38 protein-coding genes and 2 pseudogenes (1 of these 40 running past the window's edge) are annotated in these 57,671 nt (G+C 35.0%); 20 read left to right on the forward strand and 20 right to left on the reverse strand.

What is annotated here, in order from left to right:
* The 3 genes from KORDIASMS9_RS23585 (at position 1) to KORDIASMS9_RS00015 (ending at position 4,984) form a co-directional block, all read left to right on the forward strand.
* Positions 1-3,033 (forward strand): two-component regulator propeller domain-containing protein, encoded by a 3,033-nt coding sequence (locus KORDIASMS9_RS23585; protein ID WP_114900883.1) that lies wholly within the window; start codon positions 1-3, stop codon positions 3,031-3,033.
* 293 nt (positions 3,034-3,326) lie between these two features.
* A complete protein-coding gene (locus KORDIASMS9_RS00010; RefSeq protein ID WP_114900884.1) occupies positions 3,327-4,079 on the forward strand; it encodes a LytTR family DNA-binding domain-containing protein in 753 nt (250 codons plus the stop codon).
* A 332-nt stretch (positions 4,080-4,411) separates the two neighbouring features.
* Positions 4,412-4,984: a hypothetical protein gene (locus tag KORDIASMS9_RS00015; protein ID WP_114900885.1), complete on the forward strand. Its 573-nt coding sequence runs from the start codon at positions 4,412-4,414 to the stop codon at positions 4,982-4,984.
* A 254-nt stretch (positions 4,985-5,238) separates the two neighbouring features.
* Here the strand turns inward: KORDIASMS9_RS00015 and KORDIASMS9_RS00020 are convergent, their stop codons facing one another.
* Positions 5,239-6,030, reverse strand: coding sequence for a hypothetical protein (locus tag KORDIASMS9_RS00020; RefSeq protein WP_114900886.1), 792 nt, complete (start codon positions 6,028-6,030; stop codon positions 5,239-5,241).
* A 509-nt stretch (positions 6,031-6,539) separates the two neighbouring features.
* Between KORDIASMS9_RS00020 and KORDIASMS9_RS00025 the strand changes: the two genes are divergently transcribed.
* The 4 genes from KORDIASMS9_RS00025 (at position 6,540) to KORDIASMS9_RS00040 (ending at position 12,508) form a co-directional block, all read left to right on the forward strand.
* Entirely contained in the window at positions 6,540-6,926 is a 387-nt protein-coding gene (locus tag KORDIASMS9_RS00025) for an HU family DNA-binding protein (protein WP_114900887.1), read from the forward strand.
* A gap of 140 nt (positions 6,927-7,066) precedes the next feature.
* Positions 7,067-8,578 (forward strand): NADP-dependent isocitrate dehydrogenase, encoded by a 1,512-nt coding sequence (locus tag KORDIASMS9_RS00030; protein ID WP_114900888.1) that lies wholly within the window; start codon positions 7,067-7,069, stop codon positions 8,576-8,578.
* A gap of 339 nt (positions 8,579-8,917) precedes the next feature.
* Positions 8,918-9,736 carry a GLPGLI family protein gene (locus KORDIASMS9_RS00035; RefSeq protein WP_114900889.1) on the forward strand — a complete coding sequence of 273 codons (819 nt, stop codon included), beginning with the start codon at positions 8,918-8,920 and terminating at the stop codon, positions 9,734-9,736.
* A gap of 63 nt (positions 9,737-9,799) precedes the next feature.
* Positions 9,800-12,508: a carboxypeptidase regulatory-like domain-containing protein gene (locus KORDIASMS9_RS00040; protein ID WP_114900890.1), complete on the forward strand. Its 2,709-nt coding sequence runs from the start codon at positions 9,800-9,802 to the stop codon at positions 12,506-12,508.
* 145 nt (positions 12,509-12,653) lie between these two features.
* On the opposite strand, the gene KORDIASMS9_RS00045 is transcribed toward KORDIASMS9_RS00040, so the two are convergent.
* The 9 genes from KORDIASMS9_RS00045 to ffh form a co-directional block, all read right to left on the reverse strand.
* On the reverse strand, positions 12,654-13,178 hold the full coding sequence (locus KORDIASMS9_RS00045) for a hypothetical protein (RefSeq protein WP_114900891.1): 525 nt from the start codon (positions 13,176-13,178) through the stop codon (positions 12,654-12,656).
* Between the two features lie 148 nt (positions 13,179-13,326).
* Positions 13,327-14,040 (reverse strand): hypothetical protein, encoded by a 714-nt coding sequence (locus KORDIASMS9_RS00050; protein ID WP_162819684.1) that lies wholly within the window; start codon positions 14,038-14,040, stop codon positions 13,327-13,329.
* A 48-nt stretch (positions 14,041-14,088) separates the two neighbouring features.
* Positions 14,089-14,883 carry a hypothetical protein gene (locus tag KORDIASMS9_RS00055; protein ID WP_114900893.1) on the reverse strand — a complete coding sequence of 265 codons (795 nt, stop codon included), beginning with the start codon at positions 14,881-14,883 and terminating at the stop codon, positions 14,089-14,091.
* A gap of 494 nt (positions 14,884-15,377) precedes the next feature.
* Complete coding sequence (locus tag KORDIASMS9_RS00060; protein WP_114900894.1) at positions 15,378-15,812, reverse strand: hypothetical protein; 435 nt, start codon at positions 15,810-15,812, stop codon at positions 15,378-15,380.
* 382 nt (positions 15,813-16,194) lie between these two features.
* Positions 16,195-16,650, reverse strand: coding sequence for an SRPBCC domain-containing protein (locus KORDIASMS9_RS00065; RefSeq protein WP_240321107.1), 456 nt, complete (start codon positions 16,648-16,650; stop codon positions 16,195-16,197).
* A gap of 345 nt (positions 16,651-16,995) precedes the next feature.
* The gene (locus tag KORDIASMS9_RS00070) at positions 16,996-17,235 is read right to left on the reverse strand and encodes a hypothetical protein (protein WP_114900895.1); all 240 of its coding nucleotides are present in this window, start codon (positions 17,233-17,235) and stop codon (positions 16,996-16,998) included.
* A gap of 8 nt (positions 17,236-17,243) precedes the next feature.
* Entirely contained in the window at positions 17,244-17,558 is a 315-nt protein-coding gene (locus KORDIASMS9_RS00075; protein ID WP_114900896.1) for a hypothetical protein, read from the reverse strand.
* A 198-nt stretch (positions 17,559-17,756) separates the two neighbouring features.
* On the reverse strand, positions 17,757-18,644 hold the full coding sequence (locus KORDIASMS9_RS00080) for a bifunctional 5,10-methylenetetrahydrofolate dehydrogenase/5,10-methenyltetrahydrofolate cyclohydrolase (RefSeq protein ID WP_114900897.1): 888 nt from the start codon (positions 18,642-18,644) through the stop codon (positions 17,757-17,759).
* Positions 18,645-18,790: 146 nt separating this feature from the next.
* Positions 18,791-20,122 carry a signal recognition particle protein gene (gene ffh, locus KORDIASMS9_RS00085; protein ID WP_114900898.1) on the reverse strand — a complete coding sequence of 444 codons (1,332 nt, stop codon included), beginning with the start codon at positions 20,120-20,122 and terminating at the stop codon, positions 18,791-18,793.
* Between the two features lie 350 nt (positions 20,123-20,472).
* Here ffh and KORDIASMS9_RS00090 point away from each other — a divergent pair, with 350 nt between their 5' ends.
* The gene (locus tag KORDIASMS9_RS00090; RefSeq protein ID WP_114900899.1) at positions 20,473-21,138 is read left to right on the forward strand and encodes a hypothetical protein; all 666 of its coding nucleotides are present in this window, start codon (positions 20,473-20,475) and stop codon (positions 21,136-21,138) included.
* 97 nt (positions 21,139-21,235) lie between these two features.
* Here the strand turns inward: KORDIASMS9_RS00090 and KORDIASMS9_RS00095 are convergent, their stop codons facing one another.
* Entirely contained in the window at positions 21,236-23,227 is a 1,992-nt protein-coding gene (locus KORDIASMS9_RS00095) for a LamG domain-containing protein (RefSeq protein ID WP_162819685.1), read from the reverse strand.
* Between the two features lie 134 nt (positions 23,228-23,361).
* Between KORDIASMS9_RS00095 and KORDIASMS9_RS00100 the strand changes: the two genes are divergently transcribed.
* The 6 genes from KORDIASMS9_RS00100 to KORDIASMS9_RS00125 all read left to right on the forward strand — a co-directional run bounded on the left by KORDIASMS9_RS00100 (position 23,362) and on the right by KORDIASMS9_RS00125 (position 29,523).
* A complete protein-coding gene (locus KORDIASMS9_RS00100) occupies positions 23,362-23,877 on the forward strand; it encodes an RNA polymerase sigma factor (protein ID WP_114900901.1) in 516 nt (171 codons plus the stop codon).
* A 353-nt stretch (positions 23,878-24,230) separates the two neighbouring features.
* Positions 24,231-25,127 carry a FecR family protein gene (locus KORDIASMS9_RS00105; RefSeq protein ID WP_114900902.1) on the forward strand — a complete coding sequence of 299 codons (897 nt, stop codon included), beginning with the start codon at positions 24,231-24,233 and terminating at the stop codon, positions 25,125-25,127.
* Positions 25,120-27,426 carry a TonB-dependent siderophore receptor gene (locus KORDIASMS9_RS00110; RefSeq protein ID WP_114900903.1) on the forward strand — a complete coding sequence of 769 codons (2,307 nt, stop codon included), beginning with the start codon at positions 25,120-25,122 and terminating at the stop codon, positions 27,424-27,426. Before KORDIASMS9_RS00105 ends, KORDIASMS9_RS00110 begins: the two co-directional genes overlap by 8 nt.
* A gap of 122 nt (positions 27,427-27,548) precedes the next feature.
* Complete coding sequence (locus tag KORDIASMS9_RS00115) at positions 27,549-28,022, forward strand: hypothetical protein (RefSeq protein ID WP_114900904.1); 474 nt, start codon at positions 27,549-27,551, stop codon at positions 28,020-28,022.
* Positions 28,023-28,169: 147 nt separating this feature from the next.
* Entirely contained in the window at positions 28,170-28,412 is a 243-nt protein-coding gene (locus tag KORDIASMS9_RS00120) for a helix-turn-helix domain-containing protein (RefSeq protein ID WP_114900905.1), read from the forward strand.
* Positions 28,405-29,523, forward strand: coding sequence for a nuclease (locus KORDIASMS9_RS00125; RefSeq protein ID WP_114900906.1), 1,119 nt, complete (start codon positions 28,405-28,407; stop codon positions 29,521-29,523). Before KORDIASMS9_RS00120 ends, KORDIASMS9_RS00125 begins: the two co-directional genes overlap by 8 nt.
* Here KORDIASMS9_RS00125 and KORDIASMS9_RS00130 read toward each other — a convergent pair.
* The 6 genes and pseudogenes from KORDIASMS9_RS00130 to KORDIASMS9_RS00150 all read right to left on the reverse strand — a co-directional run bounded on the left by KORDIASMS9_RS00130 (position 29,510) and on the right by KORDIASMS9_RS00150 (position 36,144).
* On the reverse strand, positions 29,510-31,216 hold the full coding sequence (locus KORDIASMS9_RS00130) for an Eco57I restriction-modification methylase domain-containing protein (RefSeq protein ID WP_114900907.1): 1,707 nt from the start codon (positions 31,214-31,216) through the stop codon (positions 29,510-29,512). The two genes, KORDIASMS9_RS00125 and KORDIASMS9_RS00130, sit on opposite strands and share 14 nt — an antisense overlap.
* 113 nt (positions 31,217-31,329) lie before the next feature.
* A pseudogene (argS, locus tag KORDIASMS9_RS23980) lies at positions 31,330-32,565 on the reverse strand (arginine--tRNA ligase); the annotation flags it as partial.
* A gap of 360 nt (positions 32,566-32,925) precedes the next feature.
* Positions 32,926-33,429, reverse strand: a pseudogene (gene argS / locus KORDIASMS9_RS23985) (arginine--tRNA ligase); the annotation flags it as partial.
* 77 nt (positions 33,430-33,506) lie between these two features.
* Positions 33,507-33,920 (reverse strand): Rrf2 family transcriptional regulator, encoded by a 414-nt coding sequence (locus KORDIASMS9_RS00140; RefSeq protein WP_114900909.1) that lies wholly within the window; start codon positions 33,918-33,920, stop codon positions 33,507-33,509.
* Positions 33,921-34,159: 239 nt separating this feature from the next.
* Positions 34,160-35,095, reverse strand: coding sequence for a citrulline utilization hydrolase CtlX (ctlX, locus tag KORDIASMS9_RS00145; RefSeq protein WP_114900910.1), 936 nt, complete (start codon positions 35,093-35,095; stop codon positions 34,160-34,162).
* Between the two features lie 236 nt (positions 35,096-35,331).
* Positions 35,332-36,144 carry a hypothetical protein gene (locus KORDIASMS9_RS00150; protein WP_114900911.1) on the reverse strand — a complete coding sequence of 271 codons (813 nt, stop codon included), beginning with the start codon at positions 36,142-36,144 and terminating at the stop codon, positions 35,332-35,334.
* A 512-nt stretch (positions 36,145-36,656) separates the two neighbouring features.
* Here KORDIASMS9_RS00150 and KORDIASMS9_RS00155 point away from each other — a divergent pair.
* The 6 genes from KORDIASMS9_RS00155 (at position 36,657) to KORDIASMS9_RS00180 (ending at position 47,859) form a co-directional block, all read left to right on the forward strand.
* On the forward strand, positions 36,657-37,058 hold the full coding sequence (locus tag KORDIASMS9_RS00155) for a LytTR family DNA-binding domain-containing protein (protein ID WP_114900912.1): 402 nt from the start codon (positions 36,657-36,659) through the stop codon (positions 37,056-37,058).
* A 46-nt stretch (positions 37,059-37,104) separates the two neighbouring features.
* Entirely contained in the window at positions 37,105-40,485 is a 3,381-nt protein-coding gene (locus tag KORDIASMS9_RS00160) for a hypothetical protein (protein WP_162819686.1), read from the forward strand.
* Between the two features lie 13 nt (positions 40,486-40,498).
* A complete protein-coding gene (locus KORDIASMS9_RS00165) occupies positions 40,499-45,520 on the forward strand; it encodes a DUF6443 domain-containing protein (RefSeq protein WP_162819687.1) in 5,022 nt (1,673 codons plus the stop codon).
* Positions 45,517-45,915, forward strand: a complete 399-nt coding sequence (locus KORDIASMS9_RS00170) for a hypothetical protein (RefSeq protein ID WP_114900915.1) — start codon at positions 45,517-45,519, stop codon at positions 45,913-45,915. Before KORDIASMS9_RS00165 ends, KORDIASMS9_RS00170 begins: the two co-directional genes overlap by 4 nt.
* Before the next feature lie 671 nt (positions 45,916-46,586).
* Entirely contained in the window at positions 46,587-47,471 is an 885-nt protein-coding gene (locus tag KORDIASMS9_RS00175; protein WP_256387014.1) for an RHS repeat domain-containing protein, read from the forward strand.
* Entirely contained in the window at positions 47,434-47,859 is a 426-nt protein-coding gene (locus KORDIASMS9_RS00180; RefSeq protein WP_162819689.1) for a hypothetical protein, read from the forward strand. The genes KORDIASMS9_RS00175 and KORDIASMS9_RS00180 overlap by 38 nt, the downstream gene beginning before the upstream one ends.
* 460 nt (positions 47,860-48,319) lie before the next feature.
* Here KORDIASMS9_RS00180 and KORDIASMS9_RS00185 read toward each other — a convergent pair whose 3' ends face one another.
* The 3 genes from KORDIASMS9_RS00185 to KORDIASMS9_RS00195 form a co-directional block, all read right to left on the reverse strand.
* Positions 48,320-49,237: a dimethylarginine dimethylaminohydrolase family protein gene (locus tag KORDIASMS9_RS00185; protein ID WP_114900918.1), complete on the reverse strand. Its 918-nt coding sequence runs from the start codon at positions 49,235-49,237 to the stop codon at positions 48,320-48,322.
* 82 nt (positions 49,238-49,319) lie between these two features.
* The gene (locus tag KORDIASMS9_RS00190; RefSeq protein ID WP_114900919.1) at positions 49,320-50,609 is read right to left on the reverse strand and encodes a citrate synthase; all 1,290 of its coding nucleotides are present in this window, start codon (positions 50,607-50,609) and stop codon (positions 49,320-49,322) included.
* A gap of 224 nt (positions 50,610-50,833) precedes the next feature.
* Positions 50,834-57,671, reverse strand: the 3' portion of a protein-coding gene (locus KORDIASMS9_RS00195; protein WP_114900920.1) for a leucine-rich repeat domain-containing protein. Its footprint extends 482 nt past the window's final position; the window shows 6,838 of its 7,320 coding nt (coding positions 483-7,320); its start codon lies beyond the right edge, outside the window; the stop codon is at positions 50,834-50,836.

The following is a 57,671-nucleotide window of genomic DNA, read 5'->3' on the forward strand; positions in this document are numbered from 1 at the left end:
ATGAAAATCGCTTCTAGCGTTCTATTCTTTTTATTTTTTCTTGTGATAGGAACATGGTTTTCCACAGCACAAAACAATCAATTGCGTTCGTATACGTTGAAAGATGGTTTGCCGCAATCGCAAGTAAATGCTATTGTACAAGATGATTTAGGCTATTTATGGATAGGCACGCAAGGTGGCGGAATTGCACGCTTTGACGGCATTTCGTTTACCGTTTGGAATGAAAAAAAAGGATTGAGCTCTAACTATATTCAAGCTTTAAAATTTCAAGAAAATACCTTGTTAGTCGGAACGCGCCAAGGACTTTCCATTCGCTCCAAAAACACCTTTAAAAATTACAAAACGCCGCGTGTATACGACATTGAAATTGTCAATGATGAAATACTGTTGGCAACACGAAAAGGAATCTACAAACTGAATAGAACAACAGATACCATTGAAAAAGTAGCTTGTAATTCTGTGCTCAATTCCACACAAATCAACGATATTTTGTTTGATGGAAAAACCTATTGGATTGCTTCCCAACGTGGTTTGTGGAGAACGAATCGTTTGTCGACCGAAGTAACGTTTCAAAAAGTATTCAATAGTGACTTTAAATCCTTGGTTCGTTATAAAAATCAAGTAATAGCAGCGAGTTTTACAGATGGTGTTTTTTCGTTTCAAAACAACAAACCAGGTTTCCGAGAAGTGTCCGAAGTGCGACAAATCAACAGTATTGATTTGATCAACGGTGACGAATTGTGGATCAATACGACAAATGCAGGCATCAAACGCATCAATCTCACAGAAAATTTAGCTGAAAAATCCATTGCCAAACGCAACGGATTGTCTGTCTACAACATTCGAAAAGCGTTCAAAGATCGCCAAGATAATGTGTGGATTGGTTCTTCGGGTGGCGGATTGTTTAAGTATGAAAAAAACAATTTCAAACATTACACCAAAGACAATGGTTTGGTTGCCAACCGAATTTACGCACTGCATCACATTGATGAAACCTTGTGGATTTCTACGGCAGAATCTGGCTTGACCAAAATTGACTCTACAGGCATTCAGCAAGTAACAGAAACGAGCAACTATCTCAACAAAAAAGTAAAAACCATCACCAACGACAACGAAGGTAGAATTTGGGCAGGAACGGAAGGAAAAGGCATTTATATTTATCAAAAAAAGATGCGCGACAGCATTGTGTACAACAGTTTATTGCCTGATGAAGAAACTTTTGAAAAACGAAAAGTTGAAGATCTATACGAAGCCATCATCACTACTGATATTGGATTGCCATCCGATTGGATTAGCAATATTAAAATTTATGGTTCGCAAGTGTGGATTGCTACGTATGCCGATGGAATTGCGCGTTTTCAGTACGATCACGAGAAGAAAAGAATTTACAATTTAAAAACCTTTGGAACAGAAGATGGTATTAAAGATTTGGGAATTCGCGATTTAGCTCGCGATGAAACAGGCAGAATTTGGTATTCCACCAGCAAAGGGCATTTGGGATACATCAAAAATGATGAAGTCACACATTTAACACACAAACAAGTCACGGGAAGCGAAGTTACGATTGGTACCATTCGTTTTCACAATTACGATATGTATTTGGGCACTTTTGGCAAAGGAATTTGGTTTTCTACTTTGTCTAAAGACTTAAAATTTGAGCAGTTGCAAGGAAAAAAAGAGCTGTATTCTGATAATATTTATCAGTTGATTTTTGACGATAACGGTGATTTATGGGCAGGAAGTGAACGCGGAGTAGATCAGGTTACGCTCGATAAGAAAAACGAAATCCAAAACGTCATTCATTACGGTCGCAATGATGGTTTTTTAGGAATTGAAACTTGCCACAACGCCACCACAAAAGATACGAAAGGCAATCTTTGGTTTGGTACTATAGACGGATTAACGAAATACACAGCTTCAACTTCAGAACAACAAAGCTCAAAACCGCAATTGCATTTTGAAGATATTGAAGTTGCCTACCAAAGTCTGGACACGATTGATTTACGCGATTGGACCAATTCTGACAAGGAATTACAGCTTTCGCAAGATCAAAACAATATGGCGTTTCAGTTTCGTTCTGTCGATTTGGACAATCCGGAAGCGATTGTGTATCGCTACAAATTTGACAAAGAAAAGTGGAGTCCGTGGACCAAAGAAAGTAAAATTACCTTTGGTGGTTTGGATTATGGCGATCATACCTTTTTGGCGCAATCACGCAATAAAGATTGGCTCGAAAGTGATCCGATTGGCTTCAAATTTCATGTCATTCAACCTTTATACAAAAAAACCTGGTTTCGCAATTTGCTATGGACGATTCTCGGTTTGATTGTCGCCTATATTATTTACAATTACATCAAACGTGTAAAAGCGAAAAACCGCGCCATTCGGGAGCGTTTGCAATTGGAAAATCATTTGCTTTCGCTCGAACAAAAAGCTTTGCGCTTACAAATGAATCCGCATTTTATTTTCAATGTGTTGAATGGCATCAAAGGTATGAGTAGAAACGATATTACAAAGATGGACAAAACGATCAACACCTTTGCGGTATTGCTTCGGGAAACTTTGACCAATTCCAGAAAAGATAGCATTTCACTTGATCAAGAAATGAAAACGCTCAAAAATTATATTGAAGTCGAACGTTTAATGGCAAGCAACGATTTTACCTATAAAATTCACCTCAACTCTGACTTAGATCCTGAAGAAGTGTTGATTCCGCCCATGTTGATTCAGCCGTTTGTAGAAAACGCCATTCGTCACGGAATCATGCCATTGCAACGATTGGGCGAATTGAACATCACGTTTAAAACAGACAATCACTTTTTATACGCGACCATTACAGACAACGGAATCGGCATTCAGCAATCAACACAAAACAAACCGAAAACCGATCATCAGTCGATGGCTTTGCAAGTGACCAAAGAACGCATCGAATCGTTGGTAGGAAAAAATACCTTACGTATTGAAGACTTATCAAAAGAAGAGTCTACTGGAACAAGAATTTCTTTTAAAATACCTTTGGAAACGGAATTTTAAAGATGTTGAATGGAATAAGTTTGAAACGTCTTTGCGAGAAGCGACGCGACGTGGCAATCTGTGTGTTTCAGACTAAAATTGTGCTTCGATACTAACAGACTGCTACGGCTATGCAGTGACGTTTCAGAAAAAATAAAACGAACAATTAGCTTTTTACATTTTGATTGTTATATTTACTTTGAGTTGCTTTTAAGAAGTGGAATCCAATTTGAAACTAAATAGATTCCTGACTTCGCAAGAATGACAAAAGCACAACTAAACACCCAATACCAAACACCTAATACCAAAAAAACATGCTCACTACTGTTATTGTTGATGATATTCCGGCGGCATTGCAAATGCTAAAAGGCGATATTGAACGTTTGCATCCGGAATTAAAAATTATTGGAACCGCTCCTAGTGTTGTAGAAACTGCGAAACTCTTGCAAAAGCAGCAACCCGATATTTTATTTTTAGATATTATGTTGGGCGATGGTTCTGGATTTGATGTGTTGGAGATCTTTCCAAATTTGACTTCAAAAATCATTTTTGTAACGGCGAGTGACGAATTTGCCATTAGAGCGTTCAAATTTGCGGCAATTGACTATGTATTGAAACCCTACGCCGAAGAAGAATTAACTGCTGCAATTGAAAAAGCCAAAGGACAAATTCACCCAAATAAAGAACGTTTGGATATTTTAAAAGATACGCTGGCAGCACCGAATGAGAAGCCAACCAAAATATCACTTCACACCTTAGATAAGATCATTATTGTCAGTTTGGATGAAATTATTCGTTGTGAATCGGATAGTAACAATACCATCTTTTATTTGCAAGACGGACAGAAGATTTTTGTGACCAAAACGCTCAAATACTTCTCGGATATGTTGAGCAATTACCAGTTTTTACGTGTGCATCAAAGTCACTTGGTCAATTTGCAATTCATCAAAGCATTTATAAAAACCGATGGTGGTTATTTATTGTTGAAAGATAAAAGTACCGTGCCTGTTTCGGTACGTAAAAAAGTAGAAGTCATGGATATTTTGAGTAGTATTCATCGGAAGTAGATTTTTATCGCTTCACTTCGACTTTGCTAGGTGTAAACGCTTTTTTTAGACCGCTGACGCTGTTGGATGTTAGATTACTTTGCTCCTACTTTGCTCAGTGTAAACGCTTTTAGACTTATTCGAATTCAAATCGTCACTTCGAGTGATTTTTCGTAATAAAATGGAGAAAAATTGTATCGAGAAGTACTTAGAAGTTTTAAATGCTGAATGTAAAATATCGTTTCAACCGAAATAGATTCCTGCCTCCGCAGGAATGACAAAATGAACCATTGACCTAAAACCTAAAAATCTACCAAGAATTTACTATCTTCAAAAAATTAAAACCCAAATTGATGAAAATAGTAGCCGCTTTTCTTTGTATCTGTTTTACTACGTTTGCCATCGCGCAAAGCGAATATGAACCCACAACGCTTGATCCGTACGGGATGAAAAACCCGAAAGCACCAAAACAATTGGACGATTTTAAACCGTTGATTGGCATGTGCGATTGCGATTCGGAACGTAGAAATCCAGACGGCACTTGGGCAAAAGCGGTGAAGATGACGTGGAAATTCAAATATATTATGAATGGCATGGCGATACAGGATGAAACCTTGAAAGCAGACGGAAAACATTCGGGAAGCATTCGTCAGTTCAACAAAGACAGTCTGCAATGGTATGTACATTACTATGCGTCTGCGACTCCTTCTGCAACCTTGGGTTCATGGAAAGGCAAGAAAACTGAAGATGGTGCTATTGTCCTTTACAAACCACAAAAAGCGCCAAATGGCATGGATGGTTTTTCACGCTTAACGTTTTACGATATTAGCGACAAAGGCTATAAATGGATTGGCGAATGGGTAGATCCGAAAGAGACGATGAGCTTTCCATTTTGGAAAATTTCCTGCACTAAACGCGAAGAATAATCTTCTAAAACCTAGATATTCACTAGGCGCATCACGATGCATAAATTTTGTTTATGTATATCATACAAAACATAAATAAAAACATATAAACTTTATTGCCGATATTTGTCTCATAAAGTTAGAAACCCAGCATACAACATAAAGTATGCAGTTAGTAAGTGTTATAAAAAGTTAGCTTAAACCCAAGCAATATTTGTGAGAATGTATTGTTTGGGTTCTTTTTTACTATAATACCAATTTACACATAAAAAGTACTATTCATACGTATACAAATTCGTTTTTACAGTACTAGTGCCATTAGACGTAAACGTTCGGATGCGTTTGGTTGGAAAGTCATTACTATCATATTCATATTGATAGCTAAAGTCTCTGAGGAGCGTTCCGTTTTCATCAAACTCTTTCCTACTTGTAATATTATTGTTAGCACCTCCAAGCAAGTCTGCATACGGAAATATCCACTTATTGAGATTATCAAGTCCTTTTAAGATGTTATTTTTAGTATCATACTCATAGGTAGTAGATCCTGTAAGCACATCGTTTTCATCTAAATATCTTTTTTCCGTAATATTATTGTCTGTGTAATTGTATTCTACTTTAAAACTGAATTGAAACGCTTCGCTCGGATCGTTTCGAAACGAATTAATCTGAGACAATACTTGGTTGTTTAGAATAAAATATTCGTCACGCTCAAATTCATATTCAACAACTAACACACCATTTGCATAGGTGATTGGCATAGAATTTACCGCAGTTAGTTCATTATCAGTATAACTATAATTCCAAACATTTTCTCCAATGTTGATATAGTTTTCTGTAATTTTTGTCAAATTATCATTTGTATAAGTTAATTGTGTCATAAACTCTATTTCGTTAGAATCTGTGAGGGAACTACTAAATGACAGTAGTTTTTGTACAACTACATTTTGTGGATCGCCATTACTGTTTTGGGGATCTCCTTCTGTTATAGTTTGTGTATCATCATCCGATGCGCATGAAATCACTAATAATCCAATAAATAGTACACAAAGTAAATTCAGTTTTTTCATTCGGTAAAGCTTTAATTATTTTTAACTAGGTCTTTTTTAAGGATGCAAATGTACATTTTAAAAACATTCTAGCTGTACTTTTTGGGGATGCGATTTTCTTATTTTTCTGCTATTTGAATTAAATTTCACTAAGTATACTAATTTATTTTATTTCGAAATCTCATTAAAAACATTATTTAAGTTTTCATAAAGTAGAGTACTAAACTTCTTATTTGGCAGCCATAAATATTCACTCTTATCATAAAGAATAGAAAAATCTTTAGCACTTCTTCGCTACTTCGTCAAGTACTTTCAATCAATTTGTCCGCATCTTTTCACTAAAAGGTAAAGAGGTTTTAAAACTTTAATACCTATTAAAAATGATTTTGATACGTATTAAAAATAAGTTTAATACCTATTAAAATTTATTTTTATATTTAGCAACGTATCAAAATATGAAGAAGTATTGAATAAAACTACTTGATAAAACATGCAAAAGTTCCGTTTAAAAAATTTATACATACAAGAGAATGGCAATTAAATATAAAGTGACCGAACGTAGTACGCCAGGTGTTTCTGGTGGTGGTTCTAAGAAATACTACGCTTCCGCTACTGCACGTGATAAAATTGATTTGAAACAATTGAGCGAACGACTTGCTTCTATTTCTACCGTAAGTGAAATAGATACAATTGCCGTATTGCAAGGATTGGTGCATTTGTTACCCGAATATTTGTGCCAAGGCAGTAGCATTTCGTTGGGTGATTTTGGCACGTTTAGCGTTCATATTCGCAGTGAAGGAAAAGAGACACCCGAAGCCGTGAATGCACAAAGCATTAAAGATATTAAAGTAAGCTTTCGACCAAGTGTAGAGTTTAAAAAACGGATGAAAGGCGTTGCGTTTAAAAAACATGCATAACCAAAAGAATTCCATCTTTCAATTAGTACATCATTCAATCATGAATTCATAAAAAACGCTTATGTATATCATATAAAACATAAATAAAAATATATGAATAGTTTTTTTGACCTTTGCATTGTAAACATAAAAACACTGCAATGGAGAAAATTAAAACACAGGTTTCGCAACAGCGACACACAAACACAAAAACAAAAGTTGCTGTAGCGTATGGTGATGGAATCGGTCCAGAAATCATGAAAGCTACTTTAAATATTTTAGAAGCTGCTGGCGCTGACATCGAACCTGAAATTATTGAAGTTGGTGAAAAAGTATACTTATCAGGAAACTCCTCAGGAATTGAAAAGAAGTCTTGGGAAGTGATCAATAAGAATAAAATTATCTTAAAAGCACCCATTACAACTCCACAAGGAAAAGGATATAAAAGTTTGAATGTAACCTTGCGTAAATCGCTCGGGCTTTTTGCCAATGTACGTCCTGTAAGTGCGTTGCATCCGTATGTACACACACATTTTCCAAACATGGATGTGGTAATCATCCGCGAAAATGAAGAAGATTTATACGCAGGTATCGAACATCAGCAAACACAAGATGTGGTACAATGTTTAAAATTGATTACACGTCCAGGCTGTGAAAAGATTGTTCGGTATGCGTTTGAATATGCAACGTTGTACGGACGTAAGAAAGTAACGTGCATGGTGAAAGATAACATCATGAAGTTGACAGACGGATTGTTTCACAATGTATTTAAAGAAATTGCCGCAGAATATCCAGAAATTAAAAGCGAATCACAAATTATAGACATCGGTTCAGCGCGTTTGGCTGCCAATCCAGAAAATTATGATGTTGTCGTAACGTCAAATTTATATGGAGATATTGTTTCGGACATCGTTGCAGAAATTGCAGGTTCGGTAGGCATGGCAGGTTCGGCAAATGTTGGAAAAAATGTTGCTATGTTTGAAGCCATTCACGGTTCGGCACCAGATATTTCTGGAAAAGGAATTGCAAATCCTTCTGGATTGATCAACGCCGCAGTGATGATGTTGATTCACATTGGAAAAGTAGGCATCGCCAATAAAATTAAAAATGCGTGGCTGACCACCATCGAGCAAGGATATCACACCGCAGATATTTACCAAGAAGGACAAAGCATTCAAAAAGTAGCTACCAGTGAATTTGCGGATAAAATCATAGAAAACTTAGGTCAACAACCTGAAAAGTTAGCCGCAATTCAATTAGATGAAAACGCAGGAAGCATTACCATTCCAGAATACAACAGACCAAAAGAAACGCAAGTTTTGGTAGGAACGGATGTATTTATCAACTGGCAAGGAAGCAATCCAAACGAAATTGGAGAAGCTTTAGCAGGATTGAAATCATACAATTTAAAATTGAAGATGATTACCAATCGCGGTGTCAAAGTATTTCCAAACGGAATGCCAGAAACGTATTGCACAGACCACTGGCGTTGCAGATTTGTTTCTAACGAAGCTATTACGACTGGAAGCGACAAAACATATCCTTCGGTAGCTTTTGAGCAAATCTTAGCCTTACTATCAAACATTAATGAAGCAGGTTTTGAAGTGATCAAAACAGAAAACTTGTACGAGTTTGATGGCAAGCGTGGATTCTCATTAGGACAAGGAGAATAAACAGTCAAAAATATACATCTCGAATATCGAGAACACATATAAAAATTTCATAAGTAGTTAGTAAGTGTTATTATTCAGTTAGCTAACCGGGCAGCATAGGTAAGAAGGTGTTGCTCGGTTGCTTTTTTTTACAACTTTTGAAATATTTTTTAAATTCATATTAAACCTTTTGTACTTTCTTGAGTCTAACTATTTTGTCGATGCATTCGTTTAAAATTTAAAACATGGTCTGAAGAAGATCTAAAGGACTTAAATTAATGTTAATATTTTTAAGAATTAACAGAATACGTTTAATCTTTTAGTATATTCGTTAAACAAAAAACCATTTAATCGCAAATCATGAAAACTTTTTTACTTAAATTCCTATCGCTTTCCTTCATAGCACTGCTTTCTTTTAATGTAGACGACACACAAGAATTCAAAGGAAAAGCTTACTATTTTTCAAAATCTAAAATGGAACTAGGAAATTGGGGAAAACGACTCAGTGAAGCACAAAAGAAAGATGTGGCTGCACGATTGAAGAATCGTTTGGAAAAAACCTACGTATTAAGTTTCGACAAAGAAGCCTCTGTGTTTAAGGAAGAAGATAAATTAGACGCGATTTCTGGAGCAACCGATTCTTGGGGCGCTAATTTTTCCAGAGGAGAACAATACAAAAATGTAAAAGAAACTTCTTTAGTGCAAGCGCAAGAATTTTACGGAAAGAAATTTTTGGTAAAAGATCAATTGCATGTTATTGATTGGAAAATGGGGAAAGAGACAAAACAAATTGGACAATATACCTGCTTTAAAGCCATGGCAACAATTTCACAAGATGACTTGGAATGGTATAACTTTTCTTGGAGTGATTTAAGAAGAAAAGACGAAGATGGCGATGGAACTCCAGATGTACCAATGGTATTGGTAGAAGCTTGGTATACACCACAAGTACCTGTAAGTCATGGACCTGCTGAATATTGGGGATTGCCAGGATTAATTTTAGAAGTTAGTGCTGGAAATACCACGATGTTATGTTCTAAAATTGTGATCAATCCAGGAGAGGAAATCAAAATTGAAGCTCCAGATAGCGGAAAAGAAATCACAAAAACCAAATACCAAGAAACGATTCGAGGTAAAATGCAAGAGATGATGAGTAACCGAGGCAGAAGAAGAGGCTAAAATTTAATTTTTTAACAAACCACGCATAAAAAATTAACGAACAACATTCTCACAAACACCAACATGAAAAAATTATGCCTTTTGCTACTCTTGTTAGTAGCGACTACTTCTTACGCACAACTAAAAATGGAAGGCGTTGTAAAAGACAGCTTAAACAAGCCGCTAGAACTTGCCAACGTAATTGCCTTAAATAAAGATTCTGGCACACTTGAATCCTACGGAATTACAGACAAGTTTGGAAAATACAGACTTAAATTAGCAAAAAACAGTAGCTATAAAATACAAGTAAGTTATATAGGCCTACAGAATTTGGAACAAGATCTTGTGACCAAAGAAAGTGATATTACCAAAGATTTTGTGATGAACAAAGGCAATTCGTTAGAAGCTGTAGAGCTTACGTATGAAATGCCCGTTACCATTAAAGGTGACACATTGATATACAATGCCGATTCTTTTAAAAATGGTACCGAACGGAAACTGGAAGATGTTTTAGAAAAACTGCCCGGCGTAGAAATTAACGAAGACGGACAGATAGAAGTTGAAGGAAAAGTCGTTAATAAGTTAATGGTAAACGGCAAAGATTTTTTTGATGGTGACACCAAATTGGCTACAAAAAACATTCCTTCTAAAGCAGTAGATAAAATTCAAGTATTGCGTAATTATTCAGAAGTTGGACAATTGCGAAGTGTGACAAACAATCAAGATAACGTTGCCATTAACATTAAACTGAAAGAAGGAAAAGAAACGTTCTGGTTTGGTAATGTGACTGCAGGAAGTGGCGCATCTCCCGACAATGAACTTTATTTATTTCAGCCCAAATTATTCTTTTACAGTCCAAAATATAGTTTAAACTTTATTGGAGATATGAATAATATTGGAGAACAAGCACTTACACGACGTGATATTCGAGGTTTTACAGGCGGATTTCGTGCGCCAAGCAGAAGCAGTGGAACAAATATTAATCTTGGAGATAATGGCTTAAACTTTTTGACGAATCAAAATAATGCTTTAGAAATTGAAAACAAATTAGCTACTGGAAACTTTAGCTATTCACCTAACAAAGGATTGGACTTTAGCGGGTTTTTAATTTACAATAGTAGCCGAATTTTATCACGAGAAACAAGTTTGGTACAATATACTGATCCAGAATTGGGGATTCCTGATGAGGCAACGGATCAACGCAGTAGAGAACGTTCTGATCAAGCAGTTGCAAAATTAAGTGTTTCGTATCAGCCAAACTTTAACAATCAATTGGATTATGATGCTTTGGGTAGAATTTCCAACGACACACAAAACCAAAACGTATTTTCGTCTGTTATTGGAAATACGAATGAAATGCAAGACGTGACTCCGTTTAGTTTTAATCAAAGTTTAAATTATTACTACACACTGGACGAGAATAATATTTTCGCTTTAGAAGCACAACATTTAATTAAAGATGAAGATCCTTTTTACAATGCTATTTTAGACAACGAAACTGACGGTGCTTTTGGTACTACCGCAAATGCTTTGGGCTTAGATACAGATGCTGAACAATTTAATTTGGGACAAAACAGACGTATCAAATCCAATCAAGTAGACGCCAAACTGGACTATTATAATATTTTAAATGCACGAAGTAATATCAACATTACGTTTGGAACCATTTTGAGTCAACAACAATTCAACTCGAATCTATTTCAGTTTTTAGGTCCTGGATTGACGTTAAACCCTACGCCAACGTTCAATGATGGACGCGCTATCAACGATACAGAATACAATTTCAGCGATATTTATTTAGGCTTTCATTACCGTTTAAAAAGTGGTAAATTCACCTTTACACCAGGGTTTTCTGTACATGCGTATGGAAATAAAAACACGCAGTTTGGCGAAGAATATAAAGATAATTTCTTTAGAGTGTTGCCCGATTTTGAAACACGTATTCAATTCAAAAAGAGTGAAGCTTTAACGTTACGTTACGACATGCGAAATCAATTTACAGACGTAACGCGTTTGGCAGAAGGTTTGGTAATGAACAACTTTAATAGTTATCAATTTGGAGAGCCAACCTTGCAAAATGCACTATCGCACAATGTGAGTTTGGTGTATACAAGTTTCAACTTGTTTAACTATACCAATGTGTTTGCGCGCGCTTCGTATTCGAGTAATATTGATCAGATTCGTGGTTTGACCGATTTTGAAAGTGTCATTCGTACGAGTACGTTCTTTAATTCTAGCTTTGCAGATGAAAATGCAAGTTTGGTGGGACGTGTACAACGAACTTTTGGAAAAATTAGAGCCAGCATTTCTGGACGATTTAATTATAGTAAAATCAACCAGTTTATTCAGCAACAGCAATCTGTGAATGAAGGCTTTACACAAACTTATATTCCTGAGATTCGCACCAACTTTAGAGTAGCACCAAATGTGCGCTTGCGCCACAGTTACACCGTTACAGATAATACACAAGGTGGACGAGACACGCAGTTTGTCACCAATGCTACTACGTTTGATTTTGACGCGTATATTTGGAAGAAAATCACGTTCAGAACTGATTTTACCTATACCAATCAAGATTTAGGAAATGGAGAATCACAATCGTTCCAAACATGGAATGCCAATCTTTCATACAGAAAGGATAGAGATTCCAAATGGGAATATGAAATTAGAGCTACCAACTTGTTAGACATTGATGCAAGAGTGCGAAACAGCGCGAATAACTTATCGGTTTTTAGTTCAGAAACCTTCATTCAACCACGATTCGTAACCTTCCGATTTATATATACTTTATAAAAAATATGCTGAGAAAAACGCAGCAAAAGAGAATAAGTTGTTATTATTGTTAGTTAGAAACCGAGCAATGTTTCCTTTTGGAGATTGCTCGGTTTTTTGATTGTATTTCTTTTTTAATGAACTTGTTTAAACTGTTTTATACCAATTAATCTGTAAATGCAGGTAGCGTTTCTGTTTTTGTGCATTTTTTGGCTTGATAATCGCAAGCGGTACAATATCCGTCACCATTTTCTTTTCTTCTTGGACTACAGCCTGAACGACAACCTTCACAAACCAAAACAGTTTCCTCAGAAGCCATATAAAATTTACTGTTTTCTTTCATAACTACATACGAAATTTTAACCGTTTCATTTTGGCTACTTCCTATCAATTGCAGGACAGTTACCCTATCGTCATCAACAGCGACACTCGTATCAATACGTACATCAGTAATGTTCACATTTGGTTTTTGAAGTGCTGTTAATTCATGCTCTAACTGACTCATTAGTTGTTCTTCATTCATAAAAACAATTTGACCTTCTTTTTCTTCTGCAATGACCGTTTGTTCAAGTTGTGTGTTGGAACGTTTAGAAAAATCATCTTCATTTCGTTCTGCTGTGGTGTTTTCGCAAGAAAATATAAAACATACTGCTACTACCGGAAGTATTCTCAGTATTTTTTGAATGTTCATTTTTTTAGTTTTTTATGATTAATCATACAAATATACGTATAATACTACAAAGCAAACTGCGGTTTTCCGTAATACATATGTAAAGTTTTGTAATTCTATTTAAAAAAAAGAAGTATTCTTGAAAGTGAGTTATACTATTTAGAAAGTTTTACAGCTTTTTTAGAAACGCATGCAACAGCTTTTTCAATGTTTTGTTTGGTGCTTTTGGAATATAGGTTTCTATTTCTGTTTTGATTTGTTCTTGGTCAGAAGCATCTAAAAACTGTAAAGGTTCAACACCTGAATTCAACAAATATGTAGCAGAAACGATGCGTTCTTCATTGGAAGAGGTTTTGGTATCTTTAATCATAATCAGTGTTCCTTGCAATTGTTGTTTCAGTCCAAATTTCATTTGTTTTAAACCATTCATACGAACTTGATAGTTCTTATCATTTGGATCAAGTGTTTTCATAAACTCTTTCAAAACTGGAATTATTTCAGCTGATATAGCTAACATAATTCCTGATATATGCGACAACTCCATTCCATAAGCATTTCCATTTTTATGGGCTGTAAGATATTGCATTAAAATTTCTTTCAGTGCTTGTTGATACTCGAATATATAAGGCATTTTTACATCTATATCAATAGCTTTGTCACGCATGGTGCGTTTGTAATTTACCGCTATAATTTTTTGAAACAGTGCATTTTCATGCTGTACTGTAGGATATGAATCCTCAGGAATTTTTTTAAGATATGTACTTAAAATTTTAATATCGTTAGCAGTCCATTCTTTTTCCAAAGAAGGCAATTCATGTGTTTGTGCAAATACAGATGTAAAACACAGAAAGAACAGGAGTAAATTAGATGCTATAGACTTCATTTCGCTTTTTAGTTCGTGAAGTTATATATTTATTTTTCTTTGGAAGAACTATTGGTATATATATACGGCATTAATTTCACATACCTCAGCACAACCACCATCTACATCTGTACATTTTAGAATGTCAGCACTAGCAGATTGTCTATCGTAATGTATTTCCTCCCATAATAGTTCTCCTTCACTATCATAACAATACACTACAAAAGTTTCAATTCTTTTTGCATTCGTATTTTTATTGTTATGTATAAAAGTAGTTTCTTTTAATGTATAGGAATCTTTATTCCGAGAAATAGTAAATGAGATACTTTTCTTTTCAGCTTGTCCCATAGTTTGTACTCTCTCTAAGATCGTCTCTATTTGTTGTACTGGTTTACTTTTCTTAGCTGCTGTACCAGGATTAAACGAAGGAGTATATGTTATAACTGCATTACAAATGGTTGCGCATCCTCCACTAGCTAAACACTTCCAAGTTGCGTCTCCTGCACAGCCAGGATCTTCTCCACATTCTGTAACCTCCGTTTCACCATTTCCATAAGTACATGTAACCTTATAATTATCTCCAGGAGATTTCCTAAAATCACTAGACCCAGTAGCAAAAGCTATTACCTTTTTAGAGTTTTCAATCAGTTCAAAATGTTGTTCATAATTTTTTTTATCGAAATTTTTCATTTCAAAAACAACAATTTTCTCCTCAGCATCTCCCACCTTCTTCATATCAAGAAGTATATTTTTAATGTCCTTTTGTTGAATTTCTTCTGTAATAATGTCCTCTTCATTTTCAGAACACCCAAATAGAAGTACGGAAAAGCAAAGCAAATAAGTGAATTTTAAGTAGTTTTTCATTTTAATTTGATTAGTTAATTATTATTTATTTTTTTCATATTGATAAAATGTTTCTTTTACTTAAAAATATCTTGTGGTTCAAATTGTAAAATCTAGACATTATCAATACCATTGAATGTTATGTTGAGAGTCATTTTAACAAGATAACTCTCAAAAACTTTTCAAATATAAAATAGAGAAAGTGTTTTTTTGTGTGGTTTTCCGTAAATAAGTAAAATATTTACTTACAAGACAGGTTTTGGTTTCAGTTCTTTAAACAAAAAAGTATACTTGGTACGATGCAAAACAACTATTGAAATACTTTTTTAGAATATTTTAGGCAGTTTGGTCTAAGAAAATAGCTGGATTACTGGAAAGTTTTCAGCAATGCAACAGCACCTAAACATTCGTTAAGCACTGCATCTTATAGCAAATAAAATGATGATGATTAGTGACGTATTGTAGCAAAAAATATTAAATACAATTCTGCTATATATAAGACAAGTTTGAAATTTCTATAATGAAGGTGTATACACCATTCTGACATTGTTGATATTTGAGGATTTGTAATTTTCTAAACAATCTAATGTAGTCTCACCAGAACATTCAGTGATTTTTGCTTCTCCATTTACCATAACGTATGTTACTTTAAAAGCATTTCCAGAAGATGCTTTCGAAGTATCAAAGCCAGCAGCAAAAGTGAGTACCTTTTTAGAGTTTTCTACCAGCTTATAGTCTTTTTCGTAGTCTTTGTTATTAAAATCATTCAGTTCTAAAATTACAATTTTTCCTTCCGCATCGCCAATTTTCTTCATTTCTGAGAGTATACTTTCAATGTTTTTTTGTTGAGTTTCTTCTGTAATGGTAGTTTCTTCTCTTGAAGAACATCCAAATAGAAGTACGGAAAAACATAGTAGATAGGCGAACTTACAGTTTAAATAATTTTTCATTTTAGATAGATTTGGTTAGTTATTATTTATCATTTTTCGCGCTAAGACAGTTTTTATTTTATTAAAAATACGAATTTTCTTTAATAAATAGAGGATTTGAAATAGAAATTATTATACTCAAAACTTTATTCAATGTAATTTATACCGATTTACATGTTTTTTAAGAGATGATTTTAATAAAACCACTTGCTAATTTTTCAAATATAAAAAAGTGAAAAGATAATCCCTTGCGGTTTTCCGTAATCAGAAGAAATAATTAATTTATAGACAGGTTTTTATTAAAAACGATTTCATAACACCTGTGAGCATGGTTTTAATCGTACAAGAATTTATTTTAAATACATGCTACTACGATGTACATTTTATGATCTAACAATGGTTTTTACGAGTTCGTTCTTTTTTTATAAATTCTCCAAAAACAAAACCAATCGCTGTTTGATAAAATACGTCCAACCACCAATACAACTTTCGCAGTAAACTCGGGAATGTCCTCTGAAAAGTCTTCCGTCACTTTTGTCGTAAGCATAAGTAGTGTTTCTTGATCTTTTTCCTGTAGTTCGAAGGTAACGAAAGAATCGCCTTGCAAACCTTCATATTTCCAGTTATACACGAGTTTTTTGTGTGGAATGACTTCTACTATCCTCCACAAGTGCATAAAATCGAGTGAAGGTGCTTTAACAGTAAACTTTGTTTGAAAACCTACCTCAGCCTTAAAATCGGGAATGTTGTCAAAAAACCAGTGTTTCATTTGTGAAACTTCTGTGATGGCTTTCCAAACTGTTTCGACTGATTGCGCAAAGTTTTGCGAGACGATTACTGGTGGTTCGGAGGTTTTCATTGTGGTTAGGTTTTAGATAAAAGTAATCAATTTTGCAAACCTTTTTCATATACTTTAGGCGCAACATTATGCAGCAGCATCTTCAAGTATCATCCTTTTATATGAATCACCTAGTATCTGATACCAATTCTACTATAGGATGCAACAAATAAGTTCGTTCATTCAGCATTCTATTTCCTTGCGACTATTTTCCGTAGCCAAGGCTATGCAAAACATTCGCAGCGTGCTATAATGCCAAAGCAACTTCGCTTCTTAAATCGCATCTTATAGTAAAATTGGCATAAATACAAAAGACCGAAAACCAAGTATAGATTTTCAGCCTTTTCAGAGTTTATTGTAGAGCTATTATTTTTTAACTGCTGCCGTTGCAGGCAAGGTTTCTGTTTTTTCACACTTTGGTTTAGGCACATCTGGATCAGGATCGCAAGGTGTGCAAAACCCTTTTTTACCTAGTCTACTTGGACTACATCCAGCAGCACATCCAGTACATGTTATAATTGTAGCCGTTTCCGAAACTTGAAAGCCCTTTGCCTTTCGTTCTAGTAAATACGCCGTTTTTTCCGTTTTATCTTTACTAGTTACCATTAGCTGTACTATTTCTGTTTTTTCATCATCAATGCTTTGCTAACATCAATTTCAAGGGTGTTCATGTCCATTCTTGAAAATTGATCAGTTTTCATGCGCTTTTCTAGCATTTGTACAACTTGTTTTTTATTTGTTAAAACAATGTTGTCTTTTTCCATCTTAGCGACAATCACTGCTTCTTGCTTCGTTGCACTTTTTTTTAAGTCCGTTGTTGATTCAGTTTTCGGTGTTTCGTTAGATTGTTTTTTGTCTTTGTTCTCACAAGAATATAAAAATAGAAGACATAAAGTAAATAACAACCTAACTGTTTTTGTTGTTTTCATATATGGTCATTTTGGTTAATTACTTACTTGAATGTAAGTAATTATACACATGCTGCCTATTTTTTTCTACCATCGCCTAAAAAACTCGATGTGTTAACCACTTGTAAATCAGACTTATTTAAAAAACTAAAAAGTATTTCACAAAAAAAGCGACCTTTTTTCAAAGATCGCTTTAAGTCTTTATAAAATAAAGGCTGTTTATTTTTTTGATTCTCGATGTCCTTCTCTGGCAAGCAAGGTGTTTTTTAATAACATAGCAATCGTCATCGGTCCAACGCCACCTGGTACAGGTGTAATGTGGCTTGTTTTTTTGCTAACATTTTCAAAATCTACATCACCTGTAATGCGATAACCACGTTTTCTGGTTTCGTCTGGCACACGCGTGATTCCTACATCAATGACAACAGCATCGTCTTTTACCATTTCGGCTTTTAAGAAATTTGGCTGTCCCAATGCGGTTATGATAATGTCTGCCTGACAGGTAATTTGTGTAATATTTTTTGTGTGACTGTGCGTTAAGGTAACGGTAGAATTTCCTGGAAAACCACGTCTTCCCATCAAAATGCTCATCGGTCTTCCTACAATGTGGCTTCTTCCAATAACTACAGTATGCTTTCCTTTGGTTTCTACATCATAACGCTCTAGAAGTTCTAAAATTCCAAAAGGCGTGGCTGGAATAAAGGTTGACATATCCAGTGCCATTTTACCAAAATTCTCTGGATGAAAACCATCTACATCTTTCTCTGGATTTACGGCCATCAATACTTTTTGTGTATTAATTTGCGGTGGCAAAGGCAACTGAATGATGAATCCGTCAATATCGTCATCTTCATTCAATTCTTTTATTTTTCGTAACAGTTCCAATTCAGAAGTCGTGTTCGACATGCGCACTAAGGTAGATTCAAAGCCTACGCGTTCGCAGGCACGCACTTTACTTCCAACGTATGTTAAACTCGCACCATCATCTCCCACCAAAACTGCGGCTAAATGTGGTACTTTTTCTCCGCGATCTTTCATTTTTTGGACTTCTACTGCTATTTCGTCCTTGATATCGTTTGATACCTTTTTTCCATCTAATAAAATCATGTATAGTTGTGTTGTGTTGTTTCTGGTTGCTGGTGCTGGTGCTGGTTGTTGAAAAATTAAAAGAAACTGAGCGAAGCTAAAATTTACATTTAAAATTCAGCATTTAACACTTAAAATTCCCTAAGCAAGCTGAGCGAAGTCGAAGCTTAGCCTCCCATTCCCTTCATCATTTGCATCAGCTTTCTTCCGCCACCACCTTGCATCATCTTCATCATTTTGCTCATTTGATTGAATTGCTTTAACAGCTGATTCATCTCTTGAACCGAACGTCCTGCTCCTTTGGCAATACGCTTTTTACGACTTGCATTGATCATCGCTGGTTTGGAACGTTCTGCTGGCGTCATGGAATGAATTAACGCTTCAATATGTTTAAAAGCATCGTCTTCAATTTCCATACCTTTCATTGCTTTGGAAGCACCTGGAATCATGCCGACTAGGTCTTTCATGTTCCCCATTTTCTTTACTTGTTGAATTTGCTTTAAGAAATCGTCAAAACCAAACTGATTCTTAGCAATTTTCTTCTGTAACTTTCTCGCTTCTTCTTCATCAAACTGCTCTTGCGCTCTTTCTACTAACGAAACAACGTCTCCCATTCCCAAAATACGATCCGCCATACGTGAAGGATAGAAAACATCAATCGCTTCCATCTTTTCACCTGTACCAATAAATTTGATAGGTTTGTTCACCACAGATTTAATAGAAATCGCTGCTCCACCGCGCGTATCACCATCTAACTTGGTTAAAATAACACCATCAAAATTTAAGATATCGTTGAAGGCTTTTGCAGTATTCACGGCATCTTGCCCTGTCATAGAATCCACTACAAACAAGGTTTCTTGTGGTTCAATCGCTTTGTGAATGTTTGCTATTTCGGTCATCATCGCTTCATCCACTGCCAAACGACCTGCGGTATCAATGATGACTACATTGTGTCCATGTTGCTTTGCATGTGCAATTCCTGCTGCTGCAATGGCAACTGGATCGTTATTTCCTTTGTCTGAATACACATCAACCTGAATCTGATCTCCTACAACATGCAACTGATCAATCGCCGCTGGACGGTATACATCACAGGCAACTAATAAAGGTTTCTTCGACTTTTTATTTTTTAAATAATTGGCAAGTTTTCCCGAAAACGTCGTTTTACCCGAACCTTGCAATCCAGACATCAAAATAATTGATGGTTTGCCAGACAAATTGATTCCTGCGGCATCACCGCCCATCAATTCTGTCAATTCATCTTTTACGATTTTCACCATCAACTGCCCTGGCTGTAAGGTTGTCAATACGTTTTGTCCTAAAGCTTTTTCTTTTACTCTTTTCGTAAAATCTTTGGCAATTTTAAAGTTTACATCGGCATCAAGCAAGGCTCTACGCACTTCTTTCAACGTTTCCGCAACATTTACTTCCGTTATACTTCCATGTCCTTTGAGGACATGCATCGCTTTATCTAGCTTTTCACTTAAATTATTAAACATACGACTTCATTCTTTTTTTGAGAAGTGGCAAAGATAGTGGAAACTTATAAATTTTGAAAGTTTAAACGGACTAGGTTTTCTAGGAATTAGGGATTGGGCATTAGGTATTAGAGGGCTTCAAAGAAACTTCTAAATTCAAAATGGGCGTTCCCGCAAGCGGTCAGGCTATCCGCGTTACACGGTAACTTGCTCCTATCCTTAACGCCAAGTTCATATAAAAATAGAAATCCCTAAGTAAAATTGTTACGCTGTACCAAGTTATAGCATCCTTAACGAAACTAAAAATGACAAAATCATTGTTTACTTTTACAGTATCTTTTTATATTTAAACTCTTAAAACTGTATACACCATGATTATTTTTAACCTCGCTGCTATTTTAGTAGTATTACTTGCTGCGGTATTATCTATTCCTTTTATAATCATTTATGCACTTGGTGGCATGAATGAAAAAATATTGGTCATCTGCATGAGTTGGATGATTTTAGTAGCTTCATTTATTGGAAAATCTGGAGATTTCAACGGACGTCTCTTTTTTATTCCTATGTGGATATTGAGTATTCCTGTGCCTTTTATTTTTACGTATGCCACGTATCAATGGGCAGGAATTGGAGTCACTTTTGGTATTTTTCTAGCGTTTATAGGATTGGTGATCGGATTTCTATATTTAGGAGAAAATAAACGCATGAACAAATTGCGTTTTGAAAAAATTGAGTTTCCAAATCAAGAAGAAGATCCACTAGCCTATTGGGAAGCTGTCAAAGATAAATTCTTCTCACCCACATTTTTAAAAATGACACCCGAAATTGGACGTTTCAATAGTAGAGTCGCGGAAGCCTTGCAAAGAGATCATCCTGAATTGGCACATTTGGAAGCGTATAAACAGGAAATGGGAAAAGCAGGTTCCAAACGAAAAAAGATCAATCCGGAAGCAGCGGAAAATTTAATGGCAGAAATTGATGAAAAAATTAATATGCTTAAAGAAGCAGCAGAACTCCTAGAAAAAGCTCCAAGTTAAATACATTTATTCCATAAAAAAAGCCGCCCTAATTCAACTAAAGGCGGCTTTGAAGTAGTCACTAAACTAACTTAAATAAACACTTAATTTTTATTTTTTATAAACACACGTTGCAATCAGCTTCCAAGTTGTATAAAACACTTACTTGGTTCGGATTCAACGCTGTTTTGTATACTCTAATATCATCTAAATGCCCTTCAAAACCATTTCCTAAAATATAGTTCATCAAAGGAGTATTTCCGATGTCAATACTTGCATTTTCGTCTACATTTTGTTGCGCGCCATCACGGTATAAACCCACGGTATTATTTCCATCAACTGTAATGACTAAGTGATGCCAATTGGTCGTGTCGGTTGGTAAATTGGCGTCCATATTCCACGGATCGTCCCATAAACCATAGCCAGAATCTGCATCACTGAAAACTGGCGTATTCAAATCGAACACACTGATTTGGAAACCTTCACTCACCGCACTTCCTTTTTGGAATAGAATTTCGTAATTGGAAGGATTTGTATTTTGCATTTTAAACCATAGACTTACCGAAAATGAATCTCCTTGTACAATTTGGTTGGTGTTTGTCACAGGAATTTCTACCATTTCATTACCATTGAACGCAATAGCACAGGCTGAATTTCCTGCTCTGTCTGCCACATAATTATAGGTATTGGAAGCTTCCCAATTGCTCACTAAATCTTTAGTTTCGTTGGCAAACGGCATGTACAACACTAAGTTTTCTGTTAAAACCGTATTGTTGGTGCAACATTCTTCTACAGAAATGTTTATGGTAAATATTTGAAATGTTCCTTGTAGATCTTCAATGCGTAAGTATAAAGTTTCTTGTGAGGATGTGTTGGTGTACGACGTTGGAAATATTGGAGATACATCCGTTTCTGCATCTACCTGCGAGTAATGGAATGAATAGGTAAACTCTTGCGTACAACTAATCGTATTAATGAATAATTGTTCTAAATTCATTGCTACAAAACCATCAAACGGATTTTCTTCATCGCAAATCGTCGTTTGTAGATTTTCAAAACATTCAAAAGGTGTCGCGTTTTCACAAACTTTCTGCAAGGTAATTTCTTGATTTCCGCTGTGAATTGTCAATTGATCTTCGCTACATTCGTCAATAATCCACGAACCATTTAAAACAGTCAATTCAGTATTTATATTGCTTACATTTAACACCAAACTTCCTTCTGAAATGGCAACCTCCCAATTTCCTGTGTAAACGGTGCTACTTGTCGGATCTGTTGAAAAGGTAAACGAACCATCATCAGTAAAGTAAAATTCATATTCGAGTTCTTGATTTCCTGCAAAATTGGTGATTCGCCAAAAACAGTCTACCAAACTCGCAGACACTTGTGCTTCGGTGCAATTGGCGTCGTTGTGATTGTTGTCATCGTCCTCGTCGCAAGTATTTTCTGCGGAAGCGATCGCCGTTTCCAATTCTTCATTAGTATTCACCGTGATGACAGTTCCATCGGCTTTCACCAAACTAATTGGATAGTTGATGCTGGCAATAACGCCACTGGAAAGTGTTTGTAAAAAGTAGAACAAGGTTTCGTCATCCAAAATGGTAACTGTTTCCGTCACTTCAAAATTTACATCAAACACGGCAATGCTAAACGGATATTGAAAGTCTACACATTCAATGTCAATATCGGGTTGATTCGGTCCTGCACAAGTTGCAACCTGCGCCAACAATGCTGCTTGGTTTTCTATAGTAATTGCTGTATAATCGCTTAAAATAATGGTGATAGGATACGTAATGGCAACCGAAGTATTATCAGACTGACTTAATAATTCAAGAATTGCAGGATAGTCATTGCTGCTATTTACTGTAATCGTCGTTCCATTGATGGCAACCGTCACAGGCAAATCGACCAAAAAACAATTGGCATTGTCAATCAAATTGTCCAAAGATCCATCTAACAATGAAACGCGTTCCATCAATCGTGGCAAGGTACTATTGGCAACCAAAGTGGCTTCCGTGTCAGGTTCGGAAGCTTGTACTGTTTCTTCTTGGCATGCATACAAACAAAGTACAATCGCGCAAAGCAAAAACACCGTTTGTATAACTTTCATTGGGGCAATTTTATTCATATAATAGTAGTCTACTCTTTTAGTATGCTATTAATGAAACAACTCAAACGGCAAAATTCCCACCTTTATTTATAAAAAATTTATGTTTACTTTTAACCATTGTTAAGCCAACCAACATGCCAAAATCGCTCCAAGATAATATTTGCAATGAAGTGATGTTTTCTAGTTTTTTTAAGAAGCATTACCAAAGCCTGTATTCGTATTTGTACTACAAGTTTGGCGATTATTTGAATCCGGAAGATAAAACACAGGAAGCATTTACCAAATTGTGGCAAAATTGTGGCAAAGTAAAACCCGAAAAAGCGAAAAGTTACGTGTTTACCATTGGGAATAATATGATGCTGAATGAAGTAAAACATCATAAAGTGGTGCTGCAGCATCAAAAAATTAAGCCAAAATCGCATACGAATGAAAGTCCTGAATTTTTAATGCAGGAGCAAGAATATTTACAAAAATTGCAGCGTGCTATTGGAAATTTGACAGAATCCGAACGTACGGCTTTTTTGATGAATCGTGTGGAAGGAAAACGGCATAAGGAAATTGCGACACTTTTGGATATTTCGGCAAAAGCGGTTGAAAAACGTATTTATAGAGCATTGCGAAAGTTGCGAGAAGAAATTGAAGAGCTTTAGGGAATTACGATTGTTGATTTACGATTTACGATTGTTGATTGTTCATCTCGACTGCGCTCGATGTGACAGTTATGATTGAAGATCAACGATTTTTGATTTTTGATTCTCAAAACGTCAGATTGAGTGAAATTTTGAAAAGATTTTGTATCGAAATCTGCTGAGAAGCAGTTGTATTCAAAGTACTTCTCGATACAAATTTGTTGCACAAATTCACTCGAAGTGACGATTTGTTGATTGAAGTTTAAGTGTTTATAAGTGTAGGTGTTTAGCTTTGAAAAAATCTCAATACTCAATACTAACAAAAGAACAGGGGAATTTTAGATAGTAAGTTGTTATATAGATAAGTAACGATTATGGAACGAGAAGAATTAATTCAAAAATGGCTTGATCATGCGTTGACTTCTGAAGAATTGGAAGCCTTTAAAAGGTTGGAAGATTATGAGGAATTGACCAAGATGCAAAACGCCTTACAGTATTTTAAAGCGCCAAAAGTGGACGCAGATGCTGCTTATACTAGAGTAACTACTACAAAAAAAGATACATTCAAACCTACGGCATGGTTCAAACCTTTACTTAAAATTGCCGCAATTTTAGTCATCGGTTTTGGCACATACTATTATATGACATTCCCCACGCTCACAACACATGACACCGTTGCGGCACATAAAACGTTGATCGAACTACCCGATGCTTCCGAAGTTTCCCTAAACGCAGTAACAAGTTTGTCGTATAATGCAGCTACTTGGGAAGAACATCGCAAAGTCAATTTAGACGGAGAAGCTTATTTTAAAGTCGCCAAAGGAAAGACCTTTAGTGTGATTACGGACGACGGAATTGTCACGGTTTTAGGAACAGAATTTAATGTAAAACAGCGCGACGACTTGTTTGAAGTCTTCTGCTATGAAGGCGCTGTACAAGTAACGCACAATGATACAAAAGTGGTTTTAAAACCAGGGCAACGTTATTTGATACTGAATGGGAAAGAATTCCGCAACGAAGAAGAAAATCTAAAAGAACCTACATGGATACACAATGAAAGTGCTTTTAAAAGTTTACCTTTACAAGAAGTAATTCAAGAGTTTGAACGACAGTATAATGTAACGGTTGAAGTCGAAAATATTAACACTTCTCAAATAGTGACGGGAAGTTTTACACACACCAATATTGACACGGCACTAAAATCTATTACATTACCGTTTAACTTACAGTATCAGAAGAAACAAAATTCGATTATTCTAAAACGTGATTAAAAAACGCGTAGGCAACTTTCTCACTTTTTTTTGCTTCTTTCTTAGTTTTCAGTGCCTTATCGCACAGGGAAATCAAGAGAATAAACGATTACTGTCCAAATTATTACCCGAAATTCAAAAACGCTACGATGTTGTTTTTTCGTATGTAGATAATACACTCGACACGGTTTTGGTAACTCCGATCAAAAAAACGATTTCTTTACGGGATTTGTTAAACGGTTTTGAGTCGGAAACGAATTTGCGCTTCACGATTATTAACAAACGCTACATTGCCATTACGGTGTTTAAAGATCAAATTCAAGAGTTGGATGAAGTTTATTTGACCGAGTATATTGCTTCTGGAATTTCTACGAATAGAACAGGACAAATTACGGTAAAACCTAAGAATTTCAGCATTCTTCCCGGCGTTACAGAACCTGACGTTTTATTGACGATTCAAGCTTTGCCAGGAATTTCTAGCGTGAACGAAACGGTTTCCAATATCAACATTCGTGGCGGCACCAACGATCAAAATATTTTATTGTGGGATGATATTAAAATGTATCAATCTGGACATTTTTTCGGATTGATTTCTGCGTTTAATCCGTATTTTCTCAAAAAAGTAACCGTTACTAAAAACGGTACAAGTGCGCAACATGGCGATGGCGTTTCTGGGATGATTCAGATGGATTTGGACCAACATGTAAATGATTCTTTAATCGCTGGCGCGGGAATGAACTTCATACACGTTGACGGTTTCGCCAAAGTACAACTCAACAAAAAAATGGAAGTGCAAGTTTCGGCGCGTCGTTCGATTACCGATGTATTTGAAACACCAACGTATGCTATCTATTTTGATCGAATTTTTCAAGATACGGACATCACCAATAACAATCAGGATACAAATTCTACAACCACAACGAATAGAGATTTTTATTTCTATGACATGAGTACGAAGTTTATCTATGATATTTCGAAAACAGACAATTTGCAGTTTAGTTTTTTGAATATTTTTAATGACCTAAGTTACACGGAAGAAGCCACACTGAACAACCGACGACAAGCGGTAAATAGTGGAATCACGCAACGAAACTTGGCAACTGGTTTGACGTACAATCGCGAATGGAATCCTGCATTTTCTACGCAAGTACAACTGTATACGTCCAATTATAATTTGGAAGCGACCAATTTTAACATCACGGACAATCAACGCCTTTTTCAAGAGAATGATTTGGCAGACAGCGCAATTCGATTGCATACAAACTATCGTATTGATGAAAATTTCACCCTAGAAACTGGCTATCAGTTTTCAGAAATTGGCATTACGAATATTCAAGATGTGAGCAATCCGCAATTTCGCAGCGAACGCAAAGATGTCATGCGAACTCACGCGTTGTATTCAGAAGTGCATTATTTTTCAGATAGTTATCGTACCATGTTAACGTTTGGAATTCGTGGCAATCGGTATGGAAAGATTGACAAATTTCGTTTTGAGCCGCGTTTGAATTTTAGGCAACAATTTTCAGATTATTTTAGTGTATTGGTGTTGGGTGAATTTAAAAGTCAGGCCATTTCACAAGTCATTGATTTGCAGAATGATTTTTTAGGCATTGAAAAACGCCGTTGGACCTTAGCCAATGGAACTTCTGTTCCACTAATTGAAAGCAAACAAGCTTCTGTGGGCGTTCAATATAACAAAAACAACTTGTTGATAACGGCTGAAGCATACATTAAAGAAGTTGACGGAATTACGACAAGAAGCCAAGGGTTTCAAAATCAGTTTCAATTTGTCAATGCTGTCGGAAGTTATAAAACTTATGGAATTGATGTGTTGTTCAACAAAAAATGGCGCGATTTGAATACTTGGTTGAGTTATTCCGTAAGCAAAAACGAGTATAAATTTACGTCGCTTAATAGCGGAAATCCGTTTCCAAACAATATTGACATCACGCACAATTTTACGCTTGGCGCAACCTATTCTTGGAAGAATTTTGAATTTTCATTGGGAACTAATTATCGTTCTGGAATTCCAAACACAACCGTTGGCACACCAAATCTCACCAACGGAGAAATCAACTATAATGCGCCAAATGCAGCAAACTTAGAGGATTATTTTAGAACGGACTTCTCGGCTACCTATCGTTTGACACTTTCCAAAAAGAAAAAAATCTACTCCAAAATCGGGTTGTCTATCTGGAACATTTTTGATCAACAAAACGTGTTGAATGAATATTACAATTTGGACAATGAAGTTGTTTCGCAGATACAAAATCGCGCGTTGGGCATTACGCCAAATTTGAGTTTTCGTTTAGACTTTTAAGCAAGGAATTATTCTATATGTAATCTTTAGATATAGTACAACATAGTGAAGTACAATAATCGATGTTAAAAAAATGATAAGCAACTTTGATCTTTAATTATATTATCATAGTTTTAGAATACATGGAAATAACTATTGGAATTTTAGGGTTTATCATTGCTATTATTGCTATTATTGATTTTAAATACGGTTTCTTTTCAAAGCCTGCAGAAAAAGAGAAACTGGAAGAAGAAGAAGAGATCGATCCTTTAGAAGCTCAATTTAAAGCAACTCAAAAGCTATCAGAAGAGGTTCAGCTGGACATCGAAAATTATATTTTGAAAGCGAATGCTGCTCATAAACTTCTATTTAAAGACATGACATTCAGCAATTATCTAACTCACATGAGGGAAACTCACCATGAAAATTTGTCGGATAGTTTATATGAAAGATTAAGCAACTTGGAATTGACTAAAAGCAATACAGTCTTCATTATTAAAAGCCTTGAATACCAATTTTCGGCTTTACTACAAATTAAAAATAAAATGCAGTTATTAAATCTGCTATATTCAAGAAAAATAGCGCTTACAAAAAACCAAAATTTAGCATTGCATTAAATTTGAGTTTTCGAGTGGAGTTTTAGACTTTAATTATAGTTGTTTCAAATACTTATCTATTTCATAGACAAAAAAATTACTGATTGATACTTATAATCCGTAGTCTTATAGTCATCAATTAGCGATATTTACTACAAATATTTAAAAATGCAATCTTCTTATAAAAAAGATGAAAAAGAGTTTTTAACACGGCTTGGTGCTCACATCAGAGAACTACGAATAAAAAATGGGCTTTCACAAGAAAAACTTTCATTTGAAGCTGATCTTGATAGGACTTACATAGGTTCTGTGGAAAGAGGTGAAAGAAATATTGCAGTTATTAACCTTAGAAAGATTTGTAAGGCATTACATATTTCTATTTCTCAACTCTTTAACTTTGATAATGAATAAAGTATTTAAAATACCTGCATCTTCTCCTACAAAATTAACCACATTAGAAATCCTAAAAGAAAGACTTAAACCACTAGTTGGAGCTGAGTTTATTTTATCAGGTAAATCTAGAACTGACGGTTCAAATTTACGAAAGTTAATCGCTAGTAGATTGGAAGAATTTCCGCTTCCAAAAGCTGCTATAGAAGGTGAATATGAGATCGTTCCTCCCAAAAAGAAAGGCATTCCTAAAATAGTGCGTGAATTTATTGACACGTACATTGTAACGAGTGGAAAAACTTATAATTTACAAGTTTGGAATCGAATACCTTCCAGTCAAACACTACTAATTAAATACGAGTCTGGCGAAATTTTAAAATGCAATGATGTGCGTTTCATACTCACGAAAATCGATGTTGAAAACAAAAAAATAGCAAGTATCATTATAGCAACTCCAAAGTATATTGTAGAAAAGTTTGGCGTATTTGGGAAACCTACAATTAAGCATCAACTTCTAATTTCGACTAAAATTCGCGAAAAAATCTATGCAAGTGATGATAAAATCATGTTTTTTAAAGACTCAAAAAAGTTATCTTATTTAATCTGCCATGATTTTGAACCTCCTAAACATAATATGACTGAAGAAGCTAAATCAAATGAAATACTCTCTATTGAGCTTATAAAAATACTGGTTGCAGAGAAACTAATTGGTTATAAAATCCCTGCGAATGCTACTAAAAATCGAGGACAAGCTTTGGAAAAAAAAGTGCTAGAACTTTTAGACTACCCTTTAACTAATCAGGAATTACTTCATGGAGGTTTTCCTGATATTCCCAATCAATTACTTGAAGTAAAAGTTCAAGATACACAAACGGTTGATTTAGGAAAGTTTTCACCTGAAAAAGAAGAAGTGATCATTAAAGATTTACATATTACAACTTTTGACATTCGATATTTAATAGCCTTAACAAATCCTAAAACAGAGATAATTGAGGGAATCATATTGAGTCCTGGAGAAAAATTGGGAGATGTTTTTTCGTATGTATCTGATCAAAGTTATAAATGTCAACGATCTATTCCTATGGATTTCTTTGAAAAGCATACAGGGAAAGTTGTTATTAATCCAGATTAAATACTGGCTCAACTCCAAAAGTTTTAGCCACTAAAACTTCTAATGTATGGACTAATTTTTTAGTTTTTGTTTCGTCTGATGTATTATTAATTTTTTTTACTAAACGAATAACATCAAGTGATTCAGGGGAATTTATATTTGGTAAAGGATAATTTTGAACATATTGAGAAAAATACCTTCTTCGCCCTGAGTATAATTTATTACTAAAAACCAAATCATGATACTTCGTCATTAATTTGGAATTCGAAATTCCTTGTATTAATAAAAGTTTGTCTTTGTCTTTTTGCTCAGTAGCGACAATCCAATAACAATTTCCGTTTACGATTTTCCCTGAATTATCAAAGTAAAATCTTGGAACTGCACTGATATCAGGAAACACCAATTTTGGAAATTTCCATAAAAATGGATTTTGAGGCACCCAAATTTCAAACCATTTTCTTCCTGAATTTGTCACGTATTTTCTTCCTTTCAAAATTTCTGAGTGCGCTTCTAGGTATTTTTTTGTTTTCGGATACTGATCGACATCCACTAATTTTTTTAGACTGTTTTCAGAAATGTAAGGATACAAAACTTTTAGCTGTTTCTTTTTACAAAAACCCCAAGGCTTAATGTTTTCTTGCGACAGCAATTCTTTTAAGTTTTCATCTTCTGGCTTGTTTCCATTTAATTCATCCCAAGAATCCCTAATAAAGACTTTATCTGCCGTGGTTTTTATTCCTACTCTTACTTTAAAAGAATCGCCAATAGTTTCAAATGAGTTATTTTCTATTTGGGCAACCCAGTTTGCTTCAGATTTGGACAGCATTGCCCAATTATTTTCTTTGGTTTGAGTAAACTTAATGATTCCAGATGATTTTTTGTATCGTTTCAATCCATCTGAAAAATATCCTTGTGCTTTTGAATTTAATATATCAAATACATCTACTGAATTAATAAAATTTCCTGTGTACTCATTATTTTCTTCATAAATTTTTAAAAACTTGGCAGTCCTATTTGACGCATTCTTTTTCTTTCGTCCAATAAATATTGCAGGTAAAACTGCTGCGTCAAAAAGTTTTGTATCACCTAAATCAATTACTTCTAAGATATCAAAATTTTCAAATAAAAACTTTCGAATGCTATTTCCGCTTTTCGTAACTAGAAACTTGTTAGATGTAATCACGCCAACTAAACCACCTTCTTTTAATGCACTAGTCATTGCTATTAAAAAAGGATAATACAGATCAACTCTGCCCTTTAAATTGTATTTTTTTGCTAAAAATTGGGCCTTTTCAGCTCCTAAAATTTGAGTTCTTACGTACGGAGGATTAGCTATTATTATATCAGCAAAATTATTTTTAGCACCCTTATTTTCTTCAAAATTCAGAGCCTGCTGGGCTAAGTCAATATCTGTTTTTTCTAAAAAATCTTCATTCTCTAAATGAAATTTTGAACTAATGTTCTCAGTCAAATTTTTACGTGCAGTTATTAAATAATCAAAATTTGTATCGTAACCTAGTATACTATATTTTCTCTTTTGACTATCTAATTGATTACCTATCGAAGTTAACAAAGCTCCATCACCACAAGCAGGATCAACAATTAAAGGTTGATCAATTTCAATATATGACAAGATTCGTTTTGCTAGAAAGTTAGCAAGTTTTTTTGGTGTGAATGTCGCCCCAGTTTCTTTAATTAGATTGACTTCTTTCATAAAGTGAAGATACTTGTAATCATTAAAATATACAACAATTAGATAGTATTACTATATGATTCTTTTCTTCTAAAAAATATCTAAAACAAGTTCGGCATAATTTTTTACAAAAATCACATTCGCTCCGGAACTTCAATTCCCAACAATCCAAAAGCATTTTTGATGGTGTCTCCTACTTTTTTGGAAAGCTGAACTCTAAATATTTTTTTAGCTTCATCTTCTTCTCCTAAAATGTAAATATTTTGGAAGAATGAATTGTACAATTTCACCAAGTCGTAGGTATAATTCGCAATCACCGCAGGACTTTGATTATCGGCCGCCAATTGAACTACCACAGGATATCCTTGCAATTGTTTTACAATTTCTTTTTCACGAATATCTATATCAATACCACTAATTTCTTTTGAATAATTAAAATCCGCTTTGCGCAGAATGGATTGAATACGCGCGTATGTATATTGAATGAATGGCCCAGTATTTCCTGCAAAATCAATTGATTCTTTCGGATCAAACAGAATGCGTTTTTTGGGATCAACTTTTAGAATGAAATACTTCAATGCGCCCATTCCAATGATTTTGTAGAGTTCCTCTTTTTCTTCTTCCGAATATCCATCAAGCTTTCCTAATTCTTGTGAAATTTCTTTTGCCGTTGTTGCCATTTCTATCATTAAATCGTCTGCATCTACAACCGTTCCTTCACGACTTTTCATTTTTCCTTGCGGTAAATCTACCATTCCGTATGATAAATGATGTAGGTTTTTAGACCAATCAAATCCGAGTTTTTTCAAGATTAAGAACAGTACTTTAAAGTGGTGATCTTGCTCGTTTCCAACCGTGTAAATCATTCCGCCAATATCTGGATAGTCTTTTACACGCTGAATTGCCGTTCCGATATCTTGTGTCATGTATACGGCAGTTCCATCCGCACGTAGTACAATTTTATCATCCAAACCTTCATCTTTTAAGTCGCACCAAACAGAACCATCTTCTTTTTTATAAAAAACGCCACTTTCCAAGCCTTCTTTTACAAAATCTTTTCCTAATAAATACGTGTCACTTTCATAATATAAGACATCAAAATCAACACCTAAGTTTGTATACGTAATGGCAAAACCGTCATACACCCATTGATTCATTTGCTTCCAAAGTGCCACAACTTCTTCATCGCCAGCTTCCCATTTACGCAACATTTCTTTTGCTGCTTCCATGATTTCCGTGGTATCTCTCGAGATTTTGATCACTTTTCCAATTTCATCTGTGATTTTACGCTCTAAGTCTGTAACTGGTTTTATAAGTTTATCAAACTTTTTAACAACCTTTTCTACCGCATTTTTATCACTTTCTGCCGTATTGTCTAAAATAAGTTTTGATACTTTAGAGATCAACAAACCGTTCGCAATGGCTTCTTGAAGCTTGACATCAAAATCAGCACCTAACTTTGCAATGGCTTCGTGGTCTAAATTAGCTACTTCTTCTCTCCACTTTGACTTTAATTTTTCAATCAATACGTTATGCTCTTTCACGGTAGCTTCTAAAGCTGTTGGAGGATCAAAATGATTGTTGGTATAATTTTTAAAGATAGGTTCTGCTTGCTCGCGAAGTTTTACTTCAAATAAAACATAGTAATTCCCTACCAACTTATCACCTTTCAATCCTGTAGATGCAGGTGTTTCGCCATTTCCAAAACGCTGCCAAGCCAACATGGATTTACAGATATGAATTCCACGATCGTTGATGATTTGTGTTTTGTATACTTTTTTGCCTGAAGCTTTGATGATTTCCGCCACACTGTATCCCAACAAGTTGTTACGAATGTGTCCTAAGTGCAAGGGTTTGTTCGTGTTTGGTGAAGAATATTCCACCATTACAGCACGTTTTCCAGCTACAGGAATTTCATGACCAAAGGTTTCATTATGGGTAATATTCGCGAAGAAGTTTAGGTAATATGAATCATCAATCACAAGATTCAAAAATCCTTTGACCACATTGAAGCGACTTACTTCAGCAACATTGGCAACCAAATACGCTCCTAACGCTGAACCGAGTTGTGCAGGATTCATTTTTTTAACGCGTAGCATCGGAAATACCACGACCGTGATATCACCTTCAAAATCTTTTCGCGTTGCCTGAAACTCAACGTTTTCTAAAGTTGCGTTGTATAACGTTTCGAATGCTTCCTTGACTTTTGCCGCTAATACTTCTTGAATATTCATGATCTCAAAAAAATTTAAGATGCAAAGATATCAATTATTGAGGATGAATAACGAAAAGTAGCGGAGATAATTTGGATTTACAAATTCGTTAAATCTTCCAAAGTTTTATTTTCCAAAACGGCTAGCATATTGTCGCGCACTTCGAGCATAATGTGATGCAATCCACATTTTTCCTCGTCTTTGCAATCATCACATTTTTCGTAGAAATTTAAACTTACGCAGGGCAACATGGCAATCGGTCCTTCTAAGATTCTGATGAGTGAAGCAACTTTGATCTCGCTTGGGGTTTTAATGAGATAATAACCACCGCCTTTTCCTTTTTTAGAACCTAATAAACCGTTGTTTTTGAGTTGTAATAGAATTGCCTCTAGAAATTTTTTGGAAATATTCTCTTCGGTAGCAATTTCAGAGATCAACACGGGCGCATCATCGCCTTTTTTGGCAATGTAACTTAATGCTTTTAATCCGTATTTCGTTTTTTTAGAAAGCATGTGACTATTTTTCTAAGATGTGTGAACATGTTTCGAGGCATTCCAATCTTGCGCGTAAAAATAATTGGTTGTTCCTTAAAAACAAAGGTATTCACAAATTATCTGTCAATTTTGAATCTTTCTTCTTAAAACAAAACCTTTTTATCAACTTTTTAAACCTTTTTTGTCATTTTTGAGAAGTTCATAAAAAAAGTCCAAAATTATCATTTGGACTTTTGCGATCATTTATTTTAGTTTGATTATTTCTTCGGCAAGAAAACCTCCGCCATCATGCAGCGTGCACTTCCGCCACCACAGGTTTCAATAGTTTCTATAGAACTTGATAGGATTTTACAGTGTTTTTCTATGCTTGTTATTTGATCTTTGGTTAAGGAATCATAAGCAGATTGACTCATTACTAAATACGGTTCGTCGTTGGCAGCTTTTACTTGCAACATGTTTCCAGCAAAGTGTGTCACCTGTTCTTCCGTAATTCGGATGATTTCTTTTCCATCTTGTTTAAGATGTTTTTCTACATTTTTTCGCTCTTTTTTATCATCTATGCAATCCAAACAAATCACAGCAAAAGTTTCTGCCAAACACATCATCACATTGGTATGATAGATGGCTTTTCGTTTTCCATCCACGGTTTGATTTGCTACAAATATCACTGGCGAATATTCAAAATCTTCACAAAATTCAATAAACAATTCTTCGTCTGCTCTTGGAGACAATGCGCAATAGGCTTTTCGGTTCACTCTATCAAGCGCCATACTTCCGGTTCCTTCTAAGAAAACACCTTCTTCTTCCGCGGACGTATAATCTACTACATTTTTAATGTGAAAACCTTGTGTTTCCAACACTTCCAGCGCATCTTCTCTACGTTCCAAGCGACGATTTTCAGCAAACATTGGATAGATCCCAACATTTCCATTTTCATGAAAAGAAATCCAGTTGTTTGGAAATATAGAATCGGGCGTATCTGGTTCTTGTGTATCTTGAATTACAACGACATTGACGCCAATTCCTCGCAACTTTTCTACATAGGCATCAAATTCTTCTTGTGCTTTTTGTTGTATGGTTTTGGGTTGCAAATTGTCAATAGTTTCTTGATAGTAATTGTTTACAGCCGTTTGTTCGTTCATTCGAAACGCAACGGGACGTACCATTAAAATTGTATTGGTAATTTGTTGCATTATAGCGTACTTTTATTAGGGTTTTTTAAGGTTGTAAAATTACATAAAAACTAAAAAAAAGCTAGTTTTATTTTAGTTTTTTCAATGAAAACTCCAAAAAGTTATCAACCTTTCAAACATAGTCCCAATTAAACATGAATTTGATGTAATTTTCTTTCATAAAAAATGCTTCAATTATTTCACGCAATTTGTAATTAATTGAAAGTCAGATTTTTATTTTTTTATGATGGGAATTGTTAGAGTTGATAGGTAAATCCTGCGTGATAGGCAAATCCTTGAAATACGTTTCGTCCATCCACAACATACGAAGGCGAAATGTAGATTCCTGATTTTTTTGAGAGTGGAAAATGATACGTTCCGCCAACTTTATGAAACGTAACACCCAATTCTCTAAAGTTCTGTGGAAATGGTGTTCCTCGATAGTCAATTCCGCCAAAAGCATATTGAAAGTCGTACCAAAAATCGAAATAGCTTTTTGCACTTGCTTTTCCTATTTTGAGCGTAAACGGGAAACTGTTCGGTACTTCTTCAAATTTGAAAGAAAATCCACTTTGCACATTGGCAAACCAGCCCGATTTTTTTTGATAGTGCAGTAACGCACGTGTTTCTAGTATTTTGGCTTGTTGCCCTAAATCGTTGAGTCCACCAACACGATAATCGCTCACATTGGTAGAAAAACCTGTCGCAAACGAAAGTTCAAGTTTGGATGTTTCTCGTTGTTGTTGAAATGCCTTGTATTTTAGAAATATTTGTGCGTCTTGTAACCCGTTTTGCTCTCCGCTTGACAAGTATGGTAACGAAGCTTGTACATTTAGGCGATTGCTAATGCCATAAATTCCAAAGATAGAAACGCTGTATAAATTTCGGCTAAGGTCACTTTTCACCCTTCCGATGAAGTAATTTTTGGAGTCTTCAAATCCTGCGCCTAGCACTAAAGTTGCAGTTCCTTTTTTGTTGTAGAATCCGCTGATGGCGCCTTGTGCATTCCCGTTAGGAGAAAAACTCAACAACAGTACGAATACAAAAAACTGTACAATTTTCTTTCTCATGAATTTTTATTTAATCAAATTATACCAATTTACATTTAAAATGGTATTAGTCTACAAATTGCTAGAAACCTTACTTTTTTTAAAATTATAACATGTTCCTAGAAAATCATTTAGATAGTCTTCGCTAAAATAGGTTTCTATAAAACAATCATTGTTCCAATCTATTACATATAATCCTAAAAAATAATCTACGCATTAAACCAATATTTTCAAAAATAGAAAATGCTACTGCAACTACAGAATCACAACCTCAAAATCAGAAGATAATTTGTCTTGATTTTCGATTTTTGCACCCGAGAGATTTGAATCTTAAAAATTTCGTTAACATTTTATTTGTAAGGCAAAAACAGCTTTTCTTACAAAAATTCAACGCTTATTTTCAAAATTCAACGCTTACAAAATAATATTGGATGTAATTGGAATAATACCTTCCTTTAATACACGAAGACAAACTCCAACCCTATTTTACCCACTTTTTTTTAATAGAAATAGTAACTAAAAAAACACATTGCATGATTGTAGAAAAAACAAAAAAACACAGGGTTCTTATTGAAGATACATATACGTATCTGCGAGTTGGAAGTAAACACCAAGGTACATACATTGACAAATCACAGATTATTTACATAAAAGCTTGTGAAAGTTACGCATGGCTCTACTTAAAAGATGGTTCAAAAATACTCAGTAGTAAAGCTATTGGATTTTATGAGCAGTTATTTTCTGATGACAATTTCTCTCGAATTCATCGTTCGTACTTAATCAATCTTTCACATGTAAAACAGTATGAGCCACGCTATCGCTTGATGCATCTACATGGTGAACATGTACTTCCAGTAAGTCACCGCAAGAATCGTGTGATTGCTAAGATGACGCGCACTCAAGAAACCAACATGCCATTTAAGATGGCAGTATAAACACATTCTCACATTAAAAATTTAATAATTAATAAAAATCAAATTCATGAAAAATTTTATTGCATGTTTGTGCATGTCATTCTGTTGTTTTTGGGGTTATTCTCAAATTAGTGCTACAGAATACAACACACCCGCGGTGATTCCGCAAAGTCCCGAAGTAGCTTCATTGCTGCGTTACAGCGAAGTTCCTGTTTCCTATTACAATGGTATTCCTAATATTGGCGTACCTATTTATACGCTTCAAGGAAGAGAGCTTTCTGCTCCAGTGAACCTTTCCTATCACGCAGGCGGACTCCGTGTCACCGAAGAATCAAGTTGGGTAGGACTTGGGTGGAGTCTCTCGGCAGGCGGTCGAATTACTAGAACGGTAAAAGGGCAACTCGATGATGAAGGACAATATGGGTTTATTCACAATCAATATACAGTAGATTATATTAAACAGGTATGTGAAGGGTTCATCAATGATCCTAATGGTTGTGGATATTATACAGGTGACAATGCCATTTTACAGCGTTTTGATTATGAGCCAGATGATTTCAATTACAGTATGTTTGGACAATCAGGACGTTTTATGTTCAATCAAGAAAGAGATCCTATCAATAACCCTAAAGGAGAAATTGTACAGTTTCCCAATAAAAATGTACTCATTGAGCCAACGTTTAATGGTTATAATATAGAGAGTTGGAAAATTACAGATACCAACGGAATTGTGTATGAGTTTGAAAAAGGTAATTCCTTTGACAATTCCGAGACCATTCAGAAAATTAATGGACAGATTGAACTCTCTACCAATGATGTAAGCAACTATAGTTATGTGGAGACTTGGGATTTGGTCAAAGTAACCAGCCCAAATGGCGATGTAATTACTCTGGAATATGACCGTCCTATTTTAGATGGGTATACAACGGCTTATCCTCATAATGATATTACCACCGCACAAGGATCACAATCATTGGTGGTTCAACAAGGAAGTCAGGTATTAAATGGTCAAGATCGTAAACGTATAGAGACCTATTCAGTGACTAGACGTCACTACACACTACTTTCAAAAATTACAAGTAGTAAAGGTTCGGTACATTTTGTGCGCGACACCGCGGATCGTTTGGACACACAATCAAAAAAACAGCGTTTACAGTACATCGAGGTATATGACACAGCTAATACACTTACACAACGTATTGAATTTACTCATGGATACTTTAATAGTCCACCCGTAACAAAAAGTGAATTCATTGGTACAGGACAGGCAGAAATAAATGCGGGAACAGATAGCTATTTAAACAAACGATTGTATTTAGAAAAAGTAACCTTTGAAGGGCACTATGGCGGTCATAATCCAGCAGATGATTATAGCTACAGTTTTGGATACAATTACGATACAAGCGATGCAAGAACTGTACTTCCTGATAAGCGTTCGTATGCACAAGATCATTGGGGTTATTATAATGGGAAAAATAATAGTAATTTAATTCCTTATCATGGAGCTGGAAATGCACAAATGGCGAATCGAGAGGTTGATCCTGATTACAGCAGTGCTTGTATTTTAAATAGTATTCAATATCCAGAAGGAGGAATTACCAAACTTTATTATGAAAATAACCGTGGTGATGTACGTCATATTAATGGATCGCCCTATTTGGAAGAAAAAGTAAAGTTAGCAGCATTAGCGAATAATCAGCATAGCATTACAGAAAACGGCAATGAAACAACCTATATATTTAGTTCCAATACTTTTACTATAACTGATGATGCTAAGCCTTCATCAAGTGATTCTAATATGACTCGTATGGAATATTTCGGGTTTTCCAACCGATGTGATACCGCAGATGCGGTTTACTCGGGAGCAGACTTGATTTGTAACTCTATGTTTTTTGATTTATATAAAGTAGATGGAGGTAATGAAACTCTTGTACAACGCTATTCTATTTGGGAATCGGGATCATTACTTGTAGATAAAAACGCTACTTATAAAATTAAAATTGAAATAACGACTGACGGTGATAATTATAACCTTGTAGATCATTACAGTGATGTGACCTTTTCGTGGTTTGAAGAGAATCCGAATCTAACTTCTGAAGCATTTGATTATTTTGGTGGAATCCGCGTAAAAGCGATCAAAACCTATGATGAAAATAGACTTTCTTCTTACAAAAGTTTTGAATATGAAGGAGGCTATGTGGTTAGTCAACCTTTTTATTATTCAATAGGAGCAAATAACACTCGTAAGTATGTATCTCAAAGTTGGGTACCATTGCAGACTACCCAATCGGGCTATGCAGGTTACAAAGCGGTTTTAGAAAACATACATGAGGTAGCTACCGAGACAGGATACAGTAGTTTAGATGCTGGAAGTTCTAGAATGCGACAAGTAAGACGCACCTTTTCCATAGCCTCTACAGATATTACTTTTCCAGGAGCACCCTATACGCAGGAATGGGTTGGTGGACATCCTGTGTTAGAAGAAGTGACAGGAAAAAGTAGTGCTACGACTCACTATGAGATTTTTGCAAGTCACAGTATAGATAACATAGAAGGGTTTGTATTGCAAAGAGAATACCATGTATGGCCATTTCAATTTCAAGATTACGACGATATTCTTGCTTGTATGACCAATGACGTCTGTAATATTTCAAGAAATATATACAATATCTGGCCTGGACAGAAACTACCGAAACAACAGACCGTAGTCACCAAAGAAGGCACTCGTGAACTTACCCAGGTAACTCAAACATTTTATGAAAGTGCACCTAATCATTACAATCCTACTAGAACTAGTTTTACCGATAGTAAAGGCGATGTGTATGAAACAGTAATTCGTTATCCATTTGAAGAAAACAATACCGTACTTCTTTCAGAAAACAGATTGAATGTTCCATTAAAAACCCAGCAATTTAAGGGAACAACACTGATGCAAACAGCCATCACACAATATGGAGGGTTTACAGGAAGTGATCCAAATGATAATCCTACCAATAATTTGTTACAATCCATGTCTGGAGCAAAGAAAAATAATGCACTAGAAGAGCGAGTTACTTATCATGGCTATAACAAATATGGACAGGTTCGAGAAGTGTCAAAAACAGATGGAACTCACATCACCTATCTCTGGGGATATAATTACAACTATCCTGTGGCAAAAATTGAAAATGCTACGTATTCACAAGTTTCGATTCTTTTAGATGAAGCAAATATTCAGAATCTTACAGGGGCAGCATTAGAAAACGCTTTGAATTCACTTCGAGACAATCTTCCACAGGCAATGGTGAGTACCTATAGGTATCAACCGCTAGTTGGAGTCGTCCAAACCACGGATCCAAGAGGAAGAAACACGTATTATACTTACGATACTATGGGGCGTTTAAAACACGTATTAGATCACGATCAACATGTTCTTAGTGAGAACAATTATAATTACAGAACTAACTAAAACCACATATATTATGAAAAAATACATATTCGCCCTTTTACTTATTTGTGGTTTAGGGCTAACCGCAAACGCACAGAGGAATTGCTTAACCCACTACTATGATCTAGATCGAGATGGTTATGGAAGTATATTATTCACAGGTACAGAAACTGTGACGTCACAATTTGCAGAACACAACAGACTGGTATGTAATAATGATGATTGCGATGATACCGATCCAGAAATCAATCCTGATAGCTATTGGGTGGTATTTGTTGATGGTGATGGCGACGGATCTTACATCGTTGACAGTGTCGAAAATGCATGTGTTCCTACAAATCAAAATGCTGTTTTGATTGGAGAGAATGTAATATTAGAAAACTTCTCTGGATTACAATTGGATTGTAATGATGCCGATGGAAGTATCACACAAGCAATTCCATATTATGAAGATGTAGATGGTGATGGATTTGGAGATATAGGAGCGTTACTATTGTCATGTGCTGGAACGCCTCCAAGTGGCTATGTAATCAATGCTGGCGATACTTGTCCAAATACATTTGGCTTATACAATGGATGTCCTGATGTGACTACAGTAGTAGGAATTGATCAAAACAGAAATTATGTACATACCATTGCCTATCAACAACCTGTATACCTAACAGCACTCACGAGCATTCAAGAGCGCGATAAGTTAGAACAAATTACCTATTTTGATGGTTTGGGGCGTGCGCAAATGAAAATAGCCATTGGGCAGTCTCCTAAGGATAATAGAGATATAAAAACCATTGTTTCTTACGATAGTTATGGACGCGCCAATACACAGTTTTTACCGTATGTAAGTACGCAAAAAGGTGGAGGGTTTTTTAGTCCAGCCTCCGGAGGTACACTCTCTTTTACGGCAGTTGATAAAGAAATAAAATATCAACAACAGTTTTATCATAATAAGTATAGTGAAGATGTATCTAGTTTTGTTCCGAATAATGGTGGACTTACCATGCTAAATAATTTAGGGAATATTCCACAGGAATTACTTGACGATATTCCAAATGATACACCAGAGACAGGATTTTTATATCCATCGTACAGTACCAATGTATATGATGAGATTGACAGAGTCACCCAAGCGGCAGCTCCAGGAAAAGATTGGTCTTTAGAATTTAATCATACCATTAAAATGCAATATGATTTGAATGATCAAACGGTGGATGCTGTAAAACGTTTTGATGTAACTCATCCAGTAGGAGCTCCAGAAGATATTCAGTTTACAGCCAATGGTTTGTATCCCTCAGAAACGCTTTACAAAACAATTACCAAAGATGAAAACTGGCAACCCGGACAAACGTATCCTACAGATCACACCACAGAAGAATTTAAAAACAAATCGGGACAAGTCGTATTGAAGCGTACCTATGATGGATCAAATACTTTAGATACCTATTATATCTATGACGATTTTGGCAATCTCACCTATGTATTGCCGCCAATGGCATCGATAGCAGCAACGATTGATACCGATGTACTCAACACACTTTGTTATCAATACAAATACGATCATCGAAATAGACTCATTGAAAAGAAGATTCCTGCCAAAGGATGGGAATATATTGTCTACGATACATTAGATCGCCCCATACTTACCCAAGATGTGAATTTAAGAACCAAGGATAAGTGGTTATTTACCAAATATGATGCGCTTGGACGCGTGGTGTACACAGGAAAGTTTGGAGATAAACAAACTAGAGGTCAATTGCAAAGTATTGCAGAAAACTATCCACTATACGAATCAAAGACTACTACACCATCTATGGTCAATGGTACAAGTGTGTATTACACCAATAATGCCTATCCAAATGATGGAACTGTTGAGTTGTATACTGTAAATTACTATGACGATTATCTATGGGATACAGGAACTTCCTATGAAGCCAATTATAATCTTAATGAAAGTACAGGAGTACTTACTACGGGAATTGAACATAAAAAACCTGCGTTGCTCTCTCCTTCATGGACAAACTCAGGATTTACATCAGAAGGAAGTATTAGTGGCGATGGATATATTCAATACACCATTACTCAGACAGATAATCAGCGTGTCATGGTGGGACTTACCGATGAAACGACTTCGGGTAATTTACATTACAATACAATTGATTATGCTATTTATACAGGATATGGAACAGATAGACGTGTTTTAGTCTACAAAGAAGGTGTTCAAGAATCTTTTGCTGCTACGTATTGCGAGATTGGAGATACTTTTAGAGTAGAACGCGCGGGCAATCAAATTCTATTTAAAAAGAACGGAGTGGTTTTTCATGGAGTTACGACTAGCTTTACAGGAACGCTGGTAGGAGATGCCTCTTTTTACGATCCTGATACAGCTATTGAAAATGTGTATATCGGATATTCTGTAATGGGACAAGCCTTTACCCAAAATGTAAAAGGATTGGCTACAGGAAGCAAAGTACGTGTATTAGATACCAATGATTGGATTACGACGGTTTCTTATTATGATGAAAAAGGACGTGGAATTCATACAAGTTCTAAAAACGATTACTTGGAAACCACCGATGCGGTGAGTAGTTTGTTAGACTTTTCAGGAAAAGTGCTAAAAACAAATACAACACATAAGCAGCTAAGTAATGATCCTGTGGTAACCGCTGATGAGTATGTGTATGATACAGGGAATAGATTGCTCTATCAAACCAAACAGATCAACAATCAGGGGAAAGAACTGATGTCAAAAAATCATTATGATGAACTCGGACAACTCATTCAAAAGCAAGTCGGAGGTAGTTTACCGGCTTTAAGTCTATTTGGCGATTTTAGCAATATCACCCAAGACAAAGAAGTACTAAGTAAAACAACGGCTAATAATTGGGATGGAGGTGTATCCACAACAACTACAATTAACGGCGATGGATATCTAAGTTATATAGTTCCACAGACCAACAAAACTATGATTGTTGGGCTTTCAGACGTTGTGGGCGATAACAGCTATCAAAGCATAAAATATGGTATCTATACTTCTTCCATTGGTGATATTCATATTCGTGAAAATGGAAGTACCACTTGGAATGTAGATAGTTATGTAGGCGGAGATGAGTTAAAGATTGAGCGTAGAGGAACAACAGTGTATTATCTAAAAAACAATCAAATTATCTTTATCTCCAATGTTATAGATAACGGAATGCCATTATTAGGCGATGTAGCCATGTTTCATCAAGATGCTACCATTAGAGACTTAGTTCTTGTTGATTTAGAAAAAGAATTGCAAGAGGTAGACTACACTTATAACATTCATGGATGGCTCAAAGGGATTAATGATGTCAACAATCAAGGAGATGACCTCTTTAGTTTTGCGCTCACATACAATGATATTGCTGATCCAAGCAAGCAATTATTCAATGGAAACATTAGCAGCACATTTTGGAAGACCAAAGGACAGGATAGTTCCTTAAAAGATTATATATACACGTATGATCCGCTTAATAGAATAAAAAGCGCGGTAGACAATACAGCAAATTACAACTTGGATGATGTAAAGTATGATCTCAATGGAAACATTACCGATCTGACTCGAAAAGGACATCTCAATGCAATGGCTACCGACTTTGATATCATGGACAACCTTAGGTATCAATATCATGGAAATCAGTTGTTAAATGTAACGGATATCAGCAATATAACATCTGGGTTTAACGATGGAAATACAAACTCAAGTACAGATCCAACCAATGCAAACAATGACTTTGTGTATGATGCCAATGGAAACATGATTGTGGATAAAAACAAAGGCATTACGAGCATCAGTTACAATCATTTAAACTTACCGATGCAAATAACATTTGATAATAGCAGTAGTATTACGTACATTTACGATGCAACAGGAATAAAACAAAAGAAGGTTGTAAATGACCAGAGTTCTGAAACAACACAAGAAACACAATACGCTGGGAATTACATTTACAAAAAATCAGATGCAGTAACTATTCCTACGCTTACGTTCTTTAACAGTGAAGAAGGCTATGTAGAACCACAATTTGATCCAAGCAAACCAGAGAAGATCATAGGATTTAACTATACCTATCAGTACAAAGATCACTTAGGGAATATTCGTCTCTCGTATGAAGATTTAGATGAAAATGGAACTATTGATCCATTGACAGAAATCAAAGAAGAGAATCATTATTATCCCTTTGGTTTAAAACATAAAGGGTATAATAACGTGATTGTTGGAAGAAACCATAATTATGGTTTTGGTGGAAAAGAAGAGCAAAATGAGTTAGGACTTGTTTGGCAAGATTATGGGTGGAGAAATTATGATGCCTCTCTAGGGCGCTGGATGAATGTAGATAATGCTGCCGATGAATATGTAAGATGGTCACCATACTCATATTCTATGAATAATCCTATATATTTTATTGATCCTGATGGTCAACGAATAAAAATAGGAGATAATTATTATTCGTATAGTAAAGATAGAGACTATGACAAAATTGAAAATGAATTTGAAAGAGATACTTATATGGCATTAGACAAATTATATGAAAAAGATGCGCTCGAGTTTTGTTTAGGAGATGGCTGTCAAGCAAGTTTAGTGAATGTGCTTGAACATATAATAGAAGATGAAGATGTAACTCTTACAATAACTGAAGGAAAAAAAGAAACTGGTTCTAGATATAATAGAAGAGACAATGAAATAGAATTTGCATCTCGTCAAGGAGTTTTATTTATTAAAGATGCTTCTAAACCTGTTGATAAAGATAATATTGGATACAATTCTCCAACTTCAGCATTAGGTCATGAAATAATACATAGTTATAATAATAAATATGATAATGAAAATTATACATTAAGAAGAAATGATACTTCAACAAAGGGAAAAATTAAATCTTCAACTCATGGCGATTTAAGCTTTACTAATAGAGAAGAAGAGTATACCAGCTCCCTAGCTAATCAAGCAAATGAAAAATTAAGTGAAGATAAAAGAACTAATTATTCAATTGAGTATTATGAAACAAAAAATTCAACTTCGATAAAACCAAAGAAATGAAAACTAGTATTTTTAGATTAATAATTATAAGCCTTTTGTTTTTTTCATGTAATGATAAAATTGTTGTCATTAAAAATAATTCTTCCCTAGTTTATGATGATGATGTGTTAACATATAAAAATCTAAATAGATTTTTTAGTCATGATACACTATTTGAAAGACAGGTAAAAACAAAACAAATTAATTTATTAAAACAAGAATTAATAACCATTAGAGATAAAGCTAAAAATTTTGAAGGAACTAAAACTAACCTCTTTGATGGTAGAACATACAAGTATGCAATAATTTTTGATGAAGACACACTATTTTCTAATACGAATCTTTCTTCATGGTTATATAAGAATAAAGTTGTTAAACATGAAAGCGATTTATTGAATAAAAGTTTATTAGAATAAGTCGGTAATGTAGTAAAATAAATCATGGATTAAAACATGATTTTAAAATATTGAGAACCAATGATTAAAGTGCAAAATTAATTATTGGTTTTCTTTGTTCATTGATAAATTGATAGAAAATAAAAGTTCTTAGATACTATGAAATTTAGGCGTGCTATCTCCGAGATAGTTTTACAATAAAATGTCCCATATAAGGGAATCACTTAGAAATAAACAACTTAGAGTTTTGATATTCAAACTCTAAATAAAGCTGAAAAGGGAAGTCTTGAAAAAGTCTTCTCTTTTTGCTTTTGTGTTATTTATATTCTATTTGGTACATATATCGGTTTCTTTTCTAGTCATTAGAAAGTGACGTTCACATTTCTTACATTTACGATACAACAGGCGTTAAACTTGAAAAAGAAGTCAATGACGAGCAGTTTGCAGGTACAACACATACCTATTACGCAGGGAATTACATTTATAAAAGAGGAAATTCTCAAGGGCAATCAAATGTTGTACTTACGTTCTTTAATACAGAAGAAGGCTATGTAGAGCCACAATTTGTAGTTGGGAAACCAGGAAAAATTAGTGGATTCAATTATACTTATCAATACAAAGATCACTTAGGAAACATTCGTCTTTCTTATGAAGATTTAAACAAAAATGGTGTCATCAGCGCCGAAGATGAGATCAAGGAAGAGAATCATTATTATCCCTTTGGATTGAAACATAAAGGGTATAATAACGCAATTGTAGGAAGAGATCATAACTATGGTTTGGGGGACAAAGAAGAGCAAAGTGAACTTGGTTTAGAATGGATTGATATTACTGCTAGAAACTATGATGCGTCTCTTGGACGATGGATGAATATTGATCCTTTAACGGAAGAAATGCTTAGGCACTCTCCTTATAATTATGCATTTGACAATCCTATTAAATTTTATGATCCAAATGGAATGAAACCTTTAGCTAATTATGAAGATGAAGTCGATCCTGTCAAAAAGAAAACAAAAAGGAAAAAAGAAGTTAAAAATACTGGAGATTTAGGAGTAACAGGAATTAATAGTGTCACAATAATTTCACATAGCGATGGAACTTTTGAATTGCAAGTTGAAATATCAGTCGCTGTAAATGAGGAATTAGATTCTGGTAGTGATTTGGATAAGGAAAATCCTAGATTAAGAAATGAAGTTAGTACTCATGAAAATAAACATTTTGATCAACTTTCAGAAATTCTCGAACAAGAGGAATATCGTTTCTTATTTGGAGATAAGTCTTTTACCGGTTGTTTAGATGAATGTGCAACTGAATTTGTAAAATATGCTAATAAATTAGAAACAAAAAAAGAAAGAGATCAGGCTTTTTCTAACTTTTCCAGACAAGTTAAATTTCAAACCGCAGCTATGTTAGATAGAAAATATAAAAATAGAGAAGGCGTTGAAAAAGACGCAATTGAAAGAGCAGATAAAGATATAAGAAGTAAAGGAAAGACTCCGATATATCAAAATATTAATGGAAGCAAACAAATTATTAAAAATGGCAAAGTTTTACCGAGTGGCGATCATACTAATTAGTAGTATGTTTTTTTTAAGCTGTAGTAATGAGAAGAAAAATCAAACTGAAAAAGTTTCAATAGATGTTGGTAACTTATCGTATTCTATAGAAGAAGAGTATGCTAAATATTCTGATAGTATAAATGCTTATTCAATTGACATACAAAACCTGCCAAGATTTATAACGGAATATTACGAAGAATTTGATAATACTTTTAAACATAGTTATTATCTTCATTATCCAACACCTAGTTCTAGAAGAAGTTCTGTGTACACAAAATTATTTTTTAAATGCAAATCTGAAAAGTTAGATTTAATAAAAACTGAGCTAGAGAAAAAGAATAACCTTACAAACCTAGATTCTCTTATCATTGATACAATTGATTATGTTCTTAGTAAAAAAGATTGATAATGTGATAGAAGGGTAATGAAACATAATGATGTTTTTTATAAAAAAAAAGTAATGGTTCAAATTAGGGCATGACTTTAATTTAAATTATAAATAATTGAAAAACAGTAGTTAGAAATATATTAGCTACTGTTTTCTTTTTTAAAGTGATGTTCTCAATTCCTAAATTTACATTGCGGCAGCAATAATGCAGCAAAAGTCGTATATAACAATAGCAATGAGAACACAGAAGAAACTTATTACACAGGAAATTACATTTACAAAAAATTGCTTAAACACCTCTGCACTTACGTTCTTTAACAGTGAAGCTAATATAGGCGCATTCAGAAAATAGCTCACTTAAAGCTAGCTAAAACATAAAAATCCAAGGGTTTCTTGTTTTGCTGTCTTCTGTAGGCTTTATGTTCATTGAAATTTTGGGAATACTTGGAAAAATTATAATCTAAATTAATTGAAAACCTTACTGTTCCCGAATTAATGGCATGGTACTGCAACGCAATAAACCTTCTTGCTTGGCAATTTCTGCATATGGCACTTTTTCAACTGTAAACCCTTGCGCTTCTAACCACGTGTTTAAACGTGAAAAGTTTTGTTCAGAAACAACAACCGTTGGCGATATGGAAAATACATTGCTGTTCATGTTGTACATTTCTTCTTTGGTAATTTCGAAGATGTTTTCTTTCCCAAAGAAATTCACCAACCATTCGTATTCTTCGTCTACTAAGAAACCGTTTTTATGTAAGATTGCTTTATTGATTCCGATCGGCTGAAAACAACAATCTAAATGCAATGCGTTTTCTTTAGGTTCTGTGTTGGATTTACGCAGTTCGAACGATTTTACCATTTTGTTTGGAAATAATTCTTGCAACGCAATGACTGCATCCGTGTTGGTTCGTGCGGTTATATAATCTGGATAGTCTTCACCTGAGTAGGTTCCGATAAAAATATAATCGCCCCATGGCATGACATCACCACCTTCCACATGCACTTCTTCTGGCAAAGTGATTACATTTTCAGGATTAATTTGGTCAATTACATGTTGAATCGCTTCAATTTCACGTTCACGATCTGGCAATATATTTGATTTGATAAACTTGTCTTCAATCACAAAAGCAATATCTCTTGAAAAGATTTGATTGTAGTCTTGAATGACTTTCGGTCTGAATACTTGAACATTATATTTTTTAAAAACCTCAGCCACAGCTTCCATTTCAGGAATCATATCTTTTTCTAGTGGATAGGTTCCTGCCAATACGTGTTGTTTTGATTTTGGATCGTAACAATCTTCTGCTTTTGGGATAGGACCACAACTTTCAGCAGTTCCAAGAATCACCGCTTTTAGTGTAGAAGTTTCATCGTTTACGTGTAATGCTAACATGTAGTTTTTGGGTAAGGTGTATATAGTAAAAAAGCTTCACAGATATGAAAATCTATGAAGCTTGTGGGTGTTTTTTTCTGTATTATCTATCAGAGATTGTTTTAAATTCTCTGTGATTTTCTCCAATGTATACTTGGCGTGGACGACCAATTGGCTCTTTGCGCGTGCGCATTTCTTTCCATTGTGCAATCCATCCTGGCAAACGTCCTAGAGCAAACATTACCGTGAACATTTCTGTTGGAATCCCCATTGCTCTATAAATGATTCCTGAATAGAAATCTACATTTGGATATAATTTTCTGTCTACAAAGTACGGATCTTCTAAGGCTTCTTTTTCAAGTCCTTTTGCGATGTCTAAGATTGGATCTTCTACTCCTAAATCTGCCAATACTTCATCCGCAGCTTTTTTGATGATCGTTGCTCTTGGATCGAAGTTTTTGTAAACTCGGTGTCCAAATCCCATTAAACGAAATGGATCACTTTTATCTTTGGCTTTTGCCATGTATTTTTTAGTATCGCCACCGTCTGTTTTGATTGCTTCTAACATTTCTAATACCGCTTGGTTAGCACCTCCGTGTAATGGTCCCCAAAGTGCAGAGATTCCAGAAGCTAGGGAAGCGAATAATCCTGCGTGTGATGAACCAACGATTCTTACGGTTGATGTAGAACAGTTTTGCTCATGATCTGCGTGTAAAATTAAAAGCTTGTCTAACGCGTTTAAGACAATCGGATTGAGTGTATATTTTTCATTTGGCTGCTTGAACATCATTTTGAGTACGTTTTCTACGTATCCTAATGACGAATCGCCATAATCTAATGGTAAACCTTGTTTTTTACGCATCGTCCAAGCTACTAATACTGGAAACTTTGCCAATATTCTCACAATCGCTTTGTACATGTCTTCTTCCGAATCCACATTTACAGAAGATGGGTTAAAAGCAGTTAAAGCATTTGTCAGTGATGCTAAAACGCCCATTGGATGCGCACTTTTCGGAAATGCGTCTAAGATTTTCTTTACATCATCATCAACAATAGATTGTGCTTTGATGTCTTTGTGAAATTTTGTCAGTTGTTCTCCATTTGGCAATTCTCCAAAAATTAATAGATACGCAACTTCTAAAAAGTCTGCTTTTTCAGCTAAGTCTTCAATAGCATATCCTCGGTAGCGAAGTATTCCTTTTTCTCCATCTAAAAACGTAATGGCACTTTCGCAAGAACCTGTATTTTTGTATCCTGGATCAATGGTAATAATTCCTCCTGAAGAGCCTCTTAATTTTTTGATGTCAATGGCAAGTTCATTTTCTGTTCCTTCAATTACTGGAAACTCATATTTTTCACCATTAATTTCTAACGTAGCTGTGGTATCTGACATATTTTCTATTGAATATTTTTGTTTTTATCTGGTTCGCTAAATTACGAAATATGTAGCGATTTATGAAAATACTTTATAAAGGATTTAACAATTAAAGTATCTATAAAATTTATGATAAAAATAAATGATGTTAATGCTTAAATATGTCATCATCCTTTGATAGAAGTCTTTTTTTGTGTACAGCTTTTATTTGTTGGATATTTTTACATCTGTTTTTTTGTTTTTTATTCGTTTTGAGGTAGTTGTTCTACGATTTGATAGGTACTAAAGTTTAGAAAGTTTCCAGGATGCGCTAGTACGTTTTGTAGGATTAGCGGCGTATCAGGATTTGTACCTGTGTATTGCGTGCTTCCATCCATGTTAACGTCATTTACTTCGTAACCACTTACTGTAAACGTTGGAAAGTTTAGGAAGTTGTCAGGATCATTTAGTACTGTTGAGAGAATGGCTGGCGCATCAGGATTGGTTCCTGAGTATTGCACAACACCATCACCATTTACATTTCCACACCACATTCCTACCGTATTTGCGGGCATTCCAAAGGTCGTTTGTGCGTTTGCACCATGGGTAATTTGGTTGTTACCATCTGTAAAATCTACAGCAGTGACCATATTTGTAAAAGAAATAGTCATATTTAACATGATGCCTAAATGGTTTCTGTGCTTTATAACGACATAGTAATCGCCTGGCGCGCGCGCAAAGTTTACAGGAGTTGACGTATTGTCTGAAAGTGCTTCTACAATGTCTCCATCGCGTTGTAATAACGCAGATTTGCCATTTAAGACCACTGATGGATTTGCGGCATCTCTGAGTTCTACCCAAATCCAATCGACAATTTTGTCTTGTCCCGTAGCAGTAAATACAGGATCGGTTGCAAGAATCGCCGTTGCATCTGTATATGGACTTACGGTTAAGATATGATTGTTATCTTTTAAATCGGTTCTCATAAAACCGTCTGTATTTTGCAGCATCGCGCCTTGTAAGTATACTTTCGCCGCCAACTGAATAGGATTTCCGCAATATTCGCTAAAACTTGTCATAGCTTCAATAATTGTCCAATTGGCAGTACTATACGCAGCATTATCTACTTGAATACAGAATAAATCTACATTACCGAGTGTGACAAACGTAGTGACATTGGTATTGTTTCCGTTTTGCATATTTAAGGCAACCAACGCCGCGTTGTCTGCAATGAGATAGTTAAGGTTTGTGTTTTGACTTAGATCTAATTCACCCAAAAAGTTTAAGCCACAGTTTAGGATTTCTAAAGCGGCAAAGTCTTCTATTCCTGTAAGGTCAAAAATACCCAAATTACGAATGTTTAGGTCGTTTACCGTGTTGATGTTTGCTGTGGTTACGTAATCGTCTAAGGTGGTATCTAAGCCTAAATCGATCAATGCTTGTTCAAAGTTATCATCTGGCACGTAGGTTTGTCCTGGAATTGAGTTTGTAGATACACAGATGTCGAATGTCGTATTTGCATTGGCTACATGTGAATATACTTGTATATAGTAGGTATTTCCTATGGTTAATCCTGTTGCTTCACCTTCTAATGCATCTGTACAGTAAATAGCATCTGTAATGTTTCCGCAGGTATATGTTTCTGCATCAATTAGGGCGTGCCAAAGAAAGTTTGGCGAACCTGTTAGGTTTTGCAATGCAATTTTATGCGTTGTTTCGGTGGCAACAAAACTAAACCACACATCCGTAAAGTTTACATTATTTCCAAAACACTGTAACGAATTAGAGTTTGTTGCACCTGCCATTGTCGCGGCTATTACATTGTTACATGTAGCATCACTTATTGGGACGTTAATTGCGTCTACACATTCATCATTCGTAAGATACCCACAATCTGTACTAAAACTTGTTCCTGGAGTAATATTTGTCCAATTTGCAGTACTGTAGGCAGCATTATCTACTTGAATGCAGGTTAGGTTTGGCGTATCGGTAGCTAGGAAAAATACAAAATTCGTATTGTTTCCATTTTGCAAGTTTAATTGTGTAAGCAATGGACTGTTTCTACAAGATATCCATTCAAATAATGGGTTTCCAGATACATCAACGCTTGTCACTAGACTCTGCGAAGTACTTAATTGTCTCAATTCTAAATTGGCTGTTACGTCAATTTCTGATATAGGGCAATCTACAAATGACAATCGTTCTAAAGCTAAGTTGTTGGAAACGTCAATTTCTGAAACTGGTGTATAACTTATATTTAATGTTTTTAAGTTTGAGTTGTTAGATACATCAATACTTCCTAGTTGCGGATTGGTAAAAATACCTAAATCTACCAATGCTGTATTTTGAGATACATCAATAGTCGACAATTGATTGTTTGATATGAATAGTTGCACCAACGCTGTGTTTTGTGTAAAATCGACGTTTGTTAGCGTATTGTTAAATGCGTGAACAAGGGTAAGTTGTGTATTTTGCGTGATATTTAAGTTTGTAAGATTGTTTGTTTCACATCTTAATTCTTTCAACGCTGTAAAATCTTCAATTCCTGTTAAGTCGGCAATACTTCTTTCTGAGATGTTTAAGTTTTCAATGCCAGAAATATTTGTTGTTGTTACGTAATTATCTAAAGTTATGTCATATCCGAGATCAATGAGTGCTTGCTCAAAGTTATCATCTGGAACGTATGTTTGCCCTGGAATTGCAAATGAAGTCACACAAATGTCAAATGTAGTATTTGCATTTGCTACATGTGAATATACTTGTATGTAGTACGTATTTCCTATTGTTAATCCTGTTGCGGTATCTTCTAATGCATCTGTACAGTAAATGGCATCTGTAATGTTTCCACAGGTATATGCTTGAGCATCAATTAGGGAGTGCCAAAGAAAGTTTGGCGAACCTGTTAGGTTTTGTAATGCAATTTTATGTGTTGTTTCGGTGGCTACAAAGCTAAACCACACATCCGTAAAGTTTGCATTGTTTCCAAAACACTGTAGCGAATTAGAGTTCGTAGCACCAACTATTGTCGCTTCTATTACATTGTTACATGCAATACCACTTATTGGGACGTTGATTGCGGTTACACAGGTATTGTTTACAGGAAAACCACAGTTTGCACTGAAATTTATTCCAGCATCTACATTACTCCAATTGGCTGCACTATATGCTACGTTATCTACCTGAACACAGGTAAGATTTGGTGTGTTTAAAGCAAAGAAGGTTGTAACGTTTGTATTGTTTCCATTTTGAATATTTACACTGGTAAGTGTACTTGTATTACTGCAAAATAAGCTTACAAATGCTGGATTTTGAGATACATCGATCGTAGTTAATTGGCTTCCTACGACACCTAAATTTTGTAGTGCAACATTCGCAGTAAGATCAACTCCAGTTATGGGACAATTTGACACGGACAAACCTTCCAAGTTTAGATTATTTGAAACATTTACTTCTGATATCTGTGTGCTATTTATCCTTAAATTTTTTAAAGCTGCGTTTACAGAAACATCTATTGTTGAAATTTGGCTATTCGCAGTAACAACTAGCGTTTCTAGTGCTAGGTTTTGAGAAACATCAATTGTTGTTAATTGGTTGTATCCAAAATAGGCACCTAATAATACTGGATTTTGGGTGATATCAATTGTTGTCAATGAATTTTCTTCAACAGATAAACTGGAAAGTAGTGGATTGTTTGTAACGTCTACGGCAGAAAAATTGTTTTTATCTAGTGTTAAAAAGGCCAAAACAGGATTTTGAGTGACATTTATTTGGCTTAGTGAATTTTCTCCTACATCTAGATTAGTTAATCCAGCGTTTTGAGTAACATCGATAGACGTAAATAAATTTTTTGAAATGTTTAGTGATTCTAGAAGTGGATTTTGAGTGACATCGATAGTTGTCAATAAATTTTCTTCAACAGTTAACCCTCTTAAGAGTGGATTTTGAGAAACATTGATAGTTGCTAGTGAATTTCCGGTAAGTAATAAGAATCTCAATTGAGCGTTTTGAGTAAGATCTACTGTAGTAACATTATTGATTGAAAAATCGAGCGACTGTAATGCTGTGAAGTCTTCAAGTCCTGTTAGGCTTGCGATATTTTTGCCTACTACGTTTAAAGATGTTATGGTGTTAATATTTGCCGTAGTTACATAATTGTCTAGCGTTGTATCGTATCCGAGATCAATAAGTGTTTGCTCAAAGTTATCATCTGGCACGTAGGTTTGTCCAGGAATTGTATTTGTAGACACACATACGTCAAATGTTTCCGTTGAATTTGCTACATCTGTAAATACTTGAATGTAATAGGTGTCTCCAATCGTTAATCCTGTTGCTTGTCGTTCAAGTGCATCCGTACAGTAAACTGCATCCGTAATGTTTCCACAGGAATACGTTTGTGCGTCAATAACCGTGTGAAATACGCTAGAGTTTATTCCTGAAGTATTTAATATTTTAATATCGTGTGCTGTATCTGTGGCAACAAAACTGTACCACACATCTGAAAAACTATTCGTGTTTCCAAAGCATTGGTATACATTTGAGTCTGTTGCGCCTGCCAAGGTTCCTGAAACCGTTGTGTTGCAACCGCCATCACTTATTGGTACTAGAATCGCGTCTACACATTCATCATTTTCAAGATAACCACAATCCGTACTAAAACTTGAACCACTTGATATCTGTGTCCAATTGGTTGTACTATACGTTACATCATCAACCTGAATACAATTCAATGTAGAATTGTTAGTTGCTACAAATGTTGTAAAGTTTGAATTGTTTCCGTTTTGAACATTTAATGATGTTAGTTCATTTGCATGACAATCTAAACTTCTTAGTACTGGATTTGCTGATATGTCTAAACTTACTAGATCGTTTATTCTCATAGATAAGAATTCTAAATCTGGGTTTTGAGACAAATCAATTTCGTCGATACCATTACTCCAACAATTTAGGAGTGTTAGTTTTGTATTGTTGGTTACATCTAAACTTTGTAACCCATTGAACATTCCTGCAAAAATTTCTAAATCAACATTTTGTGAAACATCAATACTTGATAAACTATTTTGTTGGAATCGTAATATTTTTAAGACAGTGTTTTGCGTTATATCAATAGCTGTTATGTTATTTAGTCCGAAGTCTAAAATTTCTAAGACTGTGTTTTGAGTAACATCTAAACTTATCAAATTATTTGATGTACATTTTAAATTTTTTAATGCAGTAAAACCTTGGATTCCTGTTAAATCGGCAATATTTTCACTTGAAACATCTAACGTTTCAACCGTGTTAATGTTTGCCGTAGTTACATAATCATCTAAAACATCATCATATCCTAAATCAATAAGTGCTTGTTCAAAGTTATCATCTGGCACATAAGTTTGTCCTGGAATATTTAGTGTGGATACACAAACATCAAATGTTTCCGTTGAATTTGCTACATCTGTAAATACTTGAATGTAATAGGTGTCTCCAATCGTTAATCCTGTTGCTTGTCGTTCAAGTGCATCCGTACAGTAAACTGCATCCGTAATGTTTCCACAGGAATACGTTTGTGCGTCAATAACCGTGTGAAATACGCTAGAGTTTATTCCTGAAGTATTTAATATTTTAATATCGTGTGCTGTATCTGTGGCAACAAAACTGTACCACACATCTGAAAAACTATTCGTGTTTCCAAAGCATTGGTATACATTTGAGTCTGTTGCGCCTGCCAAGGTTCCTGAAACCGTTGTGTTGCAACCGCCGTCACTTATTGGTACTGGAATCGCGTCTACACACTCATCATTCGGTGGAATTGGTGATGGATTACAATTTGTACTGAACGTAAGTCCCGGATCAATATCTGTCCAATTTGTAGTACTGTATGCTACATCATCCACTTCTATACATGTTAAGTTTGGGTTGCCAGTTACGTCAAAAAAGCCACCGATAGCACTTGGAAGTATGGTATTGTTTCCGCTTTTCAAGTCTATACCTGTCAGTGCATTGTTTGAAGCTTGTAATGAAACTAGTTGCGTATTATTTGACAAGTCTAAATATTCAATTGCGTTATTGTCACAATAAAATTGTTGCAAAGCTTGATTGGTAACAACATTTATACTTGTTAGTGAATTATCGTCCACAAAAAGACCTTTTACATTCACATTTTGAGAAACGTCTATACTTGTCAGTAAATTGTTCGTTAGCACAATATTCTCTAATGCAACGTTAGCAGTAAGATTTATGGCTGTTAATTGTGTTCTTGAGAGATTTATATAATCTAATACCAAATTCTGACTCAGATCAAGAGTGCCCAAAGGATTCAGCTCTGCTCGTAAATAGTTAAGTGCCGTATTTTGTGTGAGGTCAATTGTAGTTAAATTATTTACGAAGCATTCCAATCTTTCTAACGCTGTATTTTGCGTTAAGTTTATGCTGGTAAGCTCGTTAAAATAACATTTTAATCTGCGCAATGCTACATTTTGAGATAAATCTAAACTCGTCAACTCATTGCTTGTGCAATTTAATTCTTCCAGCGCTGTAAAACCACCTATTCCTGTAAGGTCATGAATTTGACGACTGGATATAGAAAACACTTCAATCGTATTTATGTTGTTTGTTAGTACATAATTATCCAATACATCATCAAGTCCTTGATCTATTAAGTATTGCTCAAAATTATCATCTGGCACAAATGTTACGTTTGTACAGTCGTTTTGTGTAAAGCTAACTCCACTATCAATGTTCGTCCAGTTCGTTGTACTGTATGCAGTATTATCAACTTCAATACAAGCTAAATCAAAATTATTTAAAGCGTTGAATGACGTTATGTTAGTATTGTTACCGTTTTTTACACTTAGAAATGTTAAGTCATTGTCGCTACAATTTAGTAAAGTTAAACTGGGTTGATTTTCTAGATTGATAGAACGAATTGCATTGTTATTACAAATTAAAATTTCAAGTGCTGTAAACGCTTCAATTCCTGATAGACTTGTTATGTTTTTATTACTGATATTCAAGTCATTTACTTGGTCAACATCGGCAACTGACACATATCCATTTACCGTTCCCGAATCAATTCCCAAATCAATTAATGCTTGTTCAAAATTTGCGTCTGTTATATAAACAATG

It is taken from the genome of Kordia sp. SMS9 (assembly GCF_003352465.1).
In the GTDB taxonomy this organism is placed as follows: Bacteria; Bacteroidota; Bacteroidia; order Flavobacteriales; family Flavobacteriaceae; genus Kordia.

Excerpts from the sequence above, each read along its gene's own strand:
- KORDIASMS9_RS23585 (WP_114900883.1), top strand. The coding sequence starts at position 1 with ATGAAAATCGCTTCTAGCGTTCTATTCTTTTTATTTTTTCTTGTGATA.
- KORDIASMS9_RS00010 (WP_114900884.1), top strand. The coding sequence starts at position 3,327 with ATGCTCACTACTGTTATTGTTGATGATATTCCGGCGGCATTGCAAATG.
- KORDIASMS9_RS00015 (WP_114900885.1), top strand. The coding sequence starts at position 4,412 with ATGAAAATAGTAGCCGCTTTTCTTTGTATCTGTTTTACTACGTTTGCC.
- KORDIASMS9_RS00020 (WP_114900886.1), bottom strand. The coding sequence starts at position 6,030 with ATGAAAAAACTGAATTTACTTTGTGTACTATTTATTGGATTATTAGTG.
- KORDIASMS9_RS00025 (WP_114900887.1), top strand. The coding sequence starts at position 6,540 with ATGGCAATTAAATATAAAGTGACCGAACGTAGTACGCCAGGTGTTTCT.
- KORDIASMS9_RS00030 (WP_114900888.1), top strand. The coding sequence starts at position 7,067 with ATGGAGAAAATTAAAACACAGGTTTCGCAACAGCGACACACAAACACA.
- KORDIASMS9_RS00035 (WP_114900889.1), top strand. The coding sequence starts at position 8,918 with ATGAAAACTTTTTTACTTAAATTCCTATCGCTTTCCTTCATAGCACTG.
- KORDIASMS9_RS00040 (WP_114900890.1), top strand. The coding sequence starts at position 9,800 with ATGAAAAAATTATGCCTTTTGCTACTCTTGTTAGTAGCGACTACTTCT.
- KORDIASMS9_RS00045 (WP_114900891.1), bottom strand. The coding sequence starts at position 13,178 with ATGAACATTCAAAAAATACTGAGAATACTTCCGGTAGTAGCAGTATGT.
- KORDIASMS9_RS00050 (WP_162819684.1), bottom strand. The coding sequence starts at position 14,040 with ATGAAGTCTATAGCATCTAATTTACTCCTGTTCTTTCTGTGTTTTACA.
- KORDIASMS9_RS00055 (WP_114900893.1), bottom strand. The coding sequence starts at position 14,883 with ATGAAAAACTACTTAAAATTCACTTATTTGCTTTGCTTTTCCGTACTT.
- KORDIASMS9_RS00060 (WP_114900894.1), bottom strand. The coding sequence starts at position 15,812 with ATGAAAAATTATTTAAACTGTAAGTTCGCCTATCTACTATGTTTTTCC.
- KORDIASMS9_RS00065 (WP_240321107.1), bottom strand. The coding sequence starts at position 16,650 with ATGAAAACCTCCGAACCACCAGTAATCGTCTCGCAAAACTTTGCGCAA.
- KORDIASMS9_RS00070 (WP_114900895.1), bottom strand. The coding sequence starts at position 17,235 with ATGGTAACTAGTAAAGATAAAACGGAAAAAACGGCGTATTTACTAGAA.
- KORDIASMS9_RS00075 (WP_114900896.1), bottom strand. The coding sequence starts at position 17,558 with ATGAAAACAACAAAAACAGTTAGGTTGTTATTTACTTTATGTCTTCTA.
- KORDIASMS9_RS00080 (WP_114900897.1), bottom strand. The coding sequence starts at position 18,644 with ATGATTTTATTAGATGGAAAAAAGGTATCAAACGATATCAAGGACGAA.
- ffh (WP_114900898.1), bottom strand. The coding sequence starts at position 20,122 with ATGTTTAATAATTTAAGTGAAAAGCTAGATAAAGCGATGCATGTCCTC.
- KORDIASMS9_RS00090 (WP_114900899.1), top strand. The coding sequence starts at position 20,473 with ATGATTATTTTTAACCTCGCTGCTATTTTAGTAGTATTACTTGCTGCG.
- KORDIASMS9_RS00095 (WP_162819685.1), bottom strand. The coding sequence starts at position 23,227 with ATGAAAGTTATACAAACGGTGTTTTTGCTTTGCGCGATTGTACTTTGT.
- KORDIASMS9_RS00100 (WP_114900901.1), top strand. The coding sequence starts at position 23,362 with ATGCCAAAATCGCTCCAAGATAATATTTGCAATGAAGTGATGTTTTCT.
- KORDIASMS9_RS00105 (WP_114900902.1), top strand. The coding sequence starts at position 24,231 with ATGGAACGAGAAGAATTAATTCAAAAATGGCTTGATCATGCGTTGACT.
- KORDIASMS9_RS00115 (WP_114900904.1), top strand. The coding sequence starts at position 27,549 with ATGGAAATAACTATTGGAATTTTAGGGTTTATCATTGCTATTATTGCT.
- KORDIASMS9_RS00120 (WP_114900905.1), top strand. The coding sequence starts at position 28,170 with ATGCAATCTTCTTATAAAAAAGATGAAAAAGAGTTTTTAACACGGCTT.
- KORDIASMS9_RS00125 (WP_114900906.1), top strand. The coding sequence starts at position 28,405 with ATGAATAAAGTATTTAAAATACCTGCATCTTCTCCTACAAAATTAACC.
- KORDIASMS9_RS00130 (WP_114900907.1), bottom strand. The coding sequence starts at position 31,216 with ATGAAAGAAGTCAATCTAATTAAAGAAACTGGGGCGACATTCACACCA.
- KORDIASMS9_RS00140 (WP_114900909.1), bottom strand. The coding sequence starts at position 33,920 with ATGCTTTCTAAAAAAACGAAATACGGATTAAAAGCATTAAGTTACATT.
- ctlX (WP_114900910.1), bottom strand. The coding sequence starts at position 35,095 with ATGCAACAAATTACCAATACAATTTTAATGGTACGTCCCGTTGCGTTT.
- KORDIASMS9_RS00150 (WP_114900911.1), bottom strand. The coding sequence starts at position 36,144 with ATGAGAAAGAAAATTGTACAGTTTTTTGTATTCGTACTGTTGTTGAGT.
- KORDIASMS9_RS00155 (WP_114900912.1), top strand. The coding sequence starts at position 36,657 with ATGATTGTAGAAAAAACAAAAAAACACAGGGTTCTTATTGAAGATACA.
- KORDIASMS9_RS00160 (WP_162819686.1), top strand. The coding sequence starts at position 37,105 with ATGAAAAATTTTATTGCATGTTTGTGCATGTCATTCTGTTGTTTTTGG.
- KORDIASMS9_RS00165 (WP_162819687.1), top strand. The coding sequence starts at position 40,499 with ATGAAAAAATACATATTCGCCCTTTTACTTATTTGTGGTTTAGGGCTA.
- KORDIASMS9_RS00170 (WP_114900915.1), top strand. The coding sequence starts at position 45,517 with ATGAAAACTAGTATTTTTAGATTAATAATTATAAGCCTTTTGTTTTTT.
- KORDIASMS9_RS00180 (WP_162819689.1), top strand. The coding sequence starts at position 47,434 with ATGGCAAAGTTTTACCGAGTGGCGATCATACTAATTAGTAGTATGTTT.
- KORDIASMS9_RS00185 (WP_114900918.1), bottom strand. The coding sequence starts at position 49,237 with ATGTTAGCATTACACGTAAACGATGAAACTTCTACACTAAAAGCGGTG.
- KORDIASMS9_RS00190 (WP_114900919.1), bottom strand. The coding sequence starts at position 50,609 with ATGTCAGATACCACAGCTACGTTAGAAATTAATGGTGAAAAATATGAG.